This window comes from Thauera chlorobenzoica (genome assembly GCF_001922305.1).
GTDB lineage: Bacteria > Pseudomonadota > Gammaproteobacteria > Burkholderiales > Rhodocyclaceae > Thauera > Thauera chlorobenzoica.
The window spans coordinates 3435418-3492042 of the sequence record NZ_CP018839.1; the positions used below are offsets into that span (position 1 = coordinate 3435418).

At 66.8% G+C, this 56625-nt stretch carries 51 protein-coding genes, 1 tRNA gene and 1 pseudogene (2 of these 53 cut by a window edge); 25 read left to right on the plus strand and 28 right to left on the minus strand.

Going from position 1 to position 56625, the window contains the following annotated elements:
* Both Tchl_RS16040 and Tchl_RS16045 read left to right on the plus strand, forming a co-directional pair.
* Positions 1-637: the 3' portion of an AAA family ATPase gene (locus Tchl_RS16040; RefSeq protein WP_075149244.1), read on the plus strand. It extends 215 nt beyond the left edge of the window; only the last 637 of its 852 coding nucleotides appear in the window; its start codon lies beyond the left edge, outside the window; its stop codon occupies positions 635-637.
* A gap of 38 nt (positions 638-675) precedes the next feature.
* The gene (locus tag Tchl_RS16045) at positions 676-1854 is read left to right on the plus strand and encodes a vWA domain-containing protein (protein ID WP_075149245.1); all 1179 of its coding nucleotides are present in this window, start codon (positions 676-678) and stop codon (positions 1852-1854) included.
* Between the two features lie 103 nt (positions 1855-1957).
* Here the strand turns inward: Tchl_RS16045 and Tchl_RS16050 are convergent, their stop codons facing one another.
* Positions 1958-2452, minus strand: a complete 495-nt coding sequence (locus Tchl_RS16050; protein WP_075149246.1) for a MarR family winged helix-turn-helix transcriptional regulator — start codon at positions 2450-2452, stop codon at positions 1958-1960.
* A 197-nt stretch (positions 2453-2649) separates the two neighbouring features.
* Between Tchl_RS16050 and Tchl_RS16055 the strand changes: the two genes are divergently transcribed.
* The 4 genes from Tchl_RS16055 (at position 2650) to Tchl_RS16070 (ending at position 7142) form a co-directional block, all read left to right on the plus strand.
* Positions 2650-4065 carry a chloride channel protein gene (locus Tchl_RS16055; RefSeq protein ID WP_075149247.1) on the plus strand — a complete coding sequence of 472 codons (1416 nt, stop codon included), beginning with the start codon at positions 2650-2652 and terminating at the stop codon, positions 4063-4065.
* Positions 4066-4202: 137 nt separating this feature from the next.
* Positions 4203-4964, plus strand: a complete 762-nt coding sequence (locus tag Tchl_RS16060; protein WP_075149248.1) for a GntR family transcriptional regulator — start codon at positions 4203-4205, stop codon at positions 4962-4964.
* A 77-nt stretch (positions 4965-5041) separates the two neighbouring features.
* On the plus strand, positions 5042-6091 hold the full coding sequence (locus tag Tchl_RS16065) for an aromatic ring-hydroxylating dioxygenase subunit alpha (protein WP_075149249.1): 1050 nt from the start codon (positions 5042-5044) through the stop codon (positions 6089-6091).
* 85 nt (positions 6092-6176) lie between these two features.
* A complete protein-coding gene (locus Tchl_RS16070) occupies positions 6177-7142 on the plus strand; it encodes a PDR/VanB family oxidoreductase (RefSeq protein ID WP_075149250.1) in 966 nt (321 codons plus the stop codon).
* 94 nt (positions 7143-7236) lie between these two features.
* Here the strand turns inward: Tchl_RS16070 and htpG are convergent, their stop codons facing one another.
* Positions 7237-9168 (minus strand): molecular chaperone HtpG, encoded by a 1932-nt coding sequence (htpG, locus tag Tchl_RS16075; protein ID WP_075149251.1) that lies wholly within the window; start codon positions 9166-9168, stop codon positions 7237-7239.
* Between the two features lie 82 nt (positions 9169-9250).
* Entirely contained in the window at positions 9251-9805 is a 555-nt protein-coding gene (gene greB, locus Tchl_RS16080; RefSeq protein ID WP_075149252.1) for a transcription elongation factor GreB, read from the minus strand.
* Positions 9806-10030: 225 nt separating this feature from the next.
* Between greB and Tchl_RS16085 the strand changes: the two genes are divergently transcribed.
* The 3 genes from Tchl_RS16085 to Tchl_RS16095 all read left to right on the plus strand — a co-directional run bounded on the left by Tchl_RS16085 (position 10031) and on the right by Tchl_RS16095 (position 11992).
* A complete protein-coding gene (locus tag Tchl_RS16085; protein ID WP_075149777.1) occupies positions 10031-10246 on the plus strand; it encodes a YdcH family protein in 216 nt (71 codons plus the stop codon).
* A 93-nt stretch (positions 10247-10339) separates the two neighbouring features.
* A complete protein-coding gene (locus tag Tchl_RS16090) occupies positions 10340-11128 on the plus strand; it encodes an alpha/beta fold hydrolase (protein ID WP_075149253.1) in 789 nt (262 codons plus the stop codon).
* 33 nt (positions 11129-11161) lie between these two features.
* Positions 11162-11992, plus strand: a complete 831-nt coding sequence (locus Tchl_RS16095; protein ID WP_075149254.1) for a DUF2189 domain-containing protein — start codon at positions 11162-11164, stop codon at positions 11990-11992.
* Here the strand turns inward: Tchl_RS16095 and Tchl_RS18345 are convergent.
* Positions 11953-12348, minus strand: a complete 396-nt coding sequence (locus Tchl_RS18345; RefSeq protein WP_327359892.1) for a 4Fe-4S dicluster domain-containing protein — start codon at positions 12346-12348, stop codon at positions 11953-11955. The two genes, Tchl_RS16095 and Tchl_RS18345, sit on opposite strands and share 40 nt — an antisense overlap.
* A gap of 220 nt (positions 12349-12568) precedes the next feature.
* On the opposite strand from Tchl_RS18345, the gene Tchl_RS16105 reads away from it, so the two are divergent.
* Both Tchl_RS16105 and Tchl_RS16110 read left to right on the plus strand, forming a co-directional pair.
* Positions 12569-13513: a cation diffusion facilitator family transporter gene (locus Tchl_RS16105; RefSeq protein ID WP_075149255.1), complete on the plus strand. Its 945-nt coding sequence runs from the start codon at positions 12569-12571 to the stop codon at positions 13511-13513.
* A 227-nt stretch (positions 13514-13740) separates the two neighbouring features.
* Positions 13741-16644 carry an adenosylcobalamin-dependent ribonucleoside-diphosphate reductase gene (locus tag Tchl_RS16110; protein ID WP_075149778.1) on the plus strand — a complete coding sequence of 968 codons (2904 nt, stop codon included), beginning with the start codon at positions 13741-13743 and terminating at the stop codon, positions 16642-16644.
* A gap of 152 nt (positions 16645-16796) precedes the next feature.
* On the opposite strand, the gene Tchl_RS17620 is transcribed toward Tchl_RS16110, so the two are convergent.
* Genes Tchl_RS17620 through Tchl_RS16130 form a run of 4 tightly spaced genes read right to left on the minus strand, consistent with a single transcriptional unit; the run spans position 16797 to position 22312 of the window.
* On the minus strand, positions 16797-20393 hold the full coding sequence (locus Tchl_RS17620; RefSeq protein ID WP_083945265.1) for an Hpt domain-containing protein: 3597 nt from the start codon (positions 20391-20393) through the stop codon (positions 16797-16799).
* Between the two features lie 11 nt (positions 20394-20404).
* Entirely contained in the window at positions 20405-20749 is a 345-nt protein-coding gene (locus Tchl_RS16120) for an STAS domain-containing protein (RefSeq protein WP_232311611.1), read from the minus strand.
* 7 nt (positions 20750-20756) lie between these two features.
* On the minus strand, positions 20757-21122 hold the full coding sequence (locus Tchl_RS16125) for a response regulator (protein ID WP_075149256.1): 366 nt from the start codon (positions 21120-21122) through the stop codon (positions 20757-20759).
* A 14-nt stretch (positions 21123-21136) separates the two neighbouring features.
* Positions 21137-22312, minus strand: coding sequence for a methyl-accepting chemotaxis protein (locus Tchl_RS16130; protein ID WP_146060738.1), 1176 nt, complete (start codon positions 22310-22312; stop codon positions 21137-21139).
* Between the two features lie 369 nt (positions 22313-22681).
* Here Tchl_RS16130 and Tchl_RS16135 point away from each other — a divergent pair, with 369 nt between their 5' ends.
* The 4 genes from Tchl_RS16135 to Tchl_RS16150 all read left to right on the plus strand — a co-directional run bounded on the left by Tchl_RS16135 (position 22682) and on the right by Tchl_RS16150 (position 28652).
* Positions 22682-24193 carry a sensor histidine kinase gene (locus Tchl_RS16135; RefSeq protein ID WP_075149258.1) on the plus strand — a complete coding sequence of 504 codons (1512 nt, stop codon included), beginning with the start codon at positions 22682-22684 and terminating at the stop codon, positions 24191-24193.
* Entirely contained in the window at positions 24193-25686 is a 1494-nt protein-coding gene (locus tag Tchl_RS16140; RefSeq protein ID WP_075149259.1) for a hybrid sensor histidine kinase/response regulator, read from the plus strand. Before Tchl_RS16135 ends, Tchl_RS16140 begins: the two co-directional genes overlap by 1 nt.
* Before the next feature lie 6 nt (positions 25687-25692).
* Complete coding sequence (locus Tchl_RS16145) at positions 25693-26346, plus strand: response regulator (RefSeq protein WP_075149260.1); 654 nt, start codon at positions 25693-25695, stop codon at positions 26344-26346.
* 158 nt (positions 26347-26504) lie between these two features.
* Positions 26505-28652, plus strand: a complete 2148-nt coding sequence (locus tag Tchl_RS16150) for a putative bifunctional diguanylate cyclase/phosphodiesterase (protein ID WP_075149261.1) — start codon at positions 26505-26507, stop codon at positions 28650-28652.
* A 45-nt stretch (positions 28653-28697) separates the two neighbouring features.
* Here the strand turns inward: Tchl_RS16150 and Tchl_RS16155 are convergent, their stop codons facing one another.
* The 4 genes from Tchl_RS16155 to Tchl_RS16170 all read right to left on the minus strand — a co-directional run bounded on the left by Tchl_RS16155 (position 28698) and on the right by Tchl_RS16170 (position 32972).
* Positions 28698-29594, minus strand: a complete 897-nt coding sequence (locus Tchl_RS16155; RefSeq protein ID WP_075149262.1) for a DMT family transporter — start codon at positions 29592-29594, stop codon at positions 28698-28700.
* A 204-nt stretch (positions 29595-29798) separates the two neighbouring features.
* Positions 29799-30326 carry an inorganic diphosphatase gene (gene ppa / locus Tchl_RS16160; protein WP_075149263.1) on the minus strand — a complete coding sequence of 176 codons (528 nt, stop codon included), beginning with the start codon at positions 30324-30326 and terminating at the stop codon, positions 29799-29801.
* 41 nt (positions 30327-30367) lie between these two features.
* On the minus strand, positions 30368-30580 hold the full coding sequence (locus Tchl_RS16165; protein ID WP_075149264.1) for a heavy-metal-associated domain-containing protein: 213 nt from the start codon (positions 30578-30580) through the stop codon (positions 30368-30370).
* A 46-nt stretch (positions 30581-30626) separates the two neighbouring features.
* Complete coding sequence (locus Tchl_RS16170; protein ID WP_075149265.1) at positions 30627-32972, minus strand: heavy metal translocating P-type ATPase; 2346 nt, start codon at positions 32970-32972, stop codon at positions 30627-30629.
* 72 nt (positions 32973-33044) lie between these two features.
* Here Tchl_RS16170 and Tchl_RS16175 point away from each other — a divergent pair.
* Positions 33045-33374: pseudogene (locus Tchl_RS16175) on the plus strand (MerR family transcriptional regulator); the annotation flags it as partial.
* Between the two features lie 102 nt (positions 33375-33476).
* Here Tchl_RS16175 and Tchl_RS16180 read toward each other — a convergent pair.
* Both Tchl_RS16180 and hemN read right to left on the minus strand, forming a co-directional pair.
* The gene (locus tag Tchl_RS16180; RefSeq protein ID WP_075149266.1) at positions 33477-34184 is read right to left on the minus strand and encodes a sulfite exporter TauE/SafE family protein; all 708 of its coding nucleotides are present in this window, start codon (positions 34182-34184) and stop codon (positions 33477-33479) included.
* A gap of 192 nt (positions 34185-34376) precedes the next feature.
* Positions 34377-35768, minus strand: coding sequence for an oxygen-independent coproporphyrinogen III oxidase (gene hemN, locus Tchl_RS16185; RefSeq protein WP_075149267.1), 1392 nt, complete (start codon positions 35766-35768; stop codon positions 34377-34379).
* A gap of 139 nt (positions 35769-35907) precedes the next feature.
* On the opposite strand from hemN, the gene fnr reads away from it, so the two are divergent.
* Entirely contained in the window at positions 35908-36648 is a 741-nt protein-coding gene (fnr, locus tag Tchl_RS16190; protein WP_075149268.1) for a fumarate/nitrate reduction transcriptional regulator Fnr, read from the plus strand.
* Positions 36649-36684: 36 nt separating this feature from the next.
* Here the strand turns inward: fnr and Tchl_RS16195 are convergent, their stop codons facing one another.
* Complete coding sequence (locus Tchl_RS16195) at positions 36685-37065, minus strand: SirB2 family protein (RefSeq protein WP_075149269.1); 381 nt, start codon at positions 37063-37065, stop codon at positions 36685-36687.
* Positions 37066-37157: 92 nt separating this feature from the next.
* Between Tchl_RS16195 and Tchl_RS16200 the strand changes: the two genes are divergently transcribed.
* The gene (locus Tchl_RS16200) at positions 37158-37841 is read left to right on the plus strand and encodes a Crp/Fnr family transcriptional regulator (protein WP_075149270.1); all 684 of its coding nucleotides are present in this window, start codon (positions 37158-37160) and stop codon (positions 37839-37841) included.
* 149 nt (positions 37842-37990) lie between these two features.
* Here Tchl_RS16200 and Tchl_RS16205 read toward each other — a convergent pair whose 3' ends face one another.
* Positions 37991-39400, minus strand: a complete 1410-nt coding sequence (locus Tchl_RS16205) for an MBL fold metallo-hydrolase RNA specificity domain-containing protein (protein WP_075149271.1) — start codon at positions 39398-39400, stop codon at positions 37991-37993.
* Between the two features lie 127 nt (positions 39401-39527).
* Between Tchl_RS16205 and Tchl_RS16210 the strand changes: the two genes are divergently transcribed.
* A complete protein-coding gene (locus Tchl_RS16210; protein ID WP_075149780.1) occupies positions 39528-39971 on the plus strand; it encodes a universal stress protein in 444 nt (147 codons plus the stop codon).
* Positions 39972-40046: 75 nt separating this feature from the next.
* Here the strand turns inward: Tchl_RS16210 and Tchl_RS16215 are convergent, their stop codons facing one another.
* From Tchl_RS16215 to Tchl_RS16260, 10 genes are all read right to left on the minus strand, one after another.
* Positions 40047-40283 carry a hypothetical protein gene (locus Tchl_RS16215; protein WP_075149272.1) on the minus strand — a complete coding sequence of 79 codons (237 nt, stop codon included), beginning with the start codon at positions 40281-40283 and terminating at the stop codon, positions 40047-40049.
* A 52-nt stretch (positions 40284-40335) separates the two neighbouring features.
* Positions 40336-40845 (minus strand): FixH family protein, encoded by a 510-nt coding sequence (locus tag Tchl_RS16220; RefSeq protein ID WP_075149273.1) that lies wholly within the window; start codon positions 40843-40845, stop codon positions 40336-40338.
* 1 nt (position 40846) lies between these two features.
* The gene (ccoG, locus tag Tchl_RS16225) at positions 40847-42265 is read right to left on the minus strand and encodes a cytochrome c oxidase accessory protein CcoG (protein ID WP_075149274.1); all 1419 of its coding nucleotides are present in this window, start codon (positions 42263-42265) and stop codon (positions 40847-40849) included.
* A gap of 99 nt (positions 42266-42364) precedes the next feature.
* Positions 42365-43255 carry a cytochrome-c oxidase, cbb3-type subunit III gene (gene ccoP / locus Tchl_RS16230; RefSeq protein WP_075149275.1) on the minus strand — a complete coding sequence of 297 codons (891 nt, stop codon included), beginning with the start codon at positions 43253-43255 and terminating at the stop codon, positions 42365-42367.
* Entirely contained in the window at positions 43248-43436 is a 189-nt protein-coding gene (locus Tchl_RS16235) for a CcoQ/FixQ family Cbb3-type cytochrome c oxidase assembly chaperone (protein WP_075149276.1), read from the minus strand. Before Tchl_RS16235 ends, ccoP begins: the two co-directional genes overlap by 8 nt.
* Positions 43437-43447: 11 nt before the next feature.
* Positions 43448-44083 carry a cytochrome-c oxidase, cbb3-type subunit II gene (ccoO, locus tag Tchl_RS16240; RefSeq protein ID WP_075149277.1) on the minus strand — a complete coding sequence of 212 codons (636 nt, stop codon included), beginning with the start codon at positions 44081-44083 and terminating at the stop codon, positions 43448-43450.
* 15 nt (positions 44084-44098) lie between these two features.
* Positions 44099-45529 carry a cytochrome-c oxidase, cbb3-type subunit I gene (gene ccoN, locus Tchl_RS16245; RefSeq protein WP_075149278.1) on the minus strand — a complete coding sequence of 477 codons (1431 nt, stop codon included), beginning with the start codon at positions 45527-45529 and terminating at the stop codon, positions 44099-44101.
* Positions 45530-46102: 573 nt separating this feature from the next.
* A complete protein-coding gene (gene ccoS, locus Tchl_RS16250; protein WP_075149279.1) occupies positions 46103-46312 on the minus strand; it encodes a cbb3-type cytochrome oxidase assembly protein CcoS in 210 nt (69 codons plus the stop codon).
* A gap of 33 nt (positions 46313-46345) precedes the next feature.
* Positions 46346-48829, minus strand: coding sequence for a heavy metal translocating P-type ATPase (locus Tchl_RS16255; protein ID WP_075149280.1), 2484 nt, complete (start codon positions 48827-48829; stop codon positions 46346-46348).
* A gap of 188 nt (positions 48830-49017) precedes the next feature.
* Positions 49018-49093, minus strand: a tRNA-Thr gene (locus Tchl_RS16260).
* Positions 49094-49485: 392 nt separating this feature from the next.
* Between Tchl_RS16260 and Tchl_RS16265 the strand changes: the two genes are divergently transcribed.
* The 6 genes from Tchl_RS16265 to Tchl_RS16290 all read left to right on the plus strand — a co-directional run bounded on the left by Tchl_RS16265 (position 49486) and on the right by Tchl_RS16290 (position 55599).
* Positions 49486-50268 (plus strand): sulfite exporter TauE/SafE family protein, encoded by a 783-nt coding sequence (locus Tchl_RS16265; RefSeq protein WP_075149281.1) that lies wholly within the window; start codon positions 49486-49488, stop codon positions 50266-50268.
* A gap of 4 nt (positions 50269-50272) precedes the next feature.
* Entirely contained in the window at positions 50273-50632 is a 360-nt protein-coding gene (locus Tchl_RS16270; protein ID WP_075149282.1) for a CidA/LrgA family protein, read from the plus strand.
* A complete protein-coding gene (locus tag Tchl_RS16275; protein ID WP_075149283.1) occupies positions 50629-51363 on the plus strand; it encodes an LrgB family protein in 735 nt (244 codons plus the stop codon). Before Tchl_RS16270 ends, Tchl_RS16275 begins: the two co-directional genes overlap by 4 nt.
* Positions 51364-51494: 131 nt before the next feature.
* A complete protein-coding gene (locus Tchl_RS16280; RefSeq protein WP_083945323.1) occupies positions 51495-53063 on the plus strand; it encodes an MFS transporter in 1569 nt (522 codons plus the stop codon).
* Positions 53064-53180: 117 nt separating this feature from the next.
* Entirely contained in the window at positions 53181-55244 is a 2064-nt protein-coding gene (gene fusA / locus Tchl_RS16285; RefSeq protein WP_075149285.1) for an elongation factor G, read from the plus strand.
* A 94-nt stretch (positions 55245-55338) separates the two neighbouring features.
* On the plus strand, positions 55339-55599 hold the full coding sequence (locus Tchl_RS16290; protein ID WP_075149286.1) for a DUF4212 domain-containing protein: 261 nt from the start codon (positions 55339-55341) through the stop codon (positions 55597-55599).
* 57 nt (positions 55600-55656) lie between these two features.
* Here the strand turns inward: Tchl_RS16290 and Tchl_RS16295 are convergent, their stop codons facing one another.
* Positions 55657-56055: a hypothetical protein gene (locus Tchl_RS16295; RefSeq protein WP_075149287.1), complete on the minus strand. Its 399-nt coding sequence runs from the start codon at positions 56053-56055 to the stop codon at positions 55657-55659.
* 166 nt (positions 56056-56221) lie between these two features.
* On the minus strand, positions 56222-56625 hold the final stretch of the coding sequence (locus Tchl_RS16300) for a sodium:solute symporter family protein (protein WP_075149288.1). The gene runs 1402 nt beyond the window's last position; only the last 404 of its 1806 coding nucleotides appear in the window; the start codon falls outside the window, past its right edge; the stop codon is at positions 56222-56224.

A 56625-nucleotide genomic window follows, 5' to 3' on the forward strand; every position in this document is an offset into this window, starting at 1 on the left:
GTACGAATACGACGCGGTATCGCGCTTGCGCGACTCGCAGCTCGGCGACGACCGCGTCAAGGACATCGCCAACTACATCGTCAAGGGCGTGCTGTGGCAGGCCTTCGAGGCCGAGCACCCCACCGTGGTGCTGATCGACGAGATCGACAAGGCCGACATCGAATTCCCCAACGACCTGCTGCGCGAACTCGACCGCATGGAGTTCCACGTGTACGAGACGCGCCAGACCGTGCAGGCGCGCCACCGGCCGATCGTGTTCATCACCTCGAACAACGAGAAGGAGCTGCCCGACGCCTTCCTGCGCCGCTGCTTCTTTCACTACATCAAGTTCCCCGACCGGGAGACGATGCAGCGCATCGTCGATGTACATTTCCCCGACATCCGCAAGACCCTGCTCACCGAAGCGCTCGAAGTATTCTTCGGCCTGCGCGACGTCGCCGGCCTGAAGAAAAAACCGTCCACTTCCGAGCTGATCGACTGGCTCAAGCTGCTGGTGGCCGAGGATATTCCGCCCGAAGCCCTGCGCAGCGCCGACAACAAGGCCTCCATTCCGCCGCTGCACGGCGCCCTGCTGAAGAACGAGCAGGACATGCACCTGTTCGAGCGCCTGGTCCACATGGCCCGCCTCAACCGCTGAGGCCGGACCGTGTTCGCAGCCCGGAGGACACCACGGCAATGCTGATCGACTTTTTCCTGCACCTCAAGGCACGCAAGCTGCCGGTGTCGACACGGGAGTTCCTGACCGTGCTCGAAGGCCTGCGCGACCGCGTCTGCGGTCATTCGATCGACGACTTCTATTTCTACGCCCGTACCTGCCTGGTCAAGGACGAGTCGCTCTACGACCGCTTCGACCAGGCCTTCGGCGAGTACTTCAAGGGCGTCACCGAGATTCCCGGCCTGGACGCCGAACTGCCCGAGGACTGGCTGCGGGCGATGATGAAGAAGCATCTCTCGGCCGAAGAGCGCGCGAAGCTGGAAAAGCTCGGCTGGGACAAGCTGATGGAGGAGTTCCGCAAGCGCCTGAAGGAACAGAAGGGACGCCACCAGGGCGGCAGCAAGTGGATCGGCACCGGCGGCAGCTCACCCTTCGGCAACAACGGCACCCACCCCGAAGGCATCCGCGTGGGCGGCGAATCGGCGGGCAACCGCACGGCGGTCAAGGTGTGGGACAAGCGCGAGTTCCGCAATCTCGACGACTCCGTGGAACTGGGCACGCGCAACATCAAGGTCGCGCTGCGCCGCCTGCGCCGCTTCGCCCGCGACGGTGCGGCCGAGGAGCTCGATCTCGACGGCACCATCGCCGCCACCGCGCGCAACGCCGGCTGGCTCGACCTGATGATGCGGCCCGAGCGCCACAACGCGGTCAAGGTGCTGCTCTTCCTCGATGTCGGCGGCTCGATGGACGACCACATCAAGGTGTGCGAGGAGCTTTTTTCCGCCTGCCGGCTGGAATTCAAGCACCTGGAGTATTTCTACTTCCACAACTGTGTCTATGAAGGCGTGTGGCGCGACAACCATCGCCGCCACGCCGAGCGCACTCCCGTGCTCGACGTGATCCACAAGTACGGCCCGGACTACAAGCTGATCTTCGTCGGTGACGCCACCATGAGCCCCTACGAGATCCTGCACCCGCACGGCTCGGTGGAGCACATGAACCCCGAACCGGGTTCCGCCTGGCTGCGACGCCTGCTCGACGCCTACCCCGCTGCGGCCTGGCTCAACCCGGAGCCGGAGCGCCTGTGGCCCTACCGTCAGTCGATCGAGCTGATCCACCAGATCATGGGCACGCGCATGTTCCCGCTGACCCTCGAAGGCATCGCCCGGGCGATGCAAACCCTGTCGAAGAAACACTAAAAAAAGAGGCGGCCTGCCGGCCGCCCCAACTGCTGTCCACACAAGTGCAATGCATTGCGTGAAACACGGTGATCCGGCCGGCCCGCAACGGGACCGCCGTGAATCATTCGGTGAAAGGCAACGGCTGCATGCCGAAACCCTCGTCCAGGTGCTTGATCTGGTGCAGCAGATTATCAAGCTCGCTCTGCAGGCTCGACAGGCCGTCCTCGTCCATCAGGCGCAAGGCTTCGGGCAACACGCCGCGCGCCGGCGAAGGTGCCCGGGCGAGTAGAGCCACCCCCTCGTCGGTGAGGTATAGCCTGACCACGCGCTGATCGGCGCTGGTGCGCTCCTTGCGCAGCAGGCCGGCCGTTTCGAGCCGGTCGACCATATTGGATGCGGTGGACTGATGCAGCGCCATCCGGTTGGCCAGTTCGCCCACGCGCAGGCCCGCCGCCTCCTTGAGTTCCTGTAGTGCCCACAGCTGCGCACCGGTTACCCCGCTCTTGCGTTCGATCCACTGGGAGTGGCGCTGTGCGGTACGGATGAGGATCCTGAAGCGCTGCAGCACGGAAAGCGGTGTTGCCGGTTTCTTCGGTTTGTGTTGCGTTTCCGCCATTTAAAAATCTCGCTCGAACTATATTTTCTCAAATCATTATTGTCAAAAAAACATCACGCCCTGCCACAAGCCATATGGTAGCGGTATCGTTGACCCTGCGCATGCGAGGTGCAGCAAAAAGGCTCGTGCCACCACCCGGTTTGCCCCACTCACTCGACGCGGCGATCACGGGATCGCGCACCGCAACAGAGGCCACGATGAGCGCCGAATCCAGCCCTGACACTCCCAAACCCTCCCCCTCCCGGTGGGCACTCCACCGCGTAGTGCGGGGCGGTCGGCGCTATGCGCTGCCGTGGCTGTCGCTACGGCGCTGGCGGGTGCGGCTCTTGCTGGTCGGTGCGGCCCTGCTCGCCGGGCTGATCGCCATCGCATTCGCGATCGGCGCCGAACTCGCCATCGAAACCCATGCCGGACTGATGCACGAGCGCCCCTGGCTGAGCCTGGTCGTCGCCCCCGCAGGCTTTGCCCTCCTCGCCTGGCTGTCCCGGCGGCTGTTCCCCGGCACCGAAGGCAGCGGCATTCCGCAGGCGATCGCAGCCGCGATGTCGGACGACAACCACGTGCGGCGGCAACTGCTGTCGCTACGCATCGCCATCGCCAAGGTCTTTCTGACCCTGGGGGGGCTGCTCTCGGGCGCCTCAATCGGGCGTGAAGGGCCGTCGGTACAGGTCGGCGCATCGATCATGCACCTGCTGGCCGGGCGCAAGCGCCGGCGCATCGCATCGAGCCGCGACCTGATTGTCGCCGGCAGCGGCGCCGGTATCGCCGCGGCGTTCAACACCCCGCTCGGCGGCATCATGTTCGCAATCGAGGAGATGTGCCGCCACCGCGCCTTCCGCGCCAACAGCACCACCCTCGCCGCAGTCATCTTCGCCGGCCTGATGTCGCTCGCGGTGCTGGGCAACTACACTTACTTCGGCCGTACTCCGGCCACCATCGGCTGGCCGGACGGCATCTGGCCGGTACTGTCCTGCGGCATCGCCGGCGGCCTGCTCGGAGGAGGGTTCGCACGCCTGCTGATCGCTTCCTCGCGCGGGCTGCCGGGGCAGGTCGGGGTGTTCGCGCTGAGCCGGCCGATCACCTTCGCCGCCGCCTGCGGCCTGGCGACCGGAGTCATCGGCCTCGCCAGCGGCGGCCTCACCTACGGCACCGGCTACGCCGAATCCAAGGCTGCCCTCGAAGGCAGCGCAGCCTTGCCGGTGGCCTTCATGCTGCTGAAGATGGCGGTGATCTGGCTCGCCTTCGTCGCACGCATTCCAGGCGGCATCTTCGCCCCGGCGCTGGCGGTCGGCGCGGGCCTGGGATCGGACATCGCGCTGCTGCTGCCGGGCGAACCCGACCCCGCGATCCTGGTGCTGGGCATGGTCGCCTTCCTCGCTGCGATGACCCAGGCGCCGATCACCGCGTTCGTGATCGTCATGGAAATGACCGCCAACCACCAGATGCTGCTGCCCCTGATGGCCACCGCGGTGGTCGCCCACGGCATCTCGCGGTCGGTGGCGCCGGTCCCCCTCTACGACGCCCTGTCCCACCCCTGGCTGCGCCGTGCGGAAATGCGCCTGCATCGCGCGCTCCCCGCCGGCAGCGAAAGACAGCCGCCCGTCCAGCCCTGAACGCCCTCGACCGCCGCTGCACCGCCCCCCTGGGCGGGGGCGTAGGGGGGGAGATAATTTCTGCAGTGTATACACACAACAAGCAAAAAATCGATTTTTCGTCTAGAATCGGTCCATACAATCACAAATGTATACAAATGGCGATAAAAACGCTTTCCCAGGCGCCTGAAGACAATCCTTCCCAGACGGTACGCGCACTGTTGCGCCTGCGCGAGATGATCCTCGACGGTGAATTGCCCGCTGGCGAGCGCATTTCCGAACCGGTCGTCGCCGAACTGACCGGAATATCGCGCACCCCCATCCGCACCGCCCTCGTCCGCCTGCAGGAAGAAGGGCTGCTCGACCCGATCCGCTCCGGCGGGTTCAAGGTGAAGTCGTTTTCGCTCGATGAAATCTGCGATGCGATCGAGGTCCGCGGCACGCTCGAAGGCCTCGCCGCACGGCTGGCAGCGGAACGTGGGGTGGCGCCGGAGCTGATCGATGCCTTGCGCGCCTGCACCCGCGACATCGACGCCGCGCTCGATGCCAGCACCGAACTCAGCGACGAGCGCTTCACCGCCTACGTCGAAGCCAATGCCCGCTATCACGCGCTGCTCGAGCAGGCCTGCGCCAGCGAAGTCGTACAGCGCCAGCTCGAACGCTGCAAGGCGCTGCCCTTTGCCTCACCCAATGCCTTTCTGCGGGTGCAGGCAGTCTCTCCCGATGCGCTGCTGACGCTGCAGATCGCCAACGCCCAGCACTGCGCCGTGATCGAGGCGCTGGCGGCGCGTGAAGGCAGCCGTGCCGAAGCACTCATGCGCGAGCACACCCGCATCGCTCGACGCAATCTCGAGACCACCCTCGCCAATCCCCACATCAAGGCCCTGGTGCCTGGTGCCAGCCTGATCGTGACCCGCTGAGGCCGCTTCCCATCGCTCGCTATGCCAGCGGCCAAGAACGATACGAACGCCCCACCCCCAGCAAGGAGACCTCCGCCATGTTTCCCAAGAACGCCTGGTACGTTGCCTGCACACCGGATGAGATCGAGCACAAGCCGCTCGGCCGCACGATCTGCGGCGAGCAGGTCGCCCTTTATCGCGCCCAGGATGGCATCGCCGCTGCAGTGGACGATTTCTGCCCGCACCGCGGCGCACCGCTGTCACTCGGCCGCGTTGTCGACGGCAAGCTGGTGTGTGGCTACCACGGCCTCGAAATGGGCCGCGACGGCAGGGCCGTGGCGATGCCGGGCCAGCGCGTGCGCGGCTTCCCCTGCATCCGCAGCTATCCGGTGATCGAGCGCGGCGGCTTCGTATGGATCTGGCCGGGCGACCCGACGCAGGCCGACCCCGCCCGCCTGCCGCACATGGAATGGGCCGACAATCCGGACTGGGCCTTCGGCGGCGGCCGCTACTACATCCGCTGCGACTACCGCCTGATGATCGACAACCTGATGGACCTGACTCACGAAAAATACGTCCACGCAGACAGCATCGGCCAGAAGGAGCTCGACGAAGCCGCACCGACCACCCGGGTCGAAGGCAACACCGTGATCACCGGCCGCTTCATGGAAAACATCATGCCACCCCCGTTCTGGCAGGCCGCGCTACGGGGCAACAAGCTCGCCGACGACGTACCGTGCGACCGCTGGCAGATCTGCCGCTTCAGCGCACCGGGCCAGGTCCTGATCGATGTCGGCGTGGCCCACGCTGGCAAGGGCGGCTTCGACGCCGATCCGGCGGTCAAGGCCGCCGGCACCGTGGTCGACTTCATCACCCCCGAGAGCGAAACCACGATGTGGTACTTCTGGGGGATGGCACGCAACTTCGAGCCCCGCGACGCAGCGCTCACCGCCCGCATCCGCGAAGCCCAGGGCAAGGTCTTCAGCGAAGATCTGGAAATGCTCGAATCACAGCAACGCAACCTGCTGCGCTGGCCCGAGCGCAAGCTGCTGAGCCTGAACACCGACCTCGGCGGGGTGCAGGCGCGGCGTATGCTTGAACGCCTGGTCGAGCAGGAACGCAGCACCACCGCACAAACCGGCACCTGATCCTGCCCCCTCCTATTCAGCCTGTTGCCGCCACACCTTCTTTCCTGCGGGCCAGCCCACGACCCGCCCAACAAGGACGCGCATCATGACCTCCCCGACCCTGAACGTCCGTGTCGTGCGCAAGGCCGCCGAAGCGGTCGACATCGCCACCTTCGAGCTCGTCGCCGCCGACGGCAGCGCCCTGCCGCCGTTTTCCGCCGGCGCCCACATCGACGTCCATCTGCCCAACGGCCTCGTCCGCCAGTACTCGTTGTGCAACGACCCGGCGGAGACCCACCGCTACCTGATCGGGGTACTGCGCGATCCCGCCTCGCGCGGCGGCTCGCAGGCGATGCACGACCAGGTCCGGGACGGCGACCTGCTCCGGATCAGCGCCCCCAAGAACCACTTCCCGCTCGCCCACGAGGCTCGCCGCAGCCTGTTGCTGGCCGGCGGCATCGGCATCACCCCGATCCTGTGCATGGCCGAACGCCTGGCCTTGACCGGGGCCGAATTCACCCTGCATTACTGCGCCCGCACCCCCGAGCGCACCGCTTTCCGCGAGCGCATCCGCCGCTCGGCCTACGCCCCGCGGGTGCACTTCCACTTCGATGACGGCGCGCCCGCGCAGAAGCTCGATCTAGACGCCACCCTCGCCCGCCCCGAGGACGGCGTCCACCTCTACGTCTGCGGCCCGAAGGGCTTCATCGATGCGGTGCTCGCCACCGCCCGCGCCAGGGGCTGGGCGCAAGCGCAGCTGCACTACGAGTTCTTCTCCGCCGAGCCCACGGCCTCGGCCAGCGATGGCAGCTTCGAGGTCCAGCTCGCCAGCTCCGGGCGCGTCGTCCACGTGGCCAAGGAGCAGACCGTGCTCGCAGCCCTCGCCGCCGCCGGAGTGGAAGTCCAGTCTGCCTGCGAACAAGGCGTGTGCGGAACCTGCCTGACACGCGTGCTCGAAGGCGAACCCGACCACCGCGACAGCTACCTGAGCCCGGAGGAGCGCGCCGCCAACGACCAGTTCCTGCCCTGCTGCTCGCGCGCCAGGTCGGCGCGGCTGGTGCTCGATCTCTGACGACAGGCGACAAAAAGGGCGGCACCCATCGCGGTGTGCCGCCCTTCCATGCTGCAGCGCGGCAGGCGCAGGCCCGCCGCGCTCGATTGCCACCTCAGTTCCCGCTCATCGCCATCATCAGCTGGTTGATGCGCTTCACGAAGGTCGCCGGGTCGTCGAGGGTGCCACCTTCGGCGAGCAGCGCCTGATCGAACAGCACCGCGGCCCAGTCATCGAAGTTCCTGTCCTCGTACTTCAGGCGCAGCACCGCCGGGTGGTTGGGGTTGATCTCGAGGATCGGCTTCGACACCGGTGCGTTCTGCCCCGCGGCCTTCAGGATGCGGGCGAGGTTCATGCCGAGGTCGTGCTCGTCGGCGACCAGGCAAGCGGGCGAATCGGTCAGGCGCAGCGTCACCTTGACGTCCTTGACGCGCTCGCCCAGGCTCGCCTTCATCTTGTCGAGCAATTCCTTGTACTCGTCGGCAGCCTTCTCGGCTTCCTGCTTCTCCGCCTCGTCCTCGAGCGCGCCGAGGTCAAGGCCGCCCTTGGCCACCGACACCAGGGCCTTGCCGTCGAACTCGGTGAGGTTGCCGGTCACCCACTCGTCGACGCGGTCGGTGAGCAGCAGCACCTCGATGTCCTTCTTGCGGAACACCTCGAGATGCGGGCTGTTCTTCGCCGCATTGAAGGTTTCCGCGGTGACGTAGTAGATCTTGTCCTGGCCTTCCTTCATGCGGCCGATGTAGTCGGCGAGCGAGACCACCTCGTCGGGCGTGTCGGCCTTCGTCGAGGCGAAGCGCAGCAGGCCGGCGATCTTGTCCTTGTTGGCGAAGTCCTCGCCGACGCCCTCCTTCAACACCTTGCCGAAGGCCTTCCAGAAGGTCGCGTACTTCTCCTGGTCGGCGGCCTCGTCGCTGTTGGCGAAGCTTTCGAGCAGGGTCAGCACCTTTTTCGTGCACCCCGAGCGGATGGTGTCGATGTCCTTGGACTCCTGCAGGATCTCGCGCGACACGTTGAGCGGCAGGTCGGCCGAATCGACCACCCCGCGCACGAAGCGCAGGTAGGTCGGCATCAGTTTCTCGGCATCGTCCATGATGAAGACGCGCTTCACGTAGAGCTTGATGCCGTGGCGGGCGTTGCGGTCCCACAGGTCGAAGGGCGCGTTCTTCGGGATGTAGAGCAGGTTGGTGTATTCGTGGCGGCCCTCGACGCGCGAATGGGTCCACGCCAGCGGCTCCTCGAAGTCGTGGCCGACGTGCTTGTAGAAGGCGGTGTACTCATCGTCCGTGATGTCGTTCTTCGCCCGCGTCCACAGCGCGTTGGCCTGATTGACGGTCTCGTCCTCGTCGGTCGGAACCTGCGCCTGCTGCTCCTCGTTCCATTCCTCCTTGTTCATCACGATCGGCTGGACGATGTGGTCGGAGTACTTGCGGATCAGGCTCTTCAACTTCCACGACGACAGCAGGTCTTCCTGGCCCTCACGCAGGTGCAGGATGATCTGGGTGCCGCGGCCGGCCTTCTCGACCTGCTCCACGGTGTAGGCGCCGGCCTCGTCGCCGGCCATCGAGCATTCCCATTTCACCCCTTCGGCGGCGGCCAAGCCGGCACGGCGGGTCACCACCGTGACCTTGTCGGCGACGATGAAGGCGGAGTAGAAGCCAACGCCGAACTGGCCGATCAGGTGGGCGTCCTTCTTCTGGTCGCCGGTAAGCTGGCCGAAGAACTCCTTGGTGCCCGACTTGGCGATGGTGCCGAGGTGGGCGACGGCCTCGTCGCGGCTCATGCCGATGCCGTTGTCGGCGACGGTGATCGTCTTCGCCTCGGCGTCGAAGCCGATGCGGATCTTCAGCTCGGCGTCGTTCTCGTACAGCGCGCCGTTGTCGAGCGCCTCGAAGCGCAGCTTGTCGCAGGCGTCGGAGGCGTTGGAGACCAGTTCGCGCAGGAAGATCTCGCGGTTGGAGTACAGCGAGTGGATCATCAGGTGAAGCAGCTGCTTCACCTCGGCCTGGAAATTGAGGGTCTGAGCGGCTGCGGCGGTTTCGGACATGGATACGGCTCCAACGTTGTTTCGGATCAGTGGAACCTGAGATGGGGATGGCCGCCGGCGTTTCAAGCCCTGGCCGAAGGGTTCAGACGTACTGCACGTCGACAATCTCGATCTCACGCATTCCTGCCGGGCTCTGGAAGCGCACCACATCGCCGATCTTCGCCTTCAGCACCGCGCGCGCCAGCGGCGAGATCCAGCTGATCCGCCCCTGCGCAGCGTCGGCCTCGTCCACGCCGACGATCTGCCAGGTCTGGATCTCGTCGGTATCGAGGTCGCAGAAACTGAGCGTGGCGCCGAAGAACACTTGTTCGAGCCCTTGCTGGCGCTCGGGATCGACCACTTCGGCACTCTCGATGCGCTTGATCAGGAAGCGGATGCGGCGATCGATCTCACGCAGCCGCTTCTTGCCGTAGATGTAATCGCCGTTCTCCGAACGGTCGCCGTTACCCGCCGCCCAGGCAACGGTCTCGACCAGTTTCGGGCGCTCGATGCGCACCAGCTGGTCCAGTTCCACCCGCAGCGCATCGTAACCCCGCCGCGTCATGTAGTTCTTGCTGCCGGCCGGCAGGCGCTGGGCGGGAGCAAGCTCCTCGTCCTCGTCGGCGCCATCACCTTCCTTCACGAATGCCTTGTTCACTGGCGATATCCTCGTACTCGTACTGGACGGAATGCGCATGGTAAGGAATCCCACGCACCGGTGCATGCCACGATGAACGCGCCGGAAGTGAAGTTGTCATTCCACAGCGCCACGCATACCATTGGCTACCGGCCGGCAGCGGCCCGCGGACGCACCTGCGCCGTTGGCGCCTGCAGGGCCTGGCAGGCGCCAGTTCGCCTCCTCTCCACACAGGGCAGCCCCATCATGAGCGATGAAACCTTCGACGAAGTGACCAGCCTGCGCGCACGCCTCGAAGAGCTGCGCAGCGAACACCGCGACCTCGACGAGGCGATCGCCCGCCTGTCCCAGGCCCCCGGCGACGACGAACTGATGATGCGCCGGCTGAAAAAGCGCAAGCTGGCGCTCAAGGACCGGATCGCCGGCATCGAGCACCTGCTCAGCCCCGACGAGCGCGCCTGAGCGCCGCCACCCTGCGCCCGCCACCGCCCAGCGGACAGGGCTTCAGCTGCGTCCGCGTCCGCCACGCCGATCTCCGCCACCGCGCCTTTTTCCATGACCGACATCGAAGTCAACGGCCGGCGTGCCGCCCTCGCGGATAACGGCCCCCGCAGCGACCCCCACCCCTTGCTGCTGATCCACGGCGCCGGGCATGACCGCGGAGCCTGGCAGGCGGTGGCCGGCGGCCTCGTCACCGGCGGACGGCGCGTGATCGTGCCCGACCTGCCCGGACACGGCGCCAGCGCCGGGCCCGCGCTGGCCGACATCGCGTCGATGGCAGCCTGGGTACTGGCGCTGGCCGATGCACTCGGCCTCGAGCGCTTTGCCCTGGGGGGGCACAGCATGGGCGCACTGGTGGCGCTCGCTGCCGCCGCTGCGGCTCCAGCGCGGGTCGCAACGCTGTCCTTGCTCGGCTGCCGGGCGCCGATGCCGGTCGCCCCCTTCCTGCTCGACGCCGCGCGCACCGAACCGGCGCAGGCCCATGCCCTGATCAACAAGTTCTCCTTCGCCCCCGCCGAACGCATCGGCGAAGCGCACCGCCAAGCACTGGAAGCGGCCAACCTCGAGCGCCTGCAGGCCCAACCCGCCGCCGTCCTCGCCGTCGATCTCGCCGCCTGCGAGCGCTGGCAGGACGGGCTGACCGCCGCCGCACACGTGCGCTGCCCGACCCTGCTGCTGTGCGCCGCGTACGACCGGATGACCCCGGTGGAGACATCGCGCCCACTGCTCCAGGCCCTGCAGCCCGGCTGCGATGCCCGCCTGGTCGAACTCCCCGACTGCGGCCATGGCATGATCGACGAAGCCCCCGCCGCCGTCATCGAAGCCCTGCGCGGCCCCGGCTGAAGACGGCAAGACCAGCTCCCCGAGGAGAGAGAGATGTCGCCACAGAACGACGAAAGCCCCCAACCGCCACGTCCCGGTGGCGGGGACGATGCGCACGACAGCGCCGAACGCCCGTTCCCGACCGTGCGCACGGTCGGCCTCGGGGCCCCGCTGCGCTGGGTCGCACTCGGCGCCGGCGACCTCAGGGCCTGCCCGCTCCCCAGCCTGTTCTACGGCTTCTGCTTCGCCGCGATGGGCCTGCTCGTCACCATGGTGTTCCGCCGCGCCTACGAATACACCTTCGCCCTCACCACCGGCTTCCTGCTGCTCGGCCCCTTCCTCGCCATGGGCCTGTACGAGATCAGCCGCCGCCGCGAACTGGGCGCCCCCGCGGTGCTCGCCCCCACCCTCACCGTCTGGCGGCGCAATGCCGGCAACATCGGCGTGTTCGTGGTCGTGCTCGGCATCGTGTTCCTGGTGTGGGCGCGCGCGTCGATGGTCGTGTTCGCCCTTTTCTACACCACCGAGCTGCCTTCGCTGTCGGACTTCATCGGCCAGGTGCTCAGCCTGCGCAACCTCGAATTCCTCGCGGTGTATTTCGGCGTCGGCCTCGTTTTCGCCGTCACCGTCTTCGCCGCCAGCGTGGTCTCGATTCCGCTGATGCTCGACCGCGACCAAGACGCCGTCAGCGCGGTGATCGCCAGTTTCAACGCGCTGCGGAGCAACCCGGGACCGATGCTGATATGGGCCTTCCTGATCGTGAGCCTCACCGGGGTCGGCTTTCTGAGCTTCCACGTCGGCCTGGTGGTGGTCATGCCCCTGCTCGGCCACGCCAGCTGGCACGCCTACCGCGATCTGGTCGAACCGCTTGTCATCGAGCGCTGAGGCGGCGCTTCGGGCGCCCCGTTCGGGCGGCGATCCACCGCCGGGGCGCCGCCCCCCTTCTGCAGAGGATCGGTCCGGACACCCCTCCGGCGCACTTGACGAGCATCTGCCAAAAGGCGATTTTTGCACCCATGCGGCCCACTCGTCGCGCCCCTGCGGCCTTCATCCCCCTCTTCTGCCTGTTCACGCTGGCCCTGTGCCTGCTGCTGCCGGCCCGCGCCGCCGACACAGGTCTCGACGCAGGCCGGAAGCAGGCCGGCATCCACGCGATGGGCGCAGAACATGCACTTGTCGGCCTTGTTGGTGTCGTGGTTGATGAAGCGCGCGTCGCAGGGAGAATCGGAACAGGATTTCATGGCGGAACTCCAGAAGCCGTTGGCGTGGGAGTCACTCTAGGCCTGCGATGGCCGTGCCAAAATTGGTGAAACAAGGCAGCGGACTAGACGGTTTTACCTATTGCGCCGCGCTCCCCTGCCAGGTCCGCCAGCGCGCGATCGGCGTAGTGCCCCGGAGCACCATCCCCCCCATCCGCGGCTCGCCGCATAATCGAGCCATCGATCACAGGGGCCGCCATCCATGGCAGACGCGCATCACGTCCGACATCATCACGACCACGGACACGGACATGACGACCACGCTGCCAGCCGCCACCTGCCGCTGGCCTTGGTTTTGACCCTCGGTTTCGCCGCCGTCGAGGCGGTGGCGGGCTGGTGGTCAGGCTCACTGGCCCTGCTCGGCGACGCCGGCCACATGGTCACCGATGCCTTGTCGCTCGGCCTCGCGGCCCTTGCCGCACGTATCGCGTTGCGTCCGGTCAGCCCGCGCCATTCCTACGGACTACGCCGCGTCGAAGCGCTGGCGGCCCTGGTCAACAGCCTTTTCATGCTGGCCGTCGTCGCCCTGTTGCTGTGGCAGGCGGTGCTCCGCCTGCTCGAGCCGCGCGAGATCGCGGGCCAGACCGTGACGCTGGTGGCGCTCGGCGGCCTCGTCCTGAATCTGGTCGTCGCCTGGCTGCTGACGCGCGGCGAGGGCGACCTCAACACCCGCGGCGCACTGCTGCACGTGCTCGGCGACCTGCTCGGCTCGGTCGCGGCACTGGCCTCCGGCCTCGTCATCCAGTTCAGCGGCTGGACGCCGATCGACCCGCTGCTGACCATGCTGATCTGCGGCCTGATCCTGTTCTCCACCTTGTCGCTGCTGCGCAACGTGCTCCACACCCTGCTCGAAGGCGTGCCCGACGGCCTGTCGCTGCCCGAAGTGGGACGCGCGATGGCCAGCGTGCCAGGCGTGTGCTCGGTACACGACCTCCACATCTGGAGCCTGGACTCGCGCCGCACCGCGCTCTCGGCCCACATCCTGCTGGCCGATGCGCGGCGCTGGCCCGACGTGCTGGAGGCCGAGCGTGCGCTTCTGCGTGGGCGTTTCGGTGTGGAACACGCCACACTGCAGCCCGAGATCTCCCTTGCCGAACCGATCATGTTTGCGCCACGGCGCTCCGGCACCGCCGACGATCGCGACTGACCGGGGCCCGCTCCGCCGCAGCAGGCCAAAACCCGCGTAAACAGCGGCTTCGAGCGCTCCGCGCACCCATCAAAAACATACTACATGTAGTACATAACGAAAAACAAATACACAAATAAAACACTCAACTATTTGTTTTTTAACATTTTTTATTTTTTTGCGAAATCGGATTTTCCGCGCTATTCTTCAGTCCATCCCATGAACCACCACGGATGAAGAAAAAGGCCATGAGCGAGACCAACAGCGCGTCCACGAGCACCCCCATCCAAGGCAGCGCCAAGCCCACCGCCGCCAACCTGCCGATGCAGGAAATCTCCGGCGAAGTCCTCGTCGAAAAATACGCCAAGGGCGACGAGCAGACCGTCGCCGAAGTGCGCCGCCGTGTCGCCTGCGCCCTGGCCGCGGTCGAAACCGAAGACAAGCACGCCCACTGGGAAGCGAAGTTCCTCGAAGCGCAGGAAAAGGGCTTCGTCCCCGCCGGCCGGATCAACAGCGCCGCCGGCACCACGCTCGCCGCCACCCTGATCAACTGCTTCGTGCAGCCGGTCGGCGATTCGGTCACCGAGGCGGTCGACGGCCGCCCCGGCATCTATACCGCGCTCGCCCAGGCCGCCGAAACCATGCGCCGCGGCGGCGGCGTCGGCTACGACTTCTCCTCCATCCGCCCCAAGGGTGCGCTGGTCAAGGGCACGGCCTCGAACGCCTCCGGTCCGGTGTCCTACATGCGCGTGTTCGACCGTTCCTGCGAAACGGTGGAATCGGCCGGTGCCCGCCGCGGCGCGCAGATGGGCGTGCTGCGCTGCGATCACCCGGACATCGAGGAATTCATCCACGCCAAGGATCACGGCGACCTCACCAACTTCAACATCTCGGTCGGCGTCACCGACCCCTTCATGCAGGCGGTCGAAGCCGACGGCTTCGTCGAACTCGCGCACAAGGCCGAGCCGACCGCCGAGCTGAAGGAAGCCGGCGCCTACCAGCGCGACGACGGCCTGTGGGTGTATCGCAAGGTGCGCGCGCGCGAGTTGTGGGACCAGATCATGCGGTCCACCTACGACCACGCCGAGCCGGGCATCCTGTTCCTCGACCGCATGAACCAGGACAACAACCTGTACTACTGCGAAACCATCGAGGCCACCAACCCCTGCGCCGAACAGCCGCTGCCGCCCTACGGCTGCTGCTGCCTGGGCTCGATCAACCTGACGCCCTTCGTCAAGCACCCGTTCACCGACAAGGCCGAGTTCGACTACGCGGCCTTCGGCAAGATCGTCGACATCTCGATCCGGATGCTCGACAACGTGCTTGACAGCACCCACTGGCCGCTCGAGCAGCAGCGCGCCGAAGCCGACTCCAAGCGCCGCGTCGGACTGGGCTTCACCGGCCTGGGCGACGCCCTGATCATGCTCGGCAAGCGCTACGACACGCCCGAAGCGCGCGACGAGGCACGCAAGATTTCCGAGTACATGCGCAACCGCGCCTACCTCGCCTCGTCCGATCTGGCCAAGGAGCGCGGCGCCTTCCCACTGTTCAACGCCGATCTCTACCTGTCGGGTGGCAATTTCGCCTCGCGCCTGCCGGCCGAGGTCAAGGACCGGATCCGCAAGCACGGCATCCGCAACTCGCACCTGCTGTCGATCGCGCCCACCGGCACCATCAGCCTGGCCTTCGCCGACAACGCCAGCAACGGCATCGAGCCGCCGTTCTCCTACACCTACACCCGCCGCAAGCGCATGGCCGACGGCACCTTCAAGGAGTACGCGGTCGAGGACTACGCCTGGCGCCTGTACAAGCACCTTGGCGGCAACGTCGACAAGCTGCCCGCCCCCTTCGTCACCGCACTGGAAATTTCCGCCCAGGCGCACAAGGACATGGTCGCCGCGGTCGCGCCCTACATCGACACCTCGATCTCGAAGACGGTGAACGTGCCGGAAGACTATCCCTACGCCGAGTTCGAGGATCTCTACCTCACCGCGTGGAAGGCCGGCCTCAAGGGGCTGGCCACCTACCGCCCGAACAGCGTCCTCGGTTCGGTGCTGTCGGTCACCCCGAGCACCGAGCAGAAGCAGCCCCACGACGTCGAACTCTCCGACGCCAACCGCCGCCTGTCGATCAAGAGCCTGCCCGCGCCGGTGCTCGCCAGCCTGCGCTGGCCCGGCCGCCCCGAACTGCCCGACGGCAACCTCGCCTGGACCTACATGCTCAACACCCCGACCGGCGGCTTTGCGCTCTTCGTCGGCCAGGTCGGCAACAACGGCAGCTCGTTCCCGTTCGAAGTCTGGGTCAACGGCGCCGACCAGCCGCGCGGCCTCGGCGCGGTGGCAAAGACGCTGTCGATGGACATGCGCGCCAACGACCGCGGCTGGCTCAAGCTGAAGCTCGAGACCCTGGCCCGCACCGTCGGCGAGAAGTCCTTCGAGATGCCCTTCCCGCCGCACGGCGAGAAAAAGCTCGTGCCCGGCGTGGTGTCCGCCTTCGCCCAGGCGGTCAATTACCGCTGCGAAAAACTCGGCGCCTTCGACCACGAGGACGACACCAACCCGGTGCTCGACACCTTGTTCAGCCTCGACGAACCGAAGACCGGCACCGACGGCACGCTGTCGTGGACGGTGGACATCTACAACCCGGCGACCGGCGAAGACTTCGTCCTCGGCCTGAAGGAGATCACCCTGCCGGCGCAGGACGGCTTCAGCGCCGGCGTCACCCGCCCCTATTCGATGTGGCTGTCGGGCAACTACCCGCGCGCGCTCGACGGGCTGTCGCGCATCCTCTCGCTCGACATGCGCGTCATGGACCCGGCGTGGATCGGCATGAAGCTCAGGAAGCTGCTCGACTACCCCGAGCCGCTGGGCGACTTCATGGCCTTCGTCCCCGGCACCCGCCGCCAGCAGAACTATCCCAGCACCGTGGCCTACCTCGCGCAGCTCATCATCCACCGCTATGCGATGCTCGGCGTGCTCGACGAGCGCGGTTATCCGACGCGCGAAATGGGCATCCTCGAGTCACCGCGCGACGACAGCGAACCCAAGCTGATGCAGGGCACGCTGTGCGCCGAATGCGGCAACCACACCGTGATCCGCAAGGACGGCTGCGACTTCTGCACCGCCTGCGGTGCGGTCGGCACCTGCGGCTGAGCGCAGGCGGCGCCTCGCGCCGCGGCTGCTGTGGATTTACGCATAAGCTGCGAGTTGGGCCCAAAAATCTGTGACTAAAGAAACCATAAATTGCGACATGGGAGCCTCAAGAAACAAAAATAGACGCGACGATTTTCATGCCGCGTCCTCGATCAGAATGACTGCGCCAGTGGTGCGCTGGTACAAAAGGCGACCCCTTCGACTAGCCAACCATCGCTGCCGCCGTCATTGAAATCGGCTGGATCGATCGCGTAACGGTGATTGGCATCGCGCCTCACCCCACCCACCACCTCTCCCGCATGCCCGTTATACGCCCGCAACACGGGGAAGGGGGCGACATCCGGGCACTGGCCCAAAGCATCGGGCATGCGGATCGAAAAACCGATCCCCTCAAGATTCCATGCCGGCAACCCCGGCGGCGTCGCTGCCCGAAGCGCCACCAGACCAGCGCATTCCAGCGCCGAGCCCGTGAAGAAATGGCTGTTCGGGCCGATCGATGGGTCGCCATAAAAACGACACACGGGGGAAAAACCCGGTTCGCTGGAATGGGCGGATGCCGCAGCAAACGCCCTGACGGTGGGAAACCATCCGTATTCGGGATGCGCAAGCAAAAGCGCCACCTCGACATCCTCTGCGCTCAGAAAATAGTGATTGAGGCCGGCGTGGTAAAACTCACGCACCACGGTTTCATCCGCCAGCGCCGGGACCGCCTTCTGCACTGCGATTTCCAGCCTGTCATCGCTGCCTCCGGCGACCCTTGTGGCGCGGTACAGGCGCGACAAGGCAGCGCGGTCTCCATTGAGATTGGCGTCCAGGAAGGTCAGGTACCATGCATAGGCTTCGTCCATCACATCGGGATTATGGCCGTGGGCCATTCCCCGGACAGCCACCAAATAACGCGTTCCCTGAAGCCGGTCGACGGCCTCTTCGGTCATGTCCAGCGGCGCAACGTCGTCATCGGTGCCGGCAACGCCGATATAGGCGGCAGTCACACCGCGCGTGCCGCGCTGTTCATCACCGAAAGCAGGCAGCACCGACACCCCCGAATAAGGTACAAAACCGAGGATCGCGCGCAACCTCGGCTCGCGGGTAACCTCCTTGCGCGAGCGCAGGAAATCGGTGGTCAGCTCGGCCCCGGCAAGCAACATCAAGCTCTCGCCACCAAGGCTCGCACCAAAACCGGCAACCCGCCCAGAGTCGATGAGAGGCCCGAAATCCGGTCGGGCAAGCAGATGATCGAGCAGCCCCTGAAGCGCCAGCGGGCGGATGGCCTGCATCTCCACCAGTTCTTCATCGTCCATCAGGAGATAGCGCAGGTCGTCCATGTCCTCGAGCTCGATGCGGGAAATCCGCGCGTCAGCATGGAAGGGGGCGGCCACGACATAACCGTACGAGGCAAAACGTGCCATCGTCGATAAATAGTCGCCCCCCAACGGACTGCCGCCGAGGCCATGCGAATACAGCAGCAAAGGCCACCGAGCGGGTTCCGGACAAGCTTCCTCGCTGCAGCGCTCGGCCAGGATCGGCGCTTCATCTCCACGCTGCATCGCCGGCACGCCGCTGCCATCGGGCAGCATGAAAGAGGCGCGCGGGTTGTCATCGGTGGTCGGGTAGCAAACCAGTGCCACGAACTCTACATCGCGGGTGCGGAAATTACGGAAAAGCGTCCGGTCGTCCGGCGGGCGAACCACGTACCTGATGGCAAATTCAGGCTCGACCAGCAAATCGAACAGCCGCCCGAGCGGCTTGATCACCGTCTGGCACTCGCCCAGCAGCCGGTCCACCACGATTCCGGCCTGGCGCCCGGCGAAGCGCACCACCACCACGCTCTGGCGCGCAGGCGGTGTGCCTTCGATGGCGAACATCCGGCGCAGGCGCACGAAAGGCAGGGCCTGCTTGCGCAGGTTCAGGTAAGCCGCCTCGCCGACGCCGTCGGGCAGCTCGATGCATTCGAGCACCGCATCGAGCGGCAGGATGAAGCTGGCCTCGCCGACGCCAACCCTGAAACCGTCGATGATCGCCAGCGTCAGCGGCAGGCACAGCCGCATCGTCGTGCCCCGCCCGGGCGTGCTGTGGATGTCGAGACTGCCGCGCAGGGCCTCGACATTGCTCTTGACCACGTCCATGCCGACGCCGCGCCCGGACAGGTTGGTGACCTGGCTGGCGGTGGAGAAGCCGGGCTCGAGGATCAGGCGATGGATCTCCGCCGTCGACAGATGGGCATCGGGCGCCACCAGACCGCGCTCGACCGCCTTCGCAAAAATACGCCCGGCATCGAGCCCGGCGCCGTCGTCGGCCACTTCGATGACGATGCTGCCGCTTTCGTGATAGGCATCGAGCTGCAGCGTGCCGCGCGCCGGCTTGCCCGCCGTGAGCCGGCATTCGGGCGACTCGATGCCGTGGTCGATGGCGTTGCGCACCAAGTGCATCAGCGGATCGCCGATCTTCTCCACCATCGACTTGTCGAGCTCGGTTTCGGCGCCGCCGATGCGCAGCTCGATGTCCTTGCCCAGCTCGCGCGAGACGTCGCGCACCACGCGCGGGAAGCGGTTGAACACTTCGCCGATCGGCGTCATGCGCAGGCGCAGTGCGGCGTCGCGCACATCCTCGACCAGGCGCAGCAGGTTGGAGGCGGTCTCGTGCAGTTCGCGGCTGTTGGTCAGCTGCGCCTGCAACTGGGTCGCGGCGCCGGCGATCACCAGCTCGCCGACCTGGTCGATCAACGCATCGAGGCGGTCGGCCGGCACCTTGACGCTCTTGGCTTCGCGCGAGCGCCGCTCCTCGGCAGCACGCTGCTTGTCGAGCGCGGCCTCGACCACCTGCGGCTGCACCACCGCCTGCTCGACCAGCACCTGGCCCAGCCGCTGCGGCGGCACCGCGGCCTGCTGGCACGCCAGCGCCTGTTCCAGTTCGCGCGGCGTCAGCGAACCGCAGGCGAGCAGGATCTCGCCCAGCCGGCGCGGGTCCTCGTCAAGCGACTCGATCAGGGCGATGAAATCTTCGACGCGGCTGTTCGGCGGCACGATGGTGATCGTCGCGCTGTCCTGGACGAATTCGAACACGCTCTCGATCTCGGCCTTGCTCGCCGGGCTGCGCAGCGCCACTTCGAACCCCAGCCAGCACGCTTCCGGATCACCGGCCTCGAGACCGGGCAGCGCATCGGTGACGGTCTCGACATGGACGAGTTCGCCCAGCGTGCGCAGGTAGTGGATGAAGGACAGCGGGTCCATGCCGTTGCGCAGCACTTCGGGGCCGAAGCGCAGCGACAGGTGCCAGTGCTCGGCGCCGATCGGCACGCTGCTGCCGGCGTCCACGGTGCACACCGGTTCGCCCGCCGGCGGCGCGGCCAGCACCGCCCCACCGCCGGCTGCACCGGCGAAGGCCTGCAGCCGTGCCAGCAGCGGCGCCGCCTCGGTCTCCGGCACCGGGTCGCCGGCGGCGATCGCGGCGATCTGGTGGGCAATGTGGTCCTGCGCTTCGAGCAGCAGGCTCACCAGCTCGCCGGAAAACGCCAGCTCGCCGTTGCGCAGGCGATCGAGCACGTTCTCCACGCCGTGAGTGAAGCGCACCACCGCGTCCAGCCCGAACAGCCCCGCCGAGCCCTTGATCGTGTGGGCGCAGCGGAACAGGGCGTTCATGTCCTCGCCCCCCACTTCGTGGCTGTCGGCGTGGAGCAGGATGTCCTCCATCTGCGCGAGCAGTTCGCGGCTTTCTTCGAGGAAGGTGGCCAATGCCAGCGAAAGATCCATGTCGTGCGTTCCTAATGCGGCGCGTCCGCGCCGGCGACCAGCAGCGGGTCGCCGAGCACGCCGCCCAGGTTGGCCAGCTCGAGCAGGCGCAGCACCGCGTCGGCGTGATTGACGAAGCGCACGGTCTTGCCCGCGCAGCGCTTGGCCATCAGCATCAGCTGCAGGCCGGCGGTATCGATCTCTTCGATGCGGCCGAGGTCGATCTCGATTTCGTCGTGCTCATGCAGCGCCGCCAGCCACTCGGCGCGCAGCCCGGTCACGGAATAGATGCTCAGCTCGCCCTCGGGCTCGAGGCGGAACGCGGCGGCAGGGGACGGCGGGGTCTGCCCGGCCGGCCGGGTTTGCGTGTTCATCATGCCGCGCTCACATGATCAGCTTGGCGACCGCGGCCAGCATCTGCTGCGGCTGGAAGGGCTTGACCACCCAGGCGCGCGCACCGGCCTCCTGCCCCAGGCGTTTCTTCTCCTCGGCGGCTTCGGTGGTGAGCATGATCACCGGCGTGAACTTGTAGGCCGGGTTCTTCTTCACTTCGCGCACGAAGCTGATCCCGTCCATGTTCGGCATGTTCACGTCGGAAATGATCAGGTGCACTTTCTGCCCGTTGAGCTTGGCCAGTGCGTCGCGCCCGTCGCAGGCGTCGATGACCTCGTAGCCCGCCCCCTTCAGCGCCATGCTCACCACCAGGCGCAGCGACGCCGAATCGTCGACGATCAGTACGGTCTTGGACATCCATGCTTCTCCTGCTAAAAGAATGTGATTTCCCCGCCCGCGGCGGCCTTGGCCGGCGCGCCCTTGCGGCCATGCTGCTCGAGCGTGGTGTAGGTGCGTTCCAGCTCCGCGACCCAGGCTGCGGCATCGATCGGTGCCGGCAGCTCGCCGCGCCGCCGGCGCGATTCGTCCTCGGCCACGCGCCCGGCCAGACGCGCCATATCGACGCCGACCGCAGACAGGATCTGGCTGACCCGATCCTGGAATTGCAGGTGGACGATCACGCCCTCGACGCGCTGCTGCACTTCGGCACCGTTGCGCTCGAGCGCCTGTGCGCTCTGCTCCATCGCCGAACCGACGCGGTCGAAGCGCTCGAGCACGCGCCCGATCGCAGCCTGCGACTCATCGACCAGAATCACGTCGCGCTCGGCCATGCGCGCCGCGGCCGCCTGCGCCTCGGCCATCGCGGCGTGCGCCAGCTCGACCTTTTCGCGGATCCGCTCGCCGGTCGCCGCCGATTCGTTCGAGAGCGTGCGCACTTCGCTCGCCACCACGGCGAAGCCACGCCCGACCTCGCCCGCGCGCGCCGCCTCGATCGCCGCGTTGAGCGCCAGCAGGTTGGTATGCCTGGCGATCTGGCCGACTTCGCCCGCCATCCGCATCAGGTCTTCCGTCACCTTGCCCAGGCGCTCCACCGCCTGCGACAGGGTCTGCTTTTCGGCGAGCGCGGCATCGAGCCCGGCGAGCACGCCATCGAGTTCCGCGCGCGCATCGGCGATCACGCCGACCACGCTGTCCTCACCGCCACGGGCGGCCGCGGCCTGGGAGCGGGCGAGGGTCTCGCCGAGGCGGTCGAGAATCTCGCCGAACGCCCCGGCGAGTTCACCGACCGCCGTTTCCATCTGGCTGCGCGAGAGCTCGACATGGCCGCTCCAGCGTTCGAGCGAAACCTGCGCCACCTGCTCCAGGCTCTCGGCATAAGCGATGTGCCCCCCCGCGGCCTCGTCCGCCGCGGGCCGCGGACGGAATGCGGCGCACCACAACCAGGTGCCCGCGACAAGCGTGAGCAGCGCCAGCAGGGCCGCCAGCAGTGCGCTCGCCAGCCCCACGCCGAACACGGCCACGGCGCCTGCGCCGAGCAGCCCCGGCCCCAGTGTCGCCGCGCCTCTGGCGACAGCCGACGCGCCCCCGATCCGAATGTGTGACAGCACCCGCGACTCCCTTTCGATCATTCCGTGATGTGGCCCCGGTTTTCCGTCGCTACCCGCCTTCCACCCGCTGGGCGAAGGCCCGCGCCGCGCCGCCGCCCGGTGCGAAAAACCGCACAGCGGGCGCAGCGGCCATGGACCGGCCCGCATCCACTGCGATAGCATCCCCGCCTCGCCAATCGCCGCCTCCGGGAAAAGCCGCCCGCACCGCCGCCCGCCCTGAATGCTGCGGGCAAGCAGCGGGCAGGGCAATCCGGAAAATTCCCCGCCCGCCTCTAAGGATTTGGCGCGGGCCGGCCGATAGTGTTGGGGCGTCATCCCCCGAACGCGCCATACCGACTACGGCAAAAAGATGAGGAAGAAGGACCCCCCGTGCTGATTCGCACACAGCAATGGCTGATCGCCGCCGCCACCACCGTGGCCGTGGCGGCGATCGCGTGGGCATGGACGGAGTCATCGGCCGGATTCCGCCTCGAGCTCGAGCGCAGCCGGCTCGCCACCCGGATCTGGACGGCAGGCACCGCCCACCTTCGCCTGCACACGTCCACCTTTCTCGACAACGCCTCCGTTCAGGCCCAGGTCGACTGGCGCGAGAGCCACGCCGAACTGGCCCGCCTGCTCGCCACCGATCTGCTCGACGACGCACCGGGTGCGGCGACCCTGGTCGAGTTGCGCAACGATCACGCCGTCCTCTCCCCGGTGTTCGACACCCTGGTCGAATACCGCGTCGCCGAAACCGCGAGCTGGGTCTTCGACCCGGTGAACCAGGCCCACCAGCGCGAGCTGACACGACGGATCGTGGCCCTGACCGAGCGCATCGCCGAAGGCAGCGGGACGCTGATGGCGCAGAGCCAGCAGCGGCTTGCGACGCTCCAGCACCGGCAGGAAACGCTGATGCTGGGCCTGATCCTCGCCCTCGCCTTCGCCATCGGGCTGAACTTCACCATCGTCCGCCACCAGATCCTGAAACCGGCACGTCGGCTCGAACAGGGCGCACGCGCGATCGAAGCCGGGCACTACGGTCACCGCATCGGTCTGCACCGTGCCAACGAGCTCGGCACCCTCGCCCGCGAGTTCGACCACATGGCCGAATCGCTGTCCACCACCATGGCCGCGCTGCGCCAGCAAGGTGCCCAGCTGGCGCTCGCCAACCGCGAGCTGGAAAGCTTCAGTTATTCGGTGTCGCACGACCTGCGCAGCCCCCTGCGCGGCATCGAAGGCTGGACCCGGGCCCTGCTCGAAGACTGCGGCGAACGACTCGATGCCAGCGGCCATGAATACCTCGCTCGCGTGCGCGGCGAATGCGCACGCATGAACCTGCTGATCGCCGACCTGCTGCAACTGGCCCGGGTCACCCGCGACGAACTGCAACAGGAGTGGATCGATCTTCCGGCGCTCGCCGGACAAGTCGCCGCCCGCGCTCTCGAGGCCTGTCGCGGGCGCGACATCCACTTCGATATCCAGCCCGGCATCAAAGCCTGGGGCGACCGTCGCCTGCTCGAAATCGCATTGACCAATCTGTTCGACAACGCCTGCAAGTTTTCCGCCCGCGAACTGCAGGCCCGGGTCGCATTCGGGCGCTGCGTGGCCGAAAACCCGGCGACGCAGCAGCGCGAAGAAGCCTTTTTCGTGCGCGACAATGGCGCCGGCTTCGACATGGCCCATGCGCAACGACTGTTCGGCGCCTTCCAGCGCATGCACTCCGAGAAGGAATTCCCCGGCACCGGCATCGGCCTGGCGATCGTCCACCGCATCGTCCTGCGCCACGGCGGCCACATCTGGGCCGACGCCGAGCGCGGCCGGGGCGCCTGTTTCTACTTCACCCTGCCGCCACCGCCGGGGCCGGCTCCGGCGGCCGTCCGCAGCGCCGGAGGGCATGGCTGATGGGCGAGGCACCGGCAACCGCCCCCCTCGCCGCCCTGCTCGTCGAGGACTCCGAGAGCGACGCCCTGCTCGTGTTCCGCCAGCTGCGGCGCGCGGGCTTCGACGTCCGCCACGCCCGGGTCGAGACCGCCGAAGAGCTGCGTGCTGCACTGCATCAGAGCCGCTGGGACATCGTGCTGTCCGACTGCAGCCTGCCCGGCTTCGACGCCCGCGCAGCGCTGGAGGTGCTCCACAGCAGCGGCCAGGACATTCCGTTCATCGTCATCTCGGGCACGATCGGCGACGAGACCGCGATCGAGCTGATGCGCACCGGAGCCCACGACTACCTGATGAAGGGCAACCTCACCCGCCTGGGTCCGGCCGTGCAGCGCGAGATCGGCGAAGCGCGGATGCGCGCCGAGCGCCGGCACACCCTCGCTGCGCTGCGCGACAGCGAAGCGAGCCTGCGCGAAGCGCAGCGCATCGCCGGGCTGGGGCAGTGGCGCATCGATCCTCCGGGCGGACGCCTGTGGTGCTCGGACACCTTGTATGCGCTGTTCGGCCTCGAACGCGTCGACGAACAACACGCCCGCCATGCACTGCTGACCCGCATCCACCCGGACGACCTTTGCGCCATGCGCCAGGCGCACCGCGAGCTGCAGGCCGGCGCCGAGCGTTTCGACATCGAGTACCGCATCCTCCGCACCGACGGCAGCCTGCGCCACGTGCGCGAGTGCGCCGCCCGCGCAACGGCGGAAGACGGCAGCGGCACGCGCCTGATCGGCACCCTCTACGACATCACCGCGCAAAAGGCCGCCGGCGAAGCACTGCAGACGGCAAACGCCCGCCTGCGCCGGCTCTCCGGCCGCATCCTCGACGCCCAGGAGGCGGAGCGGCGCGAAGTCGCGCGCGAACTGCACGACCAGATCGGCCAGGCCCTGACCGCAGTCAAGCTCGAGCTGCAGGGCATGGCACCCTCGATCGGGGACGATCCGGCTGCCCGCCGGCTCGCTTCGGCGATCCACATCACCGAGGAAGCGCTCGCCCAGGTCCGCGGCCTGTCGCTCAACCTGCGCCCGCCCCAGCTCGACTACATGGGGCTCGAAGCCTCGCTGCGCTGGCACGCCGAACGCCAGTGCGAGCGCGCCGGCCTGGCGCTGGCGTTCCGCTCCTCGCTGGGCTCGACACGGCTGGACACGCGCATCGAGATCGTCTGCTTCCGCCTGATGCAGGAGGCCGTCACCAACATCGTCCGTCACGCGCACGCCGGCCGCGTGGGCATCGAAGTCGGGCTGCACGGCGACCGCCTGGAGCTGGGCGTGCACGACGACGGCCACGGTTTCGACGTCGACCAGGCGCGCCGGCGCATGCTCGAAGGCAGGAGCGTCGGCCTGTTGGGCATGGAAGAGCGTGCCGCCCTGATCGGCGGCGAAGTCGCGATCGAATCCACCGCGGGCCGGGGCACCCAGGTCCGGGTCGTGCTGCCGGCAACCGGCGAGAGCCCACAAGGATAGACCGCCATGGACAAACTGCGCGTACTGCTGGCGGACGACCACAGCCTGGTGAGAGCGGGCATCCGCGCGCTGCTCGAAACGATGGCCCGGGTCGAGATCGTCGGCGAAGCCAGCGGCGGGCGGGCAGCGATCGAGCTGGTGCGCGCGCACCGTCCCGGCATCGTATTGATGGACATCGCGATGGACGACATGGATGGCCTGACCGCCACCCGCGCGATCACCGCAGAGCACCGCGCGGTGAAAGTCATCGTCCTGTCGATGCACGACACCGGCGATTTCTTCGACCAGGCGCTGCGCTGCGGGGCGCGCGGCTACCTGCTCAAGGACGCGGCGGTGGCCGAGCTGGAAATGGCGCTTTCCGCAGTCGAGCGCGGCGACGTCTACCTGAGCCCGGCGGTCTCGCGCCACGTGGTCGGCAACCTGCTGGCGCGCGGCACCACCGAAGAACGCCCTGCCGCCGTGCTGACCCCGCGCCAGAACGAGATCCTGCAGCTGATCGGCAACGGCCGCGGCACCAAGGAGATCGCCCGCCAGCTCGAACTCAGCGTCAAGACGGTGGAAGCGCACCGGGCCCAGATCATGGAGCGCCTGGGGGTGCGCGACATCGCCAACCTGCTGCTCGAAGCGGCCCGCCGCGGCCTGATCGTACTGGGACGCTGATTCCCCGGGTGCCGCCCCCTGACGCACCGGTTCGCCCCGCCCCTCCCCACCCCTAGGGCCGCCTCGGTAATCCGCCCGATGGACACGAGTGCGGATTGCCGTAGCATCGGCACTCTGACAATCCTGCCTTCACCGGGCACGAAAGACGGGACACACGGATGACGACCAAACTCGACCTGCTGCTGGTGGAGGACAATGCGAGCGATGCCGGACTGATCGTGCGCCACCTGCGAAAGGCCGGCTTCGAGTTCGATTACGTGCAGATCGACACCGAGCCGGAGCTGCGCTCGGCGCTGCAGCAGCGCCGCTGGAGTGCGGTGCTGTGCGACTACTCGCTGTGCGGTTTCGATGCCGGGGTTGCGCTCGACGCCGTGCAGCAGACCGGCTTCGACCTGCCCTTCATCGTCGTTTCGGGCGAAATCAGCGACGACAAGGCAAGCCGTCTGATGCGCGCCGGCGCCCATGATTACGTGATGAAGGACAACCTCGCCCGGCTCGCCCCCGCGCTCGCGCGCGAGCTCGACGAAGTGCATCAGCGCCGCGCCCGGCGGGCAGCCGAGCGCAGCGCGGACGAACACGCCCGCCGCCTGCAGCGCTCGCAGCAGGTAATCGACAGCCTGCGCGAAGGGATCACGGTCACCGACCTGCAGGGCACCATCGTCGACGTCAACCCGTCCTTCGAGCTCATCACCGGCTACAGCCGCGCGGAAGTGCTCGGATGCAACCCGCGCATCCTGAAATCCGGCCGCCACCCCCCGGCGTTCTATGAAACCCTGTGGCACACCCTGGTCACCACCGGCACCTGGCGCGGCGAGATCTGGAACCGGCGCAAGAACGGCGAGATCTACCCCGAGCTGCTGACGCTGAGCGCGGTCAGGGGCGACGACGGCCTGCCCACCCACTACGTCGCCGTGTTCAGCGACCTGAGCAAGGAAAAGCAGACCGAAGCGCACATCCACTGGCTGACCAATCACGACGCCCTCACCGGGCTGGCCAACCGGCAGCTGTTCATGGACCGCCTGCAGCAGGCGATCGAAGCCGCCGAAAACAGCGATCAGGACGGCGCCGCGGTGCTGCTGCTCGATCTCGACCGCTTCCGCCGGATCAACGAAAGTCTCGGCCAGGAAGCCGGAGACAAGCTCCTGCAGCACATCGCCGAACGCATTCAGTCCTGCCTCAGGGGGCGGGCCAGCGCGGCACGGCTGGGCAGCGACGAATTCCTCGTGCTGCTTCCCCAGTTCGCCGACACCGACGCCATCGCCGCCTGCGCACATCGCATCCTCGACGAGATCGCCCGCCCCTGCATGATCGGCGGCCACGAGATCAGCGTCACCGCAAGCCTGGGCATCAGCGTCTTTCCCGACGACGGGCGCAGCGCGGCCGAGCTGCTGCGCGCGGCCGAAGCCGCCCGGGCGCCGATCCGGCACGGCCATCACAACCGCCTGCACTTCTTCACCAGCGGCATGGACAACCAGGCCCGGCGCTGGATGGAAATCGAAAGCGAACTGCGCCAGGCGCTCGAGCGCCGGGAGCTGCAGCTCTACTACCAGCCGCTGCTCTGCGCCCGCGACGGCCGCATCCGCAGCCTGGAAGCCCTGGCGCGCTGGCACAGCCCGGTGCTCGGCTGGGTCTCGCCGGCCGAATTCGTGCCTGTCGCCGAGGAATCCGGCCTCATCGTCGACATCGGCGACTGGGTGCTGCGCACCGCCTGCGCCCAGGCCCGGCGCTGGCAGGACGACGGGCTGCCGCCGGTGCGGGTGGCGGTCAACGTCTCCGCCCACCAGATCGCCACCGGCGCCCTGCCCGAACGCATCCGCGAAGTGCTGGCACGCACTGGGCTTCCTGCCGGTCAGCTCGAAATCGAGCTGACCGAAAGCACGATGATGGCGGACACCGAATTCGCATCCGCCCAGGTCGAGACGATCAGCCGCATGGGCGTCAGCGTGGCGCTCGACGATTTCGGCACCGGGTATTCATCGCTCGCCTACCTCAGCCGGTTCGCGCTCAACAAGGTGAAGATCGACCGCAGCTTCGTGCACAAGCTCGCGTCCGACCCGAAAAGCACCACCATCATCGCCGCCACCGTCGGCCTCGCCCGCGGTCTGGGCCTGCAGGTGGTGGCCGAGGGCGTCGAGACCGAGGCGCAGCAACGCACCCTGATCGCTGCCGGCTGCGATGCGCTGCAAGGCTATCTGTTCAGCCCGCCGGTCGCCGCTGCCGACCTGTCCCGCCTGACCGCACTGTTCGCGCCCTGCGAACCCTACGCCACGCCCCTGCCGGGACGCTCCGCCCCCGCACCCGGCTGAGCGCCGCTCCGCGCACCGGGAGGGCCGCGCCCGCCATCGCCGCCTTCATCGCCGCACGCGCCGCACCTGCCACAGCGACCACAGGCTGGTCAGCACCAGCGCACAGCCGATCATCAGCATGCCGCCGAACTCGGTGCGGCTGGGGCGCTCGCCCAGTTCGACCCAGCCCGCAAGCACACCGACCATCGGAATGCACAGGGCCGACAAGCCCGCCATCCCGGCCGACAGGCGCTGCAACACGTACAGCCACAGCAACCAGGCCAGGCCGGTGGCGAACACCGCATTGAAGACGAGCGCACCGTAAAAGTAAGGTGTGGGGTCGATCGGCCGCGACGGCAGCAGTACCGCCACCACGCACAAGGCGAGCGCCCCGAACAGCATCTGCCAGGCAGTCAGCGCCAGCAGGTCGAACTCGCGCTCGCGGCGCATGCGCTTGGCCAGCACGACCGCCGCCGCCCAGGTCAGACCGGCGCCCAGCGCGAGCGCACTGCTCACCGGGCTGCCGCGCAAGGCCCAGGGCTCGAGGACCAGCGCCAGGCCGCAGGCGGCAATGGCAAGCGCCACCCACTGCGGGACGGACACCCGTTCGCCCAGCCCGAACCATGCCATCGGTATGACCCAGAACGGCATCGTATACACCAGCACCGCAGTCTTGCCCGCACCTCCCGCCACCACCGCCCACTGGATCAATGCGGTGAACGCCGCCGTCTGCAGCAGGCCCAGCAGCAGCATCTGGCGCGGCGCCGCCAGCGCCAGCGGCCGCCGCAGCACGGCCAGTACGACGAACAGCATCGCTGCGCCGAGGATCGTGCGGATCGCGGAGAAATCGAAAGGGTCCACGTAGGCGAGCACTTTTTTCAGCACCACCCAGTTGTAGCCCCAGATCAGGGAAAGGAGGATCAGCGCGAAAACGGCAAGGGAGGATGAACGGGGAGAACTCATTGACTCGGTGACTCTTGCACAAGGAGCGGGGTGCTTGCCTGACATCGTAGCGGATCGGGCAGCGGTTGCCGGATGCGCTCGGCTGCAGCGCCGGCAACGGGTCCGGCTCGGCGACGAGGGCCCCTTCCCACCCGGCAGATGGCGGCCGTATACGACGAAAGGCCCGCATCACGGGCCTTTCGAGTCTGACTGCGCAGTACGGGTTTACTTCTTGGCCGCAGCCAGGCCGTTGAGGATTTCCTGCCTGGCATCGTCGACCGTGCCCCAGCCCAGCACCTTGACCCACTTGCCGGGTTCGAGATCCTTGTAGTGCTCGAAGAAATGCACCGTCTGCTTCATCAGCAGCTCGGGCAGGTCGGCGGTGGTCTGCACCTTGTCGTACAGCGGCGTCAGCTTCGACACCGGCACCGCGACCACCTTGGCGTCGACGCCGCCGTCGTCTTCCATCTTCAGCACGCCGACCGGGCGGCAGCGGATGACCACGCCCGGAGCGAGCGGGAAGGGCGTGACCACCAGCACGTCCACCGGGTCGCCGTCGCCGGCGATGGTGTGCGGCACGTAGCCGTAGTTCAGCGGGTAACGCATCGAGGTGCCCATGAAGCGGTCGACGAACACCGCGCCGCTGTCCTTGTCCACTTCGAACTTGATCGGATCGCCCTGCGCGGAGATCTCGATGATGACGTTGATGTCGTTCGGCACGTCCTTGCCGGCGCTGACCAGATCGAAACCCATGATGCCCTCCCGTGGAAAAAGTGCGCGGATTATAGGGGGAGTCAGCTTGCCGGGGAATCGAAACCGGCATTCTCCACTGCCGCGCGCAGCGCCTCGATCGACACTCTGGCCGGATCGTAGCGCACCGTTGCCGAGGCGTTTTCCAGCGAAACCTGCGCATCGTCCACCCCGGCCAGCGCCTTCAGCACACCGGTCACGTTGTTCACGCAGCCACCGCAGCTCATGCCTTCGACCTTGATCGTCACTTCGCTCATTGTTTTGCTCCTTGGTTGAAAATACCGTTCCCCTGCCCCCGTCCGTTCAGCGCCCGGCCCGCCAGCGCCGCAGCAGCAGGGAGTTGCTGACCACCGATACCGAACTCATCGCCATCGCCGCACCGGCGATCACCGGGTTGAGCAGGCCGGCCGCCGCCAACGGAATGCCCAGGGCGTTATAGACGAAGGCGAAGAACAGGTTCTGGCGGATCTTGGACAGCGTGGCACGCGACAGGTCGATGGCATCGGCCACGCCGTGCAGGCTGTTGCGCACCAGGGTGATGTCGGCGGCTTCGACCGCGACGTCGGCACCGACCCCGATCGCGAACGAGACATCGGCCGCGGCCAGCGCCGGCGCATCGTTGATGCCGTCGCCGGCCATCCCGACCCGCAGCGGCGCCCGGCCCGAGCCGGCGCCGTCCGCCGCGTGGCCTGAGCGGAGCCCATCCCCGGCGCCCTCTCCGGTTTCGTTCCCCATTCCCGCGTCCAGCACCTGACCGCTGCGCAGCGCATCCACCACCGCCGCCTTGTCCCCCGGCAGCACGCCGGCACGCCACTCGGCGATGCCGGTCTGGTGGGCGATCGCCGCGGCAGTGGCCGGATGATCCCCGGTCAGCATTACCACCCGCACCCCCTTCGCCTGCAGGCGCGCCACCGCCGCGGCGGAGTCCACGCGCACGCGGTCGGCCACGCCGAGCAGGCCGACGAAGACCCCATCGACCGCGACCGCGACCAGGGTCCGGCCGCCGGCGGCCAGTGCCTCGCAGGCACCGTCAGGCAGGGCCACCCCGCGCCCGGCGAGAAAGCGCGGCGCCCCCAGCAGCACGGCACGGGATGCACCATCCACCCCGACCCGGCCTTCGACCCCCATGCCGCCCACCGCCCGCACCGCCTCCGCCGCGGGCAGGGCCGCGCCTTCGGCCTTCGCCGCCGCCACCACCGCGGCGGCAATCGGGTGGGCGCTGCCCTGCTCCAGCGCCGCCGCCACCCCCAGCAGGCGCGCGCGCGTCCACCCCGCGACCGGGTCCACGTCGCTGAGCGCGGGCTGGCCTTCGGTCAGGGTGCCGGTCTTGTCCACCGCGAGCACGGCGATGCGCTCGGCCAGTTCCAGCGCCTCGGCGTTCTTCACCAGCATCCCGGCGCGCGCGCCCTGGCCGGTGCCGACCATGATCGCGGTCGGGGTAGCGAGGCCGAGCGCGCACGGGCAGGCGATCACCAGCACCGCGACGGCATTGATCAGGGCCTGCTGAAAGTCGCCACCGGCGGCATACCAGGCGGCGAAGGTCAGCAGCGCGATCCCCACCACCACCGGCACGAACACCGCCGAGATGCGGTCGGCGAGGCGCTGCACCGGCGCCTTCGAGCCCTGGGCCTGCTCGACCAGGCGGATGATGCCGGCGAGCAGGGTGTGCGCGCCGACCCCGGTGGCGCGGCAGCGCAGCAGGCCGTTGCCGTTGATCGTGGCGGCGAACACGGTGTCGCCGGCGCGCTTGTCGATCGGCAGGCTCTCGCCGGTGAGCATCGCTTCGCTCACCGCCGACTCACCGCGCTCGACGATGCCGTCGACCGGCACCGCGTCGCCCGGGCGCAGCACGAAGGCGTCGCCCGGGCGCAGGGACTCGACCGGAACCTCGACCACTTCGCCGTCGCGCTCGATGCGCGCCATCTTCGGCTGCAGCCGCAGCAGGGCGTCGAGCGCCGCGGTGGTGCGCGCCTTGGCACGCGCCTCGAGCAGCTTGCCGAGCAGCACGAGGGTAATGATCATCGCCGAGGCCTCGAAATAGACGTGCAGATCGTGGCGACCGGCAAGGGTCACGAACACGCTGTAGGCGTAGGCCGCACTGGTGCCGAGCACGACCAGCACATCCATGTTCGCCCCCCCGCCCTTCACCGCCGCCCACGCGCCACGGTAGAAGCGCGCCCCGATCCAGAACTGCACCGGCGTGGCGAGCAGCAGCTGCAGTCCGCGCGGGACGAAGTCGTGGTGGATCTCGCCCCCCGGCCACAAACCGAACATCGCCGGCATCTGCGCCGCCAGGGGCAGGGTGAGTAGTGCGGCGATCCAGAAATGCCTGAACTCGACGCGCCACACGGCGTGCTGGCGGGCGCGCTCGGCCTCGCGCTCGAGCCGGCGGGCGTCGCTCGCGCCGAAGCCGGCACGCTCGACCGCGGCGATCGCCTGCTCCAGGCTCAGGGCGCCAGGGGCGAAGCGCAGGATGGCGCGTTCGGTGGCGAGGTTGACCGCGGCCTGAACCCCGGGCAGGCGGTTGAGCACCTTTTCCAGCCGGCTCGAGCAGGCGGCACAGGTCATCCCGGTGATGGCCAGTTCCAGGGAATCAGCGGCCGGCACCGGCGTGGCGTGCGGCGGCAGGTTCAGCGTGGCGTGCGACATGGCGGCCCCTCTTGCGCGGATGATCGATGACGCGCAGTGTAAACCCCGTACCGAAGTACGGAGTCAACATCCATGGACCAGAATGTCGCACCGACGTTCACCATCGGCACCCTGGCCAGGGCCGCCGGGGTCGGCGTCGAGACCATCCGCTACTATCAGCGCCGCGGCCTGCTCGCCGAGCCGGCCCCCGCGCGCGGCGCCTACCGTGCCTACGGCACGGCCGAACTCGCCCGCCTGCGGGCGATCCGCCGCGCCCAGCAGCTCGGTTTCTCGCTCGAGGAAATCGACGGCCTGCTGGCGCTCAACGCCGACACCGACCGTGAGCGCGCCCGCGCCGCCGCCCAGGCCAAGATCGGGCTGATCGAAGCCCGCATCCGCCAGCTGCAGGAGATGCGCGACGCGCTCGCCGAACTGGTGCAGTGCTGCCGCCACAGCGACGCCGCTACCCCCTGCCCGATCCTGCGCGCACTGTCAGGGGACCATGTGTCAGCCGCTGCGGCAGGCTCACAGGCAGACAATACCGCGCCACAGAGCGCCACCGAGGGTGGGCGCGTGGTACAGGCCGAACAGGCCGAAGCCGAGCACGAGCAGGCCGGAAGCCAGGCGCACCTTGCTGCTGCGGGTGAACGCGCGGAACTTCAGGAACAGCATCCCCGCCAGCAGCAGGTTGGGCAGCGTGCCCAGGCCGAACGCCAGCATCAGCCCGGCACCGCGCGCGCCTGAGCCGCTCACCAGGGCGGTGGCGAGGATCGAGTAGGTGAGCCCGCAGGGGATGAAGCCCCACAGCAGCCCAAGGGGCAAGGCCTGCCGCACCGAACGCGCCGGCAGGAAGCGGCGGGTGGCGGGCTTGATCTGCCGCCACACGACATGGCCGGCGCGCTCGAGCGGAGCCAGCGGGCGGGTGAAGCCGGTGAGGTAGAGGCCGAGCGCGACCAGCATCAGGTTCGCCAGCACGTACAGCGTCATCTGTACCGGCAGCATACCGTCGTAGACCATGCCGACCGACCCGAGCGCGCCGACCAGCCCGCCCAGCACCGTATAGGTGGCGATGCGGCCGAGGTTGTAGGCCAGATGCAGCGACCATTGCGGCTTGCTGCCCGGCGAGCGCAGCTGCAGGGTGAGGGCGCCGACGATGCCGCCGCACATCGACACGCAATGCGTGCCGCCGAGCAGGCCGATCAGAAAGACAGCGAAATAGCCGGTATCGGGCATGGCACACGGGGCATGGGGCAGGCGTCTCAGGGATGGCTGAAGCGGCATTTTACGCCGCAGTGCAGCATCCTGCCCGCCCGATTTCGCTTCGCTGAAGCGGCGGAATCAACGCCCCGCAACCGCTGCTTCCGCCCCGCATGACCGGCCCGTGTCGGCCGCCTGCCGCCCCGGCAGTCGATGCGAAGGGCGGGGTCAGATCACCCGCGAGTAGCGTGCGCGCTCGCGGTCGGCGCGCAGGTAGCGGTCGAACACCATCGCGATGCCACGCACCAGCAGGCGACCGGCCGGCTGTACGGTGATCCAGTCGCCCTCGATCTTCACCAGCCCGGCCTTTTCCATTTCCTTCAGGTCGGCGAGCTCTTCGGCGAAGTAATCGCGGAAATCGACCAGATGGGCGATCTCGATCGACTGCATCGACAGCTCGAAGTGGCACATCAGCGCCTGGATGATCGAACGCCGCAGCAGATCGTCGGCAGTCAGCTCGATGCCGCGCAGCACCGGCAGCTCGTCGCGGTCGAGGGCGTCGTAATACTCGTCCAGGGTCTTGACGTTCTGCGCATAAACCGGGCCGATCTTGCCGATCGCCGACACCCCGAAGGCGAGCAGATCGCACTCGGCCTGCGTCGAATAGCCCTGGAAGTTGCGGTGCAGGCGGCCCTGGCGCTGGGCCACGGTGAGTTCGTCATCGGGCTTGGCGAAGTGGTCCATGCCGATGTAGACGTAGCCCGCTTCGGTGAGGCGGCGGATGCCCAGCTGCAGCAGCTGCAGCTTGGTGTCGGCGCTGGGCATGTCGCTGGAATGGATGCGGCGCTGCGGCTTGAACAGCCCGGGCAGGTGGGCGTAGCTGTAGAGCGAAATGCGATCGGGCGAGATCTGCAGCACCTGCTCGAGGCTGCGGTTGAAACTGATCACGTTCTGCTTGGGCAGGCCGTAGATCAGGTCCATGCTGACCGACTTGAACCCGGTCTGGCGCGCGGCATCGATGACGAGCTGGGTTTCCTCGAAACTTTGCACACGGTTGACCGCCCGCTGCACATCCTCGGCGAAATCCTGCACGCCGACACTCATGCGGTTGAAGCCGAGCTCGGCGAGCAGCTTGACGGTATCGAAATCGACCTTGCGCGGATCGACTTCGATCGAGTATTCGCCGTTGGGCACCAGGGTGAAATGCTCGCGCACCGAAGCCATCAGCTCGCGCATCTCGTCGTGCGAGAGGAAGGTCGGGGTGCCTCCACCCAGGTGAAGCTGCGTCACCTGCCGGCTGCCCTCAAGGCAGGCAGCCTGCATTTCGATTTCTTTAGCCAGGTATTTCAGATACTTGGCAGAACGACCGTGATCCTTGGTGATGATCTTGTTGCAGGCGCAGTAGTAGCAGATCGTGTTGCAGAACGGGATGTGGAAGTATAATGAAAGCGGTCTGCTTACCCCGCCGATGGCCCGTTTTGCCAGCCAGGCCTTCAGTGCGTCGGCGTTGAAGGCCTCGACGAAGCGGTCCGCTGTCGGGTAAGAGGTATACCGCGGCCCGTTGATATCGAATCTACGGATCAGTTGCGGATCGAAGAGGAGTTCGTTCTGGCTTTTCATGATCTAGCTGCTGCTGTGTGTGACGAACAATGGCAGAACGCCTGATTTTTTTGGTTGACGTGGGTCAACGGGTGTGGAATGCCGGGCGCCCGGGGTCTCCATCGGGGTCATTTGTCGGGGAGGCCGGATTATCGTGCAGATGAGGGCGACAGTGCCAATTACCGTAAGCGGACTCAAGTCTGCCTGTTCGCAGTGCAATCTGGTGGAGCTGTGCCTGCCTTTCGGGCTGTCCAACAGCGAGCTGAACCGCCTCGACGAGCTCGTCGGTGCGCGACGCAAGATCAAGCGCCAGCACAACCTTTACCACGCGGGTGACCCGTTCGAGGCGATCTACGCCATCCGTGCCGGCTCGTTCAAGACCGATGTGCTGCTCGAAGACGGCCGCGAGCAGGTCACCGGCTTCCAGATGACCGGCGAGATCCTCGGCCTGGACGGGATCAGCACCGAGGTCCATTCCTGCAATTCGGTCGCGCTCGAAGACAGCGAAGTCTGCGTGATCCCTTACGACAAGCTCGAGCAGATGTCGCACGAGGTCGAAGGGCTGCAGCTGCAGTTCCACAAGGTGATGAGCCGCGAGATCGTGCGCGATCACGGGGTGATGATGCTGCTCGGCTCAATGCGGGCCGAGGAGCGCCTGGCGGCCTTCCTGCTGAACATGTCGCAGCGGTTCACCGCGCGCGGCTTCTCCGCCCAGGAGTTCAACCTGCGCATGACGCGGGAAGAGATCGGCTCCTACCTCGGTCTGAAACTGGAAACGGTGTCGCGCGCGTTCTCGCGTTTCCAGGACGAAGGCCTGATCGCCGTGCAGCAAAAGCACGTCCGCCTGCTCGAGCCGGCACGGCTGAAGAGCCTCATCCAGCACCAGCCAGGCGCGCGCTGAGCGCTGCCGGCGGGGAGGTTTTCCCGCCGCCCGGACTCAGGCGAAGAACCCCGCCATGTTCTTGGTGATGGCGATCGACACGATCCAGGCATACACCAGCAGCGCACCGACGAAGGCGGTGGTCCGCACCGCCGGCGTTCTGCCGCGCTTGAGCGCCACGGTGCCCAGGAGGATGTAGGCGATCAGCCCGAAGACTTTCGCCGTGACCCAGTCGGCCGCAAACGGGTATTGCCCGATCATGATCGCGAGGCTGATCGCACTGAGCAGCAACAGGCTGTCGACAACGTGGGGCAGCACCCGGGTCAATGGCCGCTGAAGCAGCGGGCTGCCGGTAAACATCCACAGCCCGCGGAGCAGAAAGCCCGTTGCGCTGAGTACGACGCAGGTCACATGAAGATGCTTGATTGTGTAGTACATCCGTCCCCTTTCAACGAAAGAAACCCGAGCTCCGGTGCGAGTCCGCGCCCCGGCCTCGATTAAAATTGCGCCTCGATACGGAGAGCCCGCCGATGCCCCCCCATGCCCCGCTCGACATACCCGCCCTGCTCAGACGCATCCCGCTGTTCAGCGAACTGTCCGACACCGACATCGAGCGCGTTTCGCGCTACACCCGCGAACGCCACGTCTCGCGCGGCGAAGTGCTGTTTCAGCGCGGAGACCAGCCGCACGGCTTCTACTTCGTGGTGTCGGGCCAGGTCAAGCTGGCCTTCTCGTCGTCCCAAGGGACCGAGAAGGTCGTCGAAATCATCGGCCCGATGCAAAGTTTCGGCGAGGCGGTGATGTTCATGAACCACCCCTACCCGGTGTTTTCCGAAGCCCTTGCCGATACCGTGCTGGTGCATGTCAGCCAGGCGGTGGTCAGCGAGATGATCGAACAGGATGCGACCTTTGCCAGCAAGCTCCTTGCCGGCCTGTCGATCCGGCTCCACGGCCTGATCCAGGACGTCGAAACCTATTCGCTGCGCTCGAGCATGCAGCGCGTGATCGGCTATCTGCTCCAGGTCGCCGACAGTGACGAACCCTGCGAAATTTCGCTGCCGACGAGCAAGCAGGTGATTGCGTCCCGCCTCAACCTCACCCCTGAAACCCTGTCGCGTATCTTTCACGACCTCAGCGAAGTCGGCCTGATCAGTGTGCAGGGCAAGCGCATCACCTTGCACGACCCTGCCCGCCTGGCGCGTTACAACGCCTGAGCGCGAAACCTCACCCACCGGCCGGCGCTGCGCCCGGCTTCTTGCCGCGCGCGCGTGCAGGAGCGACGGCGACTCCCCCGCTTCCACGCTGCGCCCGCTGCAGTACCCTTCATCGCTCATCGCGGCGCCCCCTCCACCCGGTGAGGCGATCAACCCAGAAGGTAGGGGACGAGCGGCTCGGCCACCGTGAGGGCGGGCCAGCCAAGCTCGTGTTCGGCAGCGACGGCGAACGCCGCCGCCGCTTCGGCCTCGCCATGCACGATGAAAGTCCTGCGCGGCGCCGCCTCAAAATGGCGCAACCAGTTCAGCAGCGCAGGCTGGTCGGCGTGCGCCGACAGACCGCCGATGGTGTGGATGCGCGCCTGCACCGTGATGCGCTCGCCGAACAGGCTGACCTGGCGTGCGCCATCGACCAGACGCCGCCCCAAGGTGCCCGCCGCCTGGAAGCCGGTGATGACAATCGCGCATTCGCGGCGGCCGAGGTTGTAGCGCAGATGGTGCCTGATGCGCCCGGCGTCGCACATCCCGCTGGCCGAGATGATCACCAGCCCGCCACCGACGCTGTTGAGTGCCATCGACTCCTCGACGTCCTGGACGAAACGCAGCCGGAAGCGGTCCGTGTTGCGCTGTGTCCAGGCGTACAACTCGCGAGTCTCGTCGTCCCACAGGTCGGCATGACGAACCGTCAACTGGGTCGCCGCGGCGGCCATCGGCGAGTCGACCACGACATCGAGCCGCTCGATGCGCCCCGAGCGCACGAGTTCGGCAAGCACGAACAGCATTTCCTGGGTGCGGCCGACGGCAAAGGCCGGGATGATGACATTGCCGCCAGCCTGCTGCAGGGTATGGCGCAAAATGGCGGCGAGTTCGACGCATGTAGCATCGAAGGAGCGGTGGGCGCGATTTCCGTAGGTGGACTCGATGCACAGGTAGTCGGCGCGGCGAATCGGGGTCGGGTCGTGGAGCACCGGACGCATCGGCTGGCCGAGGTCGCCGGACACGACCAGGCTGCGGGTATGCCCCCCGACGTCGATCTCGATCTCGATCACGGCGGAGCCCAGGATATGCCCGGCATCGCGAAAACGGCAGCGCACCCCTGGCCCCGGCTCGTACGGCGTATCGTAGGAAACCGCACGCAAGCGCCCCAGGCTGCTCCGCGCCTGCTCCACGGTATACAGTGGGGTCGGCTCCACCCTGCGTCGGGCCTTGCGCGCACGGGCGTTGCGCAAGGCCCATTCGGCCTCTTTTTCCTGGATGTGGGCCGAGTCCATCAGCATGACGCCGAGCAGATCGACAGTGGCCGCGGTAGCGTAGATGCAGCGCTTGTAGCCGAGCGCCACCAGCCGGGGTACCAGCCCGCTGTGATCGAGGTGGGCGTGGGTGAGGAGGACGAAATCGATCCCTCGCAGGTCGAAATCGAGGGCTTGCCGATTCTTGCGATCGGCCTCGCGCCCGCCCTGGAACAGACCGCAATCGACGAGGAAGCTCCCGCCCTCATGGTCTACCCGCAGGCAGGAACCGGTGACCTCGCCGGCTGCCCCATAAAAAGTGAGTTTCATGTCCGCACCTCTGTTGGAAGGGACTGTGCGGCAGTCGATCGTATGCGTGTTTGATCCTCGTCAATCATTGCAAACCGCTGCCCGTCGCTATAATCGAAGCACCAACAACCCAATGGGACGCCTCGCCATGTTCAAGCATATCCTCGTACCGACGGATGGATCCGCCCTCTCCGAAGCCACGGCCGCTCGCGCCGTATCCTTCGCCAAGGAGGCGGGAGCGAGAATCACCTTCTTTTACGCGCAGCCCGACTTTCCGATGCCGATCTACGGCGAAGGTGCCCTGATCGATCCCACCACTCCGGAGCAGTTCGCCAAGTCGGCCGCCGCCGAAGCGGAGGGCATCCTCTCGAAGGCAAAACAGGCGGCCGATGCCGCAGGCGTCTCGGCCGACACCGACACCCTGGTCAATGAAGTCCCTTACGAGGCCATCATCGACGCCGCGGACCGCCACGGCTGCGACCTGATCTTCATGGCCTCGCACGGGCGCCGCGGCATCGCCGGCCTGCTGCTCGGCAGCGAAACGCAGAAAGTGCTCACCCACAGCAAGACCCCGGTTCTGGTCTGCCGCTGACCAGCCGGCACCCACAGCGCAGGGCGGAATGGCTCCGGCACGGGGCGATTCCGCCCTGTTTTCGATGCCGGCGGGCTATCGTTTGCGGTTGATCTGGCGCGCAGAGCGCTGCAGGAAGACCGTGCCCAGGCTCGAGGCCGCGCAGACCAGCCAGAAGCAGAAGAAGGCGATCGAATAGGTCGCGACCGGCCCGAAGTCGACGGGTTCGCCGAACAGGTAAAGCGTGCGGGGATCGATCACGAGAAAAAAAACCGCTTCAGCGATGGCCGCAACCAGGAATGAGGGCCACAGCACCTGTATCCACTTTTGCATCGGACCTCCCTCTCGTCGTTTGCGTCATCCCGGCGTGCTCGCACCGCGGAAGTCACGCATCCGGAGCAATCGTGATTGCCGACTCGGTCGGCAGGTAGGCCGATCCGCTCATGCGCCAGTGCTGCGCCTCGTCTTCGATCACGAACAGCCAGCGTCCCGTGGCCAGGGTTTTCAACCCGGTTTCGAACACGCCCGCTGTTCCACTGAGGACATGCGACTGATCCTGCCCCCCGCGCGTCGGATGGACGATGGTCAGGACGATCCGCTGCGGCACATCGGCGGGAAGTGCCGCGCCCATTTCGATGCGGATCGATTCGCTGCGTACCTGCAGGGCGGCGATCAGGCCAAGCTCGCGGGCGCGCTCGACCCGCTCGATGGTGTGCACAATGGCCCGCCCTTCCTTGTAGTAGTCGTCCACCACCATGCCATCGAAGGTCTTCGCCGCGATCACGAAGGTGATCACGCCGGCGATCACCGCGATCGCGGGAAAGGCGATCAGGAACCACGGCCAGCCCTGGCGGTACCAGGGCGGAGGAGTCTTTTGAGTCAAGGTCGTATTCATCTCAACGCGGAATCAGGAAGGTCGTTCGTTCTTCGAGGCTCAGTCCCGGATCGTCCTCGGCGGTAATGCGGAAGGCGACGGGATTGGCGCCGGGCTGGCCGGCATCGTAGGGCACGAGCACCTGTACGGTGAGCGCGCCGGTCGCCGCCGGTGCGACCTCGACCCGTTCTCCGCTGCCGATCCGCGCGCCGGGCAGGCCGGACACTTCGAGGTGGAAGGTACGCGGCGCCTCGGTCATGTTCATCACCTGAAAACGATAGACGTTCTCGATCAAGCCGCCTTCGATCTCGCGCCCGAGCGAGGCGCGGTCGCGGATGATGTCCACGCGCAAGGGATCGCGCACCGCCAGTCCCCAGACGAAGGCGACGCAGAGCAGCGCGAGGATGACGCCGTAAATCAGGGTCCGCGGGCGAAACACGTGAGCGGCGATTTCCTTGCGCCCCCAGTGCTTTTTGACGGCGTTTTCGGTCGAGTAACGGATCAGGCCGCGCGGGTAGTTCATCCTGTCCATGACCTGGTCGCAGGCGTCGATGCACGCCGCACAGCCGATGCATTCGTACTGGAGGCCGTTGCGGATGTCGATCCCGGTCGGGCAGACCTGGACGCAGATGCCGCAGTCGATGCAGTCGCCCTTGCCCACCGCCTTCGGATCGATGCCTTTCCTGCGCGCCCCGCGCGGCTCGCCGCGCTCCTCGTCGTAGGTGATGACGAGCGTGTCGGGGTCGAACATCACCGCCTGGAAGCGCGCATAGGGGCACATGTAGGTGCACACCTGTTCGCGCATCACCCCAGCGAACAGGTAGGTGAACGCCGCATAGAACAGGATCCAGAACAGTTCCCAGGGGCCGAAGCCGAACACGGGAATGGAACGGAGCAATTCCTCCAGCGGCGAAAAATAGGCGACGAAGGTGAACCCGGTCCACAGCGAGAACAGCCCCCAGACCAGGAACTTGCCCCCGCGGCGCAGCGCCTTGGGTGCGCTCATCTCGGCCTGGTCGAGCTTTTGACGGCGGATGTGGTCGCCTTCGATCTTCTGCTCGATCCACATGAATATTTCGGTGTATACCGTCTGCGGACAGGCATAGCCACACCACAACCGGCCGGCGATCGCGGTGAAGAAGAACAGGGCATAGGCTGAAATGATCAGCAGGACCGCGAGGAAGAACACGTCCTGCGGCCAGAACACCCAGCCGAAGAGGTAGAACTTGCGTTCGGCGAGATGGAACAGCACGGCCTGCCGGTCGTTCCATGACAACCAGGGCAGGCCATAGAAGACGAGCTGAGTGAGCCATACCATCACCCAGCGCCAGTTGGCGAACACGCCGCTGACGGTGCGCACGTAGAGCTTCTTGCGCGCCTCGTAAAGGGTGTCTTGGGGAGAAGAACTCGTTTGCGCTGGCTGTCGGGATGGGCCGCTCATGGTCGCCTTGCCGGTGGATGCTTGTTGTTATTGTATGAATAGCCCGGGAAGGCCCCCTCCTCCCGGGATGTAAGCACGTTTATTGCTTGAATCGGCGCCTCATTTCTTGCCGAGGCTCAGCACATACGCTGCCAGCATGTGCACCTTGTCCTCGCCGAGAAATTCTCCAAAAGCCGGCATCTTGTTGCTGCGGCCATGGGTCACCGTTTCGATGATGGTGGCCTCGGTCGAACCGTACAGCCAGGACTTGTTGGTCAGGTTCGGCGCCCCCATCAGCGGATTGCCGGTGGCGTCGGCGCCGTGGCAGGCGACGCAGTTGGTCGCGAACACATCCTTCCCGCGCTGGGCGCGCAAGGAGTCGTGGGCGAGACCGGACAGGGAACGGACGTAGTTGGCGACGTCCTTCACCCCTTCGGCGCCCAGCGTCGGCCCGAACGGCGGCATCACCCCCATGCGCCCGCCGAGGATGGTGGTGCGGATGGTTTCGGGCTCGCCGCCCCACAGCCATTCATTGTCGGTCAGGTTGGGGAAGCTCTTCGCACCCTGCGCGGCGGAGCCGTGGCACTGCGCGCAGTAGGTCAGGAACAGGCGCTGCCCGGTCGCGTTGGCCTCGGGGTCGGCCGCGACCGCGGCGAGATCCATCTGCCGGTACTTCGCGAACACCGGCCCGAAGCGCTCGTCGGCGGCCTTCATTTCGGTCGCGTACTGCGCCCATTGCCCACGATGCTGGTTGCGGTCCCCGAACCCGGGATAGATCGCCAGATAGACGATGGCAAATGCGATCGTGATCCAGAACAGGTACATCCACCAGCGCGGCAGCGGATTGTTGTACTCGGCCAGGGTCTCGTCCCACACGTGCCCGTGCAGTTCCGCCGCGCCTTCCTTGCGCCGGGTCATGTTGGACGCCAGCACGAACACGCAGAACAGGATGGACAGGGTCACGAGGACCATCACATACGCGTTCCAGAAACCGCTGATGAAGTCAGCCATTTGCTTTTCCCTCTTTGTCTTGCCGGCCGCCGATGGCCGGCACGTCGTCATCGCTCAGGGGCAGGCGCGCCGCCTCGTCGAAGCCCGCCTTGGCCTGCCTGCTGTAAGCCCAGGCGCAGATGCCCAGAAAGCACAGCAGGCCCACCACCGTGAGCAGACTCCGGAAGTCGTTGATATCCACGGCGCGCTCCCTCAGCGTACGTTCTGGAGCGCGGTCCCCAGCCCCTGGAGGTAGGCCACCACCGCATCGAGCTCGGTCTTGCCCTCGAGCGCGGCCGGCGCGGCGGCGATTTCCTCCTCGCTGTACTTGTGCAGTCCGACCTTGTTCAGCGCGCGCATCTTCGCCTGGATGTCATCGGCCTCAACCGGACGATCGAGCCAGGGGAAGGCCGGCATGTTCGACTCGGGCACGACGTCGCGCGGATTGAGCAGATGCACGCGCTGCCATTCGTCCGAATAACGGCCGCCGACACGGGCGAGATCCGGCCCGGTGCGCTTCGAGCCCCACTGGAACGGATGGTCGTAGATGTATTCACCGGCCACCGAGTAGTGGCCGTAACGCTCGGTTTCGGCGCGGAACGGGCGGATCATCTGCGAATGGCAGTTGTAGCAGCCTTCGCGGACATAGATGTCGCGTCCGACCAGGCGCACCGGATCGTAAGGCTTGACATCGAGCTGCGTGCCCCCGGGACCGATCGCCGAAGTGGTCGAGTGCTGGAAGAACAACGGCACGATTTCCACCAGGCCACCCACGCTGACGGTGAGCAGCGTGAGCACGATCAGCAGGAAGACGCTGCGTTCGACTTTGTCGTGTTTCGATTGAGCCATGTTGTCGTTCTCCGGTCAGGCGTGGGCGGCTGCGGGGGCGATCACCGGAGCGTCATAGGCCTTCTGGCCGGAAATGGTCTTCACCATGTTGTAGAACATGATCACCATGCCGGAGAGGAAGAGCACGCCGCCGATGAAGCGGATGGTCCAGAACGGATAGCTGGCCTTGACGCTCTCGACGAAGGAGTAGGTCAGCGTGCCGTCCGGGTTGGTGGCACGCCACATCAGGCCTTGCATCACGCCGGCGATCCACATCGAGGCGATGTAGAGCACCACGCCGATGGTGGCCACCCAGAAGTGGGCATTGATCAGCTTCACGCTGTACATCTCGGTCTTGCCGTACAGGCGCGGAATGAGGAAGTAGACCGAACCGATCGAGATCATCGCCACCCAGCCCAGCGCGCCGGAGTGCACGTGGCCGACCGTCCAGTCGGTGTAGTGCGATAGCGCATTGACCGTCTTGATCGACATCATCGGACCTTCGAAGGTCGACATGCCGTAGAAGGACAGGGAGGTGACCAGGAACTTCAGGATCGGGTCGGTGCGCAGCTTGTGCCAGGCGCCCGACAGGGTCAGCACGCCGTTGATCATGCCGCCCCAGGACGGCGCCAGCAGGATCAGCGAGAACACCATGCCGACCGACTGGGTCCAGTCGGGCAGCGCGGTGTAGTGCAGGTGGTGCGGGCCGGCCCACATGTAGGTGAAGATCAGCGCCCAGAAATGCACCACCGACAGGCGGTAGGAATACACCGGGCGGTCGGCCTGCTTGGGCACGAAGTAGTACATCATGCCGAGGAAGCCGGCAGTGAGGAAGAAGCCGACGGCGTTGTGGCCGTACCACCACTGCACCATCGCGTCCTGCACCCCGGCATAGGCCGAATACGACTTCATGCTGGTCAGCGACACCGGAATCGCGGCGCTATTGACGATGTGCAGCAGGGCGACGGTGAGGATGAAGGCCCCGAAAAACCAGTTGGCGACGTAGATGTGGGAGATCTTGCGCCGAGCGATGGTGCCGAAGAACACCACCGCGTAGGACACCCAGACGATCGCGATCAGGATGTCGATCGGCCACTCGAGTTCGGCGTATTCCTTGGAAGAGGTGTACCCCAGCGGCAAGGTGATCGCCGCCAGCACGATCACCAGCTGCCAGCCCCAGAAAGTGAACGCGGCAAGGCCGGGGGCGAACAGCGTGGCATGACAGGTGCGCTGCACGACGTAGTACGAGGTGGCAAACAGCGCGCACCCGCCGAATGCGAAGATCACGGCATTGGTATGCAGCGGACGGAGCCTGCCGAAATGCAGGAATTCATGCGCGTTCAGTTCCGGCCACACGAGCTGTGCTGCGGCGATCACGCCGACCAGCATGCCCACGATGCCCCACACCACCGTCATGATGGCGAACTGGCGCACGACTTTATAGTTATAAGTCGCTTGCGATTGCATGTGAGTCACCTCTTCGTTTTAAAAACTTCTGCGAGCACAACCTCATCCCGCCCGGAGCGCCGGAGGGCCCGACGCCATGCGCATGCACGGGCCAGATTACGCCGGGGCGGCCCCCCTCGATTGACTTAAATCAACATTCTATTGCAGCGCGGCATCGTTCGAAAGTATAAACTGGACGAAGTCCAAACAAATATGAAAATAATGCCTCTGAACTGCCCTGCACCGACCCGGACAAGACGCGACGAAGCCGCAGCCGGAAAGCTGCATGGAGTGCCAGACATGGCGGACTGGGCGGATAGGAAACGACGAAGAAAAGGAGCCAGAGCCGGCAAGGCGCTGGCGCACCGCGGGATCGGAGGATCGGGGCGATGGAGAAGGTCGGGGCTATAGACAAAAAAAGGGTGCGTATGCACGCACCCCCAACCCCAACAGAGAGACAAAACTGCAGGTATCGAACCGGCCGCCCCGGCCGGCCTCACCGATAACCATGGGGGCAGTATGCTCTCCCCCCTGAAAGGCGTGTTGACCTAGGTCAACACGCCTTTCAGGGGGGATCTGCAACGCCTGAACGACCTAGGCTCGTGGTTCTTCGTCCTTGCCGCGACCGGTGTTTTCTTCCGCCCGATGCCCGACGGGAGGGACATCCCTGTCATCGAGCAGGACGCGATAGGCCGGCCCCTCCAGGTCGTCGTACTGTCCGCTGCGCAGCGACCACCAGAACAGCACCCCGATGACGAACACAAGCACAACCGAGATCGGGATCAACAGGTAAAGGCTTTCCATCCTCTTTCGATCCTCAATCCTGGCGCGGTTCGATTAGCGGAACGGGCGCTGCAGGCGCAGCGCATTGAGCACCACCAGCAAGGAGCTGGCCGCCATCCCCAGCCCCGCCATCCAGGGAGTGACCAGCCCGGCCATCGCCAGCGGCACAGACGTGAAATTGTAGGCAAAGGACCACCACAGATTCTGGCGGATGATCCTCAACGTCTTGCGCGCCAGATCGATCCCCTGCCCCAGGCTGGCCAGATTTTCGTTGAGCAGCACGATGTCGGCCTGGTTGCGCGCCAGGTCGGTGCCACCGCCCATCGCGACCGAGACATGGGCCTGCGCCAGAACCGGCGCATCATTGACGCCATCGCCCACCATGGCCACCACCACGCCGGGCTCACGCTGCAGGTGCACGATGCAGGCCTGCTTGTCCTGCGGGCTCATTCCGCCCCGGGCATCGGCAATGCCCAGCGTGTTCGCCACCGCCGCCACCACCGGCGGCGCATCGCCCGACAGCACGCTCATCCGGGCTTGTTCGCGGGCGAGACGCGAGACGAACGCGGCCGCTTCCGCACGCAGGCCATCGGCAAGCCGGAACAGTGCCTGCCAGCCGGCGGGCGACGCCAGCGCCACAACCGTCCCGCCGCGGGCAGCGAGCTCCGCGAGTTCGTCCGGCAGCGCCAGTCCGGCGCATGCAGCGACATGGTCGGGGCGCCCGATCCACCAGCGCGCCCCGTCCACCCAGCCCTCCACCCCTTTCCCGGTTTCGGCCTTGAGCCGGGCGACCGGCGGCAGGATCAAGCCACCCGCCGCCTCGCGCAAGCCGGCCGCAACCGGATGCTCGGAGCCCTGCTCGATCGCCGCGGCAAGGGCACGCAATCCGGGCTCGTCGCGTTCGCCCAGCACCCGTACTTCCTCCAGCCGCATGCGCCCGAGGGTCAGCGTCCCGGTCTTGTCGAAAACGAAACGGTTGGCCTTGGCCAGGGTCTCGATCGCATGGCCGCGCGTCACCAACACCCCCATCCGCGCCAGCACATCGGTCGCCACCGTCAGCGCGGTCGGCGTCGCCAGCGACAATGCACAGGGACACGCCACCACCAGCACCGAGACACTGACCCACAGCGCCCGCGCCGGATCGATGAGGTACCACGCGATAGCGGTCGCTCCGGCAAGCACCAGCAGGGTGACGATGAAATAGCCCGCGACCCGCTCGGCCTGGGTCGCAATCCGCGGTCGCTCACCGGCGGCACGCTCCATCAGGCGGCGGATCGCCCCCAGCCGGGTGGCGTCGCCGACCTGTTCCACGCGCAGCAGCAGCGGCGAAGACACGTTGATGCTGCCGCCGGTCAGCGTATCGCCTACCCCCTTCGGCACCGGCATGCTCTCCCCAGTAAGGAGCGCCTCATTGACTTCGCTCCCACCCTCGACGACCACGCCGTCGGCAGGAACGGCCTCGCCCGGGCGTACGCGCACCACATCTCCGGCCATCAGCTGCACCGTCGGCACCCGCTCACCGTCGGTGCTCGCAGGCCAGCCGCCGAGCCGCTCGGCGAAAGAGGGCAGCGCCTTGCCCAGTTCCTCCACGCCGCGCACCGCCTTCTGGCGCGCGAGCATCTCCAGGTAACGCCCGCCGAGGAGGAAGAACACGAACATCGTCACCGAGTCGTAATACACCTCGGGGCCATCGGTCAGCGTCGCCCACAGGCTGGCGAGAAAGGCGCTGCCCACGCCCAGCGCCACCGGCACATCCATGCCGAGCCGGCGCAGGCGCACGTCGCGCCAGGCGCGCTGAAAGAAGGGGGCAGCCGAATACAGCACCACCGGCAGGGTCAGCACCAGGCTCGCCCAGCGCAGCAGCAACTCGATGTCCGGGGTCAGCTCGCCCTCCCCCGCCACGTAGGCAGGAAAGGCATACATCATGACCTGCATCATGCCGAAGCCGGCAACGAACAGCCGCCACAGCATCGAGCGCCGCTCCCGGCCGGCGATCTGCTCGGAGCGTTCGGCGTCATAGGGGTAGGCGCGGTAACCGATCGCCCGGACCGCGGCGAGGATGTCGGACAGTTTTATCCGGCGCTCGTCCCAGCGCACGCGGGCGCGCCGGGTGGCGTAATTGATCTGGATCGCGGACACGCCCGGCAGGCGGGCGACGTGGTTTTCGTTGAGCCACACGCAGGCGGCGCAGGTAATGCCTTCGAGAATCAGCGCAGCTTCGCGCTCGTGCTCGCCCACCGGGCGCACGAAGCTTTTCTGGAAATCGGGGTGATCGAACAAGCCGAGTTCCTGCAACTCGGCCGGCATCGCTTCACGACGGCGCTCGGGCATGGCATCGCGGTGGCGGTAATAGTCGGTGAGCCCGTTGTCGACGATCGACTGGGCGACCGCTTCGCAACCGACACAGCACATCCGCCGCAGCGCACCATCGACGCGCACAAAGTGTTGCGTAGCGGATGGAACGGGCAGGCCGCAGTGGTAGCAGTCGCGGTCGTCGGCAGCGTCGGCTGCGGCCACAGGCAATTCGGCGGTGGTCATTGGTACGAATGCAGCGCCGCTGTCGCAGCAAGCGCAGACAGCGGGAGCAGAGCCAAAACGGGATTTTCTTTTAGCACATCCGCCACGCCTTCGCTATTGCGCCGCAACATGAACCCGCTGGCATGCGGCACGAACACCGGAAGGAAAAAGGCCAACCCCGAAGGGCTGGCCTTTTTCCTTGTATCCGCTGGTGCCGGCAAGAGGAGTCGAACCCCCGACCTTCGCATTACGAATGCGCTGCTCTACCAACTGAGCTATGCCGGCGAAGAGCGCGGACTATACAACAGAGCACGCGATCGGTTCAACCACTACGCAGCGCCACCTTGAAGCGCTCCGGCCCGGATCTGCGGTGCAACACCCACAGCATGCGTCAAGCCCCCGCCCGGACGCTCGGCAGACACTGCCGCCCCCGGCTCGCCACCGGGTACGCCAGCCAGAAGTTCGGGTAAACCACGACGAAGAAGTATTCAATTTTCTTTTCGAAGCATCTTCTGTTTTCTATGGGCCTCCATTACACTTCGTTCCCATTCGGGGCGGAGGAGACATGCCCAGACCAGAACGCGGCGCCGCGGGTCGGTTTCGACCCGCGGCAGCACGCGCGATCTGCGGCTCCCGCCGGCACCTTGCCGAATCGATAGCCCTGCTCCGACCTACCCATGCCCGGCCTGGATCTCCTCGACATCGCCCTCATCGGCATCGCTGCCTTCGCCGCCGGTGCAGTCAACTCGGTCGCCGGCGGCGGCACCTTCTTCTCCTTTCCCGCACTGCTTGCGGTCGGCGTACCACCGGTCATCGCCAATGCGAGCAATTCGGTGGCACTGTGGCCGGGCAGCCTGGCCGGCGCCTGGGCCTTTCGCCGCGAGCTGAAGCGCTTCTCGAAAAGCCTGCCGATGCTCTCGGTGGTCGCCTTCTTCGGCGGGATCGCCGGCGGCCTGTTGCTGCTGGCGACCTCCAACGCCGCTTTCGCCAAGCTGATCCCCTGGCTGCTGCTGGTCGCGACCGTGCTGTTCGCCTTCAGCGGGCAGATTTCGGCGCTGGTGAAGAAATGGAAACCGGCGCCGGACGGCGCGGACGAACGCCATATCGGCCCCGGCGGCTATGTGTTCCAGTTAGTGGTGTCGATCTACGGCGGTTTTTTCGGTGCCGGCATGGGTATCCTGATGATCGCCGCGCTCGCGATTCAGGGATTCAAGGACGTGCACGAGATCAACGCCCTCAAGAACTGGCTGTCGGCGGTGATCTACAGCGTCGCCGTCGCCACCTTCGTACTCGCCGGCGCCGTGTCCTGGCCACACACCCTGGTAATGATCGCCACCGCCACGATCGGCGGCTACGGGGGCGCGGCGGTGGCGCGCAGGGTTCCTGCGCTGTGGCTGCGCCGGTTCATCATCGGCGTCGGCGGCCTGCTCACCCTGTACTACTTCGGTAAGACCCTCTGAACCGATGCTTGCCGCCCTGACCCTTCTCCTCGTCTTCCAGCTCGCCGGCGAAGTGCTCGCCCACAGCTTTGCCCTGCCGATCCCCGGCCCGGTGATCGGCATGGCCTTGCTGTTCATCGCCCTGATGCTGCGCGGCGGCCCCGGTGAAAGTCTGCGCCAGACATCGGGCCAGTTGCTGCAACATCTGTCGCTGCTGTTCGTGCCGGCCGGCACCGGCATCGTCCTCTACGGCGAGCGCATCGCCGCTGAATGGCTGCCGCTGGTGGTGGCGATGGTGGCCAGCACCTTGCTGGCGATCATCGTCACCGCACTCCTCCTCCAGGCCCTCGCCCGCCGCCGCCGCGACCGCGAGGGCGCGCGATGACGCCGCAGTTCGAGGAAATCTGGGTCTATCTGTCGGCCTCGCCCCTACTCGGGCTGACGATGACCCTGCTCGCCTACCAGGCGGCCTTCCAGATCTACCGCCGCCTGGGATTTCACCCGCTCGCCAATCCGGTGCTGATCGCGGTGGCGCTGCTCGCCAGCCTGCTGCTGCTCACCGGCACGCCCTACCAGAGCTATTTCGACGGCGCCCAGTTCGTGCACTTCCTTCTCGGTCCGGCCACCGTCGCCCTGGCCATTCCGCTGTATGCCCAATGGCCGAAGCTGAAGGCGCTGGCCGCCCCCCTGAGCCTCGCCCTGGTCGCCGGCTCACTGACTGCGGCACTGTCGGCCTGGGGCATCGGGGCGCTGCTCGGCGCCAGCCGCGAATCGCTGATGTCGCTCGCCCCCAAGAGCGTCACCACCCCGATCGCGATGGCGGTCGCCGAGCGCCTCGGCGGCCTGCCTTCGCTGACCGCGGTGCTGGTGATCAGCACCGGCATCCTCGGCGCGGTATGCGCGCGCAGCCTGTTCCTCTGGCTGCGCATCGACGACCACGCCGTGCGCGGATTCGCGATCGGCATCGCCTCGCACGGCATCGGCACCGCGCGCGCCTTCCAGGTCAGCGAACAGGCGGGCGCCTTCGCCGCACTGGCGATGGGGCTGAACGGACTGCTTACCGCGCTGTCCTTGCCGTGGATCCTGCCGCTGGTCGAACGGCTGTTCGTGCGCTGAGCATCGACGTGGCAAGGCGCCGCCGCCGACCCGGCGGCCAATTGCCAATTGAATCCCTGTGACGAGGTTCCCGCGTGCCGAATGCCGTATTCCGCTGGATCGACCGCAACCTGCTCGAACTCGGCCGCGAGATGCGGCTGTCCTTCCTGCCGCCGCTGATGGTGTATTGCGCGGCGGGCGTGTCCGGGCTCACCGGCATCGTCGGCACCTTCTTCGTCAAGGATTACCTCGGCCTGTCGGCAGCCTTCCTCGCCGCCCTCGGCTTCTGGGCCGGGATCCCATGGGCGCTGAAGATGCCGATCGGCCACCTGGTCGATCTGATGTGGCGGCACAAGGCCGGGCTGGTGTATTTCGGCGCGATGCTGATCGCGGCGAGCCTGGCGATCATGATCGGTCTGATTGGCCATCCGGACGCGATGCGCACAGTGATGCCGGTGGAGGCCTGGTTCGTGCTGTCGGTGCTGCTGTCGCCGGTGGGCTATGTAATGCAGGACGCGGTGGCCGACGCGATGACGGTCGAGGCGGTGCCGCGCCTCGACCAGTACGGCCGGCCCATTCCCGCGGACACAGTGCGCCTGATGCACACCACGATGCAGATGCTCGGCCGCGTCGCCATCATCGGCGGCACGGTGCTGGTGTCACTCGCCAACGTCGTCATGTTCCAGGGCTCGGAGGGCCTTCCCGAAGCGGACAAGGTGGCGATCTACCTGCGCATCTACGAGCTGGCGCTGATCATTCCGCTGCTCTCGGTGAGCGGGGTGCTGCTCGGCGGCTTCCTCAAACGACGCGAGGCGGGGCGGCTGGCCGCACTCGGGCACAGCCGCGCCGAAATCGACCGCCTGCTCCACGAGCCGGAAGAAAAAACCGCGCCCAACGGGTGGATCCTCGGCGGCAGCGCGGTGTTCGTGGCGCTGACCGTCGGCATCGGCCTGTCCGGCATCGAATATGGCCAGGAAATCATCTTCGCAGCCTCGTTCACGATCATCGCCGTGATGATCGCCCGCCTGCTGCGCGAACTCTCGGCCGAAGCCGCGCGCACCCTGCTCGGCACCGTGATCATCATCTTCGCCTTCCGCACCCTGCCCGGCCCGGGCGCAGGGGCGAGCTGGTGGATGATCGACGAACTCGGCTTCGACCAGAGCTTCCTGTCGCGCCTGGACCTGATCACCAGCACGCTGACGCTCGCCGGCCTGTTCCTGTTCCGCCGCTTCATGGCGGAAAAGTCGATCGCCAACATCGTGATCTTCCTGACCATCGCATCGACGCTGCTGTCGCTGCCGATCATCGGCATGTTCCACGGCCTGCACGAATGGACCGCCGCCCACACCGGAGGCACCGTCGATGCGCGTTTCATCGCCATCGCCAACACCGCGCTCGAGTCCCCGCTCGGCCAGGTGTCGATGGTGCCGATGCTGGCCTGGATTGCAAATTCCGCGCCACCGCACCTGAAGGCCACCTTCTTTGCGGTGATGGCCTCTTTCACCAACCTCGCCCTGTCGGCCTCGCAGCTCGGCACCAAATATCTCAACCAGCTGTACACGATCGCGCGCGAGGTCCGCGACGCGGCGAGCGGCGTGATCACCACCCCGGCGGATTACACCGAGCTTGGCCCCCTGCTCGTCACCGTCACCCTGCTTGGCCTGCTGCTGCCACTGGCGGCGATCGGCCTGACCCGGCTCGCCGGCCTGCGCAGCGCGTGAGCACGCCCACTGGAATGGGGCCGGCACAAGGACACGGGCATCGAAAACGGGGATCCATTGCCTTCCGCCGTCGGCAGGCGGACACTTGAAGCCATTCAACCCGTAGGGAGGCGAACCATGACACCCAGCTCGGTACACGACATCCGCAACCTCGCCCTGCTCGGCCACGCCGGCAGCGGCAAGACCACGCTGGTCGAAGCCCTGCTCGCAGCAGCGGGCGAGATCGGGGCCAGCGGCAGCATCGAGCGCGGCGACACGGTGGCCGACTTCGACCCGCAGGAAAAGGCCATGGGCCATTCCCTGCACACCGCGCTGGTGCATCTGGAGTGGGCCGGACACTGGATCAACTTGCTCGACACCCCGGGCCTGCCCGATCTCGCCGGCCGTGCCCTGCTCAGCCTGCCGGCGGTCGATACGGCGGCCATCGTGCTCAGCGCCACGGCCGGAATCGAGAGCGGCACGCGGCGCATGATGGCCGCCGCCAAAGGCAAGTGCCGCATGATCGTGGTCAACCGGATCGATGCGGCAGGGATCGACTTCGCGACCCTGATGGAATCGGTCAGCGCCGCCTTCGGCCGCGAATGCCTGCCGATCAACCTGCCTTCGGCCGACGGCAGCCGGGTCGTGGACTGCTTTTTCGCCCCCGACACGTCGGCAGCGACGGCCTTCTCCACGGTTTCCGCCGCCCACGACGCGCTCGTCGACCAGATCGTCGAGCTCGACGAGGCGCTGATGGGGCAATATCTCGAACAGGGCGAGTCGCTCGACCCCGAGCAGTTGCACGCCCCCTTCGAGCGCGCCCTGCGCGAAGGCCACCTGATCCCGCTGTGCTTCGTCTCGGCACGCAGCGGCGCCGGGGTACCCGAGCTGCTCGACATCCTCGGCCGGCTCGCCCCCGACCCCACCGAGGGTAATCCGCCGCGGTTCCTGAAGGGCGAAGGCCAGGCTGCCGCGCCGGTCGAAGTCGCCCTTGACCCGGAGCGCCATGCCGTTGCCCACGTCTTCCAGGTCGCCAACGACCCTTACCGGGGCAAGCTCGCGCTGTTCCGCGTGCACCAGGGGCAGCTCACCCCCAATTCCCAGCTCTACATCGGCGACGGGCGCAAACCGTTCAAGGTCGCCCACTTGCTGCGCATGCAGGGGCGCAACGCGGTCGAAACTCCGCTTGCCGTTCCCGGCGACCTGTGTGCGGTGGCGCGGGTCGACGAGATCGAGCGCGACGCCGTGCTCCATGACTCGCACGACGAGGATTACCACCATTTAGCCTCCGCCCCCGACTACCCGCAGCCGGTCTTCGGCCTCGCGCTGATGACACGCAAGCCGGCCGACGAGCAGAAGTTGTCCGAAGCGCTCGCCCGCCTCACCGACGAGGACCCCTGCCTCGAGGTGAGCTTCGATCCGCGCAACCGTCGCACCGTGGTCCGCGGGCTGGGCGAGCAGCACCTGAAAATCGTGCTCGAGGAGCTCGCCGCACGCTGGAACCTGCAGCTCGACACCGCCACCCCCAGCATTCCCTACCGCGAGACGATCTCGATCGTCGCCGAGGCGCGCTACCGCCACAAGAAGCAGAGCGGCGGCGCCGGCCAGTTCGGCGAAGTCGCGCTGCGCGTCGAGCCGCTGCCACGTGGCAGCGGCATCGAGCTGGCCGACGAGGTCAAGGGCGGGGCGATCCCGACCAACTTCATGCCCGCGGTGGAAAAAGGCGTGCGCCAGGCTCTCGCCGAAGGGGCGCTCGCCGGCTTTCCGCTCCAGGACATCCGGGTCGTGGTCACCGACGGCAAGCACCATGCGGTGGACTCGAACGAAGTCTCCTTCGTCACCGCCGGGCGTCATGCCCTCATCGAGGCGGTGCTCGCCGCCCGGCCGCTGGTGCTCGAGCCGCTGCTCGACGTACAAGTGAAAGTGGCCGATGCGCTGTTCGGCGAAGTCAGCGCCGAACTGGCCGGACGGCGCGGCCGCCTGACCGCCACCGACAGCCCGGCCCCGGGCTGGACGCTGATCTCGGCGCGCGTACCGATGGCCGGGCTGGAAGGCTTCGAAAGCCGGTTGAAAGCGATCTGCGCCGGAGAAAGCGAATTCGTGCTCGAAGCCGGCGGCCATGAGCCCGCCCCGCGGGACGTACAATCCGAACTCGCCCGCATCCACGCCAACGGCGACAGCAACGGCAACGGCTCGCACTGAGCACCGTGCTGCGGCCCATGACCCCGGCGCGGGCCGCAGAGCCCCCGAAAGTGAAAAAGGCGCGGCCCGGCGCCGATCCGAAGCGCAGACCGTCATGAACCTGACCGAACGCCATCGCGCCTACTGGCGCCGCAACATCGCGCTGACCGTATCCTTGCTGCTGATCTGGTTCGGCGTGACCTTCGTCGCCGGCTATCACGCCAGCGCACTCAACCAGTTCGACTTCCTCGGGTTCCCGCTCGGTTTCTACCTGTTCGCCCAGGGGTCGCTGATCGTCTACCTGGCGATCATCGTCATCTACGTATGGACGATGAACCGCCTGGATCGACGCTACCGCGTCCACGAGCGCCGCTGAAGCCAGCGGGAGCGCTCCGGGTGCGCCGCCCGGCGGCGGGCTTCGCCGATTGCCGCCCTACTTGTCCGAGCGGCCCGATGGCATTGCCGTTTCGCCAGCGGCCTTCTTCTTGCGCCCCCACGCCACCGGATGGGCGTGGCGGCCGAGGATGAAGTCGAACAGGAACTTGCTCCAGATCGTGATCCCCGCGGTCGAGCTCCAGGTTTCGTAATCGAGGCGGGCACTAATGACGCCGAAGATCACAAACACGATCACCGCCCCGCACACCAGGTTGAGGGCCGCGACAAAGGGAGCGAACTTCGCCGGATTCGCCGGGGGCACGCCGCGCCGGAGCGCGACTTCGGAAAAATCACCCCTGACGAGAATGCGCCAAGCCCGCCGCAGCCAGAAGAAGGCGATCGGGAACAAGGCCAGAAAAAGAATCCACGTCAGTACCACGCTTGGGTCCAGGACCATCGACTGCTCCAGTCACGGGAGGGTGCAGAACGTCTGCCACGACCCGAAAGTGCCACAAAAGAAAGAACCCCGCCACCGCAGCCGCTGACGAGGTTCTCCACCAGCACCGCCCTCCGCAGAGGGGCGGTGCTGGCATTGCTGCATGCTGCGCTGCTCGCGCCTTGAATCAGTGCGCGCCGTCGACCGCCTTGGCGCCGCGCGGGATGCGCACTTCTTCGACCAGGTGCTGGATGTGCTCCGGCGGCTCCTTGGTGACCTTATCCACCGCGAAGGCGACGGCGAAGTTCACCAACGCGCCGATCGCACCGAAGGCTTCCGGCGTGATGCCAAAGAAGGCGTTCGCCCCACCGATCAGGTCGAGGTACTCGGTGCCCTTGATGAAGAACAGGCCCTTGTGTGCGAACACGTAGAACAGGGTTACGAACAGGCCCGACAGCATGCCGGCAATGGCGCCTTCCTTGTTCATCTTCTTGGAGAAGATGCCGAGCATGATCGCCGGGAACAGCGAGCTGGCGGCGATACCGAAGGCCAGGGCCACAGTGCCGGCAGCGAAGCCCGGCGGGTTGAGGC

Excerpts from the sequence above, each read along its gene's own strand:
- Tchl_RS16095 (WP_075149254.1), top strand. The coding sequence starts at position 11,162 with ATGTCGCCACAGAACGACGAAAGCCCCCAACCGCCACGTCCCGGTGGC.
- Tchl_RS16210 (WP_075149780.1), top strand. The coding sequence starts at position 39,528 with ATGTTCAAGCATATCCTCGTACCGACGGATGGATCCGCCCTCTCCGAA.
- Tchl_RS18345 (WP_327359892.1), bottom strand. The coding sequence starts at position 12,348 with ATGAAATCCTGTTCCGATTCTCCCTGCGACGCGCGCTTCATCAACCAC.
- ccoG (WP_075149274.1), bottom strand. The coding sequence starts at position 42,265 with ATGAGCGGCCCATCCCGACAGCCAGCGCAAACGAGTTCTTCTCCCCAA.
- Tchl_RS16085 (WP_075149777.1), top strand. The coding sequence starts at position 10,031 with ATGAGCGATGAAACCTTCGACGAAGTGACCAGCCTGCGCGCACGCCTC.
- htpG (WP_075149251.1), bottom strand. The coding sequence starts at position 9,168 with ATGTCCGAAACCGCCGCAGCCGCTCAGACCCTCAATTTCCAGGCCGAG.
- Tchl_RS16070 (WP_075149250.1), top strand. The coding sequence starts at position 6,177 with ATGACCTCCCCGACCCTGAACGTCCGTGTCGTGCGCAAGGCCGCCGAA.
- fnr (WP_075149268.1), top strand. The coding sequence starts at position 35,908 with ATGAGGGCGACAGTGCCAATTACCGTAAGCGGACTCAAGTCTGCCTGT.
- Tchl_RS16255 (WP_075149280.1), bottom strand. The coding sequence starts at position 48,829 with ATGACCACCGCCGAATTGCCTGTGGCCGCAGCCGACGCTGCCGACGAC.
- ccoP (WP_075149275.1), bottom strand. The coding sequence starts at position 43,255 with ATGGCTGACTTCATCAGCGGTTTCTGGAACGCGTATGTGATGGTCCTC.
- Tchl_RS16065 (WP_075149249.1), top strand. The coding sequence starts at position 5,042 with ATGTTTCCCAAGAACGCCTGGTACGTTGCCTGCACACCGGATGAGATC.
- Tchl_RS16060 (WP_075149248.1), top strand. The coding sequence starts at position 4,203 with ATGGCGATAAAAACGCTTTCCCAGGCGCCTGAAGACAATCCTTCCCAG.
- Tchl_RS16275 (WP_075149283.1), top strand. The coding sequence starts at position 50,629 with ATGACGCCGCAGTTCGAGGAAATCTGGGTCTATCTGTCGGCCTCGCCC.
- hemN (WP_075149267.1), bottom strand. The coding sequence starts at position 35,768 with ATGAAAAGCCAGAACGAACTCCTCTTCGATCCGCAACTGATCCGTAGA.
- ccoO (WP_075149277.1), bottom strand. The coding sequence starts at position 44,083 with ATGGCTCAATCGAAACACGACAAAGTCGAACGCAGCGTCTTCCTGCTG.
- Tchl_RS16295 (WP_075149287.1), bottom strand. The coding sequence starts at position 56,055 with ATGGTCCTGGACCCAAGCGTGGTACTGACGTGGATTCTTTTTCTGGCC.
- Tchl_RS16090 (WP_075149253.1), top strand. The coding sequence starts at position 10,340 with ATGACCGACATCGAAGTCAACGGCCGGCGTGCCGCCCTCGCGGATAAC.
- Tchl_RS16220 (WP_075149273.1), bottom strand. The coding sequence starts at position 40,845 with ATGAATACGACCTTGACTCAAAAGACTCCTCCGCCCTGGTACCGCCAG.
- Tchl_RS16120 (WP_232311611.1), bottom strand. The coding sequence starts at position 20,749 with ATGATGAACACGCAAACCCGGCCGGCCGGGCAGACCCCGCCGTCCCCT.
- Tchl_RS16140 (WP_075149259.1), top strand. The coding sequence starts at position 24,193 with ATGGGCGAGGCACCGGCAACCGCCCCCCTCGCCGCCCTGCTCGTCGAG.
- Tchl_RS16205 (WP_075149271.1), bottom strand. The coding sequence starts at position 39,400 with ATGAAACTCACTTTTTATGGGGCAGCCGGCGAGGTCACCGGTTCCTGC.
- Tchl_RS16180 (WP_075149266.1), bottom strand. The coding sequence starts at position 34,184 with ATGCCCGATACCGGCTATTTCGCTGTCTTTCTGATCGGCCTGCTCGGC.
- ccoN (WP_075149278.1), bottom strand. The coding sequence starts at position 45,529 with ATGCAATCGCAAGCGACTTATAACTATAAAGTCGTGCGCCAGTTCGCC.
- Tchl_RS16105 (WP_075149255.1), top strand. The coding sequence starts at position 12,569 with ATGGCAGACGCGCATCACGTCCGACATCATCACGACCACGGACACGGA.
- Tchl_RS16045 (WP_075149245.1), top strand. The coding sequence starts at position 676 with ATGCTGATCGACTTTTTCCTGCACCTCAAGGCACGCAAGCTGCCGGTG.
- Tchl_RS16165 (WP_075149264.1), bottom strand. The coding sequence starts at position 30,580 with ATGAGCGAAGTGACGATCAAGGTCGAAGGCATGAGCTGCGGTGGCTGC.
- Tchl_RS16215 (WP_075149272.1), bottom strand. The coding sequence starts at position 40,283 with ATGCAAAAGTGGATACAGGTGCTGTGGCCCTCATTCCTGGTTGCGGCC.
- Tchl_RS16155 (WP_075149262.1), bottom strand. The coding sequence starts at position 29,594 with ATGAGTTCTCCCCGTTCATCCTCCCTTGCCGTTTTCGCGCTGATCCTC.
- Tchl_RS17620 (WP_083945265.1), bottom strand. The coding sequence starts at position 20,393 with ATGGATCTTTCGCTGGCATTGGCCACCTTCCTCGAAGAAAGCCGCGAA.
- Tchl_RS16150 (WP_075149261.1), top strand. The coding sequence starts at position 26,505 with ATGACGACCAAACTCGACCTGCTGCTGGTGGAGGACAATGCGAGCGAT.
- Tchl_RS16145 (WP_075149260.1), top strand. The coding sequence starts at position 25,693 with ATGGACAAACTGCGCGTACTGCTGGCGGACGACCACAGCCTGGTGAGA.
- Tchl_RS16200 (WP_075149270.1), top strand. The coding sequence starts at position 37,158 with ATGCCCCCCCATGCCCCGCTCGACATACCCGCCCTGCTCAGACGCATC.
- Tchl_RS16125 (WP_075149256.1), bottom strand. The coding sequence starts at position 21,122 with ATGTCCAAGACCGTACTGATCGTCGACGATTCGGCGTCGCTGCGCCTG.
- Tchl_RS16270 (WP_075149282.1), top strand. The coding sequence starts at position 50,273 with ATGCTTGCCGCCCTGACCCTTCTCCTCGTCTTCCAGCTCGCCGGCGAA.
- Tchl_RS16110 (WP_075149778.1), top strand. The coding sequence starts at position 13,741 with ATGAGCGAGACCAACAGCGCGTCCACGAGCACCCCCATCCAAGGCAGC.
- ccoS (WP_075149279.1), bottom strand. The coding sequence starts at position 46,312 with ATGGAAAGCCTTTACCTGTTGATCCCGATCTCGGTTGTGCTTGTGTTC.
- Tchl_RS16050 (WP_075149246.1), bottom strand. The coding sequence starts at position 2,452 with ATGGCGGAAACGCAACACAAACCGAAGAAACCGGCAACACCGCTTTCC.
- Tchl_RS16170 (WP_075149265.1), bottom strand. The coding sequence starts at position 32,972 with ATGTCGCACGCCACGCTGAACCTGCCGCCGCACGCCACGCCGGTGCCG.
- fusA (WP_075149285.1), top strand. The coding sequence starts at position 53,181 with ATGACACCCAGCTCGGTACACGACATCCGCAACCTCGCCCTGCTCGGC.
- ppa (WP_075149263.1), bottom strand. The coding sequence starts at position 30,326 with ATGGGTTTCGATCTGGTCAGCGCCGGCAAGGACGTGCCGAACGACATC.
- Tchl_RS16055 (WP_075149247.1), top strand. The coding sequence starts at position 2,650 with ATGAGCGCCGAATCCAGCCCTGACACTCCCAAACCCTCCCCCTCCCGG.
- Tchl_RS16265 (WP_075149281.1), top strand. The coding sequence starts at position 49,486 with ATGCCCGGCCTGGATCTCCTCGACATCGCCCTCATCGGCATCGCTGCC.
- Tchl_RS16290 (WP_075149286.1), top strand. The coding sequence starts at position 55,339 with ATGAACCTGACCGAACGCCATCGCGCCTACTGGCGCCGCAACATCGCG.
- Tchl_RS16280 (WP_083945323.1), top strand. The coding sequence starts at position 51,495 with ATGCGGCTGTCCTTCCTGCCGCCGCTGATGGTGTATTGCGCGGCGGGC.
- Tchl_RS16195 (WP_075149269.1), bottom strand. The coding sequence starts at position 37,065 with ATGTACTACACAATCAAGCATCTTCATGTGACCTGCGTCGTACTCAGC.